Origin of the sequence: Shewanella glacialipiscicola, assembly GCF_023283485.1 — a bacterium.
Lineage (GTDB): Bacteria > Pseudomonadota > Gammaproteobacteria > Enterobacterales > Shewanellaceae > Shewanella > Shewanella glacialipiscicola.
The window spans coordinates 1-57,671 of sequence record NZ_JAKILU010000003.1 but is presented as its reverse complement, the minus strand read 5'-3'; the positions used below and the strand labels follow the sequence as shown (position 1 = coordinate 57,671).

The following is a 57,671-nucleotide window of genomic DNA, read 5'->3' as shown; positions in this document are numbered from 1 at the left end:
AGCAAGACGATTATCAACTTGAAAATCCATCAATGCGCTATGAAGTTGCCGAGTGAGTTTTCCTACTTCCTCAAACAATTCCCTTTGCAGTGGAACAGCAAGCTCCCGAAATAAATCATCAGCCTGACTTTGCTCACCTGCACTTAATAATTCAACAAAGTGCTGAGCTTGTTCGAGCGTAATGAGCCCTGATGTTTGTGACTTCATAGCTCATCCTTGCTCAAGCGAGTCGTTCGAATATTTTATCTAACTTCTCTTTCAGCGTTGCAGCAGTAAAAGGCTTAACGACATAACCATTCACGCCCGCTTGAGCGGCTGCAATGATTTGTTCACGTTTTGCTTCAGCAGTCACCATTAATACAGGTAAATGCTTAAGCGAATCATCTGCACGAATTGCTTTTAACAGATCAATCCCTTGCATGCCGGGCATATTCCAATCTGTAACAACAAAATCAAAACCTCCCTTTTGCAACATAGGCAAGGCGGTTGAGCCATCGTCTGCTTCTTGGGTGTTATTAAACCCCAAGTCTCGCAACAAGTTCTTGATGATACGCCTCATTGTTGAAAAATCGTCAACAATAAGAATCTTCATATTCTTGTCCAAGGTTTCCTCCGGTGAGCCGACATTATGTGCTCAATTAATAATTATATTTGTGTCCACTGCTTGAGCTTAGCTTTCAATCGCAGCATTGCCTGACTTAATATCTGGCTAACCCGTGATTCGCTAACCTCAAGAATGGCGCCAATTTCTTTTAAATTCAATGCTTCATCGTAGTACAGCGATAATACTAATGCATCTCTCTCTGGTAATAGTTTAATCGCCTCAACTAACGCTGTATGAAATTGAGTCTTAGCTAATGTTTCAAATGAATCATCATCAGACCAATCAGTGTCAGTCAGTATATCCTGAGATACACCTAAATCCTCTATCCCTATGATTTTACCAACAGAAACATCGTTAAGAATATGATGGTATTCATCGAGTGTCATATCAAGTTTTTCTGCAATTTCCGTGTCGCGTGCATCACGCCCCAGAGATTGTTCTAACTCACCCATTGCCTGTGCGACCATACGATTATTTCGATGAACGGAACGCGGAACCCAATCGCCACGACGAATTTCATCGAGCATAGCCCCACGGATCCTTATGCCGGCGAAGGTTTCAAACTTTGCACCCTTGTCACCATCAAACTTGGACGATGCTTCTAATAACCCCATCATCCCAGCTTGCAGTAAATCATCTAGCTGCACGGACGCAGGTAGCCTAGCGAGTAAATGATGCGCTATTCTTTTAACCAACGGAGCATACTGTTCAACGATAGATGATTTATTGTCTAAACAAGTATACGCTGCGGCTTTATTCACTCGTTTTTTCCTCTTGAAAATCTGGTCGTTGTACTAAACGTTCAACGAAAAACTCCAAATGCCCACCAGGTTGCTGCGGAACGGGCCAGCTCATAATTTTATTCGCTAATCCTTGATAGGCAATTGCCGATGGTGACTTAGGATAAGCTTCAACCACAAGTTTTTGTTTACGTACTGATTTACGAAGATTTTCATCAAATGGAATCGTTGCGACTAACTCAAGTGCGACATCTAAAAATCTATCCGTCACTTTGCTTAGTTTAGCAAATAATTCCATACCCTCACGTAAACTACGCACCATATTGGCAACTATTTTAAAACGGAATACGCCATGCTCACGACTTAATATTTTAATCAGAGCATAAGCATCGGTGATTGAAGTAGGCTCATCACATACCACAACTAATACATCCTGCGAAGCACGTGAGAAGCTGAGTACCATATCTGAAATCCCTGCGGCAGTATCCACAACCAAAATATCAAATTGAGTTCTCATCTCGCTAAAAGCACGAATCAATCCCGCATGCTGTGCGGGACTTAATTCTACCATTCCTTGCATTCCTGATGTTGCGGGTACGATCCCAATTCCCTTAGGACCACGTACAATAATATCGTCAAGCTCAGCATCACCAGAAAGGACGTGCGATAAATTACGCTCGGTGCGAATACCTAACATGACATCGACATTGGCGAGGCCAAGGTCAGCATCAAGCACCAATACACGCTTGCCTTTTTCGGCTAATGCCACTGCAGTATTAATGGAAACCGTGGTTTTACCAACACCACCTTTACCACCGGTTACTGCAATTACTTTCACTTTTTCGTTGTAGGGTTGATTCATCATACGTAAACCACTTGCTTGATCCAGGGTCATAAATCTACTCAAATGCACAGGCCATATTATCTGACCACGCTGTGTCTTGTAATGATTGTTGTTCTGTACTATCTAACGCTTCGAGCGCCTGCTGGGCTAAAGTCAGGGTATCCGCCACTTTCATATCTTCAGGAACTCTTTGTCCATCAGTAACATAACTTAATGGCAATCCATTTTGGATCAACACGCTTAATGCCCCTGCGAGTGACACAGATTCATCAAGCTTTGTAAGAACGACACCAGATAAAGGAATGCGTTTAAAATGATTAACAGCATCTTGCAGCACACGGCGCTGTCCTGTGGCTGACAGTACCAGATAACTGCGAATTGGTATCCTGCTATTTGCAGTTAAATTATCAAGTTGCTGATAAAGGCGCATATCTCGCTGCCCCATTCCAGCCGTATCGATCAAAACGAGCTTGCGATTACGAAATTGATAAAGAATTTGTTCTAACTCATTTAGATCATGAGCTTGCTTTACTGGACAGCCCATTATTTTGCCATAAGTTGCTAATTGCTCATAGGCACCAATACGATAATGATCTGTGGTGATCAAGGCGACATGCTCTGCGCCATGGTGAGCCGCAAAACGTGCAGCAAGTTTGGCTAAGGAAGTCGTTTTACCAACACCTGTTGGTCCAACTAATGCAACAACCCCGCCCTGCTTCACAATATCATCGCCTTGATTATCTAACATATTGGCTAGGCTTTGAGGTAAGGCTCTGACTAATTCTGCTGGCGTATAATGTTGGCTGAGCGCCGCTAATTTATTTGCTACGGCTGGAGAAAACTCGGCTTCAAGTAACTTGGCTTCAAGCATAGCACCAACGGGATCAATACGCTTTTTATGCTCCGTCATTAAAGAAGACACCTGATGCGTCAATAAATTACGCAATGATGCTAATTCGTCACGCATAGCTTCAATATCAGCGGCCTGCTTTTGAGAGGTTTGTGGTTTTTTATCAAATATAGCAGGCGCTTCACGCCGCTCAGGTTTAGCAGCTGTTGCTGGCGCTTGTAAGCCTTTTGCCCATGCGGGTAATTCAGCGTCAGCTTGTTGATGTGACATTTGTTGATTCAAACGGCTTTGTTGTTTTTCTAATAGGGCCTGTAACGAATCTGCAGGTGCAGCTGGCTTAGCACGGGTTTCAACCCGGACTGGCTGTTTCGTCCCTAATGAGACAAGATCATCAGTCACGTCCATAAACGTTGGCGCTGGTGCGGTTAGCGCAGCTTTGTCTTTAGGTTCGTCGTAGTCAACCGCTGCGACAATCTCGATACCGCCGTTGACTTTTTTATTTGACATAATGACGGCATCTGAGCCGAGTGTTTCTTTCACTTGGGCCAGTGCAGCGCGCATGTCTTTGGCAAAAAATCGTTTAATCTTCACTTATGCGTCCTCTACTGACCCACTGCAGATACAATACGTATTTGCTTCTCATCAGGTATTTCTTGGTAAGAAATGACTCTCAGATTAGGAATAGTATGTTTAACAAAGCGTGACAGCGTCGCGCGTAACATACCTGACGTCAACAATATGGCGGGTTGTCCGACCATTTCTTGCTTCTGAGCAGCATCAGCAAGTGACTGCTGCATACGCTCTGCAAGACCAGGTTCGATATTTGGACCATCTCCACCTGTTGCTTGCATTGACTGATGCAACATCTGTTCCAACTCTGGCGCCAACGTTATGACGGGGATTTCTAGCTCTGGCCCTGATATCTCCTGAACTATCATGCGTTTCAATGCTATACGCACTGCAGCAGTTAACACTTCCGTATCATTACTCTTGGTGCCGTATTCTAACAAAGTTTGTACTATTGTGCGCAAGTCTCTGACCGAAACACCTTCATTTAATAGGTTTTGCATCACTTTTACGACATGTCCTAACGGCATAATGTCGGGGATAAAGCCATCAACAAGTTTAGGTGAGTGTTTTGCAAGCATATCCATCAGTTGTTGTACTTCTTCATAGCCGAGTAACTTAGCAGCATTATTTGTTAGCAATTGACTAATATGGGTTGCTACAACCGTTGCGGCATCGACTACGGTATAACCTAATGTTTGTGCATGCTCACGCAATTCTGGCGCGATCCACACCGCCTCTAAACCAAATGCTGGATCGCGCGTTTCGATACCATCCAGTTTTCCATACACTTGACCAGGGTTGATGGCTAATTCGCAGTCATGGCGAATATCAGCTTCTCCTACGACAACTCCCATTAACGTAATGCGATAGGCATTAGGAGATAAATCTAAATTGTCACGAATATGCACTGCAGGGACCAAGAAACCCAATTCTTGAGAGAGTTTTTTACGCACACCTTTGATGCGGCTAAGTAACTCGCCACCCTGTGCTTTATCGACTAGCGGTATAAGACGATAGCCAACCTCAAGACCTATAGTATCAACATGATGTACATCATCCCAACCCAGTTCCTTCGGCTCTGAATTTTGTCTTTCAATGGGGCCTGATTTGACCTGTTCTAAAGCGACAACGCGTTTAGTCTCATTTCGCTTATAGACAAAATATGCAGCACACGCCGTTAACACCGAGAAGCTTAAAAATGCCATATGTGGCATACCTGGGACAATTCCCATGACAAACAGTACCCCTGCAGCGATACCCAATGACTTATGACTGTCAAACATCTGACTCATCATCATTTGACCCATATCGCCGGATTCATTTTGACGGGTAACCATTAGTGCCGCGGCAATAGAGAGTAAAAGGCCCGGTATTTGTGCGACGAGTCCATCACCAATCGTCAACAAAGTATAAATTTCGACGGCTTCAGTGAAGCTCAAATCATGCTGCACAATCCCGATAATAAAACCACCTAAAATATTGATCACAAGAATCATGATCCCAGCGATTGCATCACCTTTTACAAATTTTGAAGCACCGTCCATCGCACCGTAAAAGTCGGCTTCACGGGTCACTTCTGCCCGGCGAATTCTCGCTTGTTCTTGGTTTAAGGTACCAGCGTTTAAGTCGGCGTCAATTGCCATTTGTTTACCAGGCATAGCATCCAAGGTAAAGCGTGCACTCACTTCAGCAATACGACCTGCACCTTTAGTGACAACGGCAAAGTTAATAATAATGAGGATAATAAATACGACTAAACCAACTGCATAGTTACCACCAATCACGACAGACCCGAAGGCTTCGATAACCTTACCTGCCGCATCACCACCATTATGACCTTCGAGTAATACCACTCGGGTTGAGGCTACGTTTAACGCAAGGCGTAATAGAGTTGCAACTAATAGCACTGTCGGAAAAGCAGCAAAATCTAACGGTCTATCGGTATAAATAGCTACGAGTAAGACGATAAGTGCGAGTGCAATATTAAAAGAGAAGAGTATATCGAGTAAAAATGGCGGAATGGGCAGCACAATCATGGCTAATGAAGCAAGGACAATCAAAGGCGTACCAATGCCTTTGAATGAACTCAGTTTCATTTGTTTTACTTGACCAAGAGTCGCTTTAACATCCATTCGCTATAACCAAAATTTTGACATGTAACAATCGAAAAGCAAAAAATGAGCCAACAAAAACACCGACCGAGTTGAAATTGATATAAACATAACTGACAGACTAAATTATCGGCAAAAATAGATGGGTAGGCCCGCAGAAATAGCTTTAAAAACAGTGCGGAGAGTCATACGACACATAAGGGCTTAAGTATTGGTAACGCTATCGACATCTTGAGTGTTACAACTCACACACTGTGAGTTATTTGCGCTATTCACTTCAAAAAATTAATATTTTAATTCATCAGGAATAGGCTGATTAAGCGGAATAGGGATAGGTTTACGGCCACGGCCTTTCTGATACTGTCGTAACTGGAATACATAAGCCAAAATCTGTGCAACCGCGGTAAATAAGCCTTCAGGAATTTGCTGATCTATCTTAGTGGTATGGTAAATTGCTCTAGCAAGCGGCGGCGCAGAAACAATGGTTATATCATGTGAACGCGCAATTTCGCGGATTTTAAAGGCAACATCATCAACACCTTTAGCAATCACAAAAGGGGCTGCTGAACGCTTCACATCATATTTAATAGCAACAGCAAAATGCTCAGGGTTGACCACAATAACATCGGCATTCGGCACTTCAGCCATCATGCGTCGTTGCGCTAATTCACGCTGCATTTGTCGAACTCGTCCTTTAACCTCAGGCTTACCTTCGGTATCTTTATATTCATCCTTGACTTCTTGCTTGGTCATTTTAAGCTGTTTGTTGTGATTCCAAATTTGGAATGGCACATCAATAACAACAATAAATAAAATCGAAGAACATAACAGAATAAACATCCAAATCAGTAAATCTAAAGCATGGTAAACGTTGCCCGGAAGATGGTCACTAGACAACAACATAATATCGTTAAAATAGTAACTTAATAAAAAATATGCAGAAAAAGCCACGACGGAAAACTTAGCAATACCTTTAGTCAGTTCAACTAATGCTTGCACACCAAACATACGTTTAAAACCCGCTATAGGGCTCATTTTACTGGCTTTAGGCATCATTGCCTTAGTCGAAAAATTAATTCCTCCGAGTAAAATATTCCCGATAAATGCAACAACAACAATCAATAACATAATTTTAGCCATAGGCCAGGCTATTTCGCTTGCAACCACGCCCCATACATTGAACATTTCATTTGTATCAAAAATTTGCGCCCTATCCATGGTAAATACGGTTTCAAACACCCGAACTAAGCTGATGGCTAGACTTGGGCCCAACATATAAAAGCCACTGGCAGCCGAAATTAATACTGCCGCAGTTCCCAGTTCTTTTGAGCGAGCAATCTGGCCTTTTTCCCGCGCCTGTTCTAGACGCCTCCCTGTGGGTTCCTCACTACGTTCGCCACTTGATTCTTCAGCCATTTGCAGCTCCTAATATCATCAGATAAGGCCATCGGCGTTACATTGCAAACTGAGCATATTGCAGAGCAAAAGCTGAGCGGTAGACCAAACCTCGTCAAAATGGGCCATGACAGGCGTTAAGGTTAACCACAGAATAAATAGCCCGCCGATCATAGTGATCGGAAAACCAATAGAGAAAATATTTAATTGCGGCGCGGCGCGAGTCATCACACCAAAGGACAAGTTCACTAATAATAAGGCAATGATTGCCGATATCGACATAGTTAACGCTGCGCCAAACATATACGAACCCCAGTCAGCTAATGCCCGATAGCTGGTAAGAGTTAAACCTTGATTGGAAATAGGTAGCGTTTCAAAACTTGCGACCAACATACGGATCATTAACAGATGGCCATCGACGGCTAAGAAAATCAACGTCGCAAGCAATAGAAAAAAGTTACCAATGACAGGTGTTTGCTGCCCAGACCCAGGATCAACCATAGAGGCAAAGCCTAAACTAGTTTGCATACCGATAATCTGCCCTGTTAATACAAATACTTGCATCACCATCTGAGTAACAAACCCCATAGCGACACCAATAATAATTTGCTGAGCCGTAATAAATACAGCTGCTAAAGAGAATAATTCGACGTTCTCAACAGGAGGAAGAATAGGAGCAATAGAGAAGGTAATCGCCATGGCTAATAATAAACGCACACGGGCAGGTGTGGTTGCAGCGCCAAATACCACCATCACCATCAGCATACTCGCCACCCGAAATAAGGGCCAAATATACGCTGCAATGGTTTGGGTTATGGTATCGAGCAACACCTCCATTTTATTAGCCTATCACTTGCGGAATGCGATTAACCATCTCGATAAAAAAGTCCATTAGGGTTTGAACCAACCAATGCCCCATAAACATTAAACCGAACAGAGTAACTAATAATCGAGGTAAGAAACTTAAGGTTTGCTCGTTAATTGATGTCGCAGCTTGGAATACAGCAACGATAAGCCCAATGCCGAGTCCCGGTAGCACAATAGCCGACACCATCATTACAATAACGGCGAGTGCCTCGCGAAAAATATCAATTAGGGCTTCTGGACTCATGCGTATTTCCCTTTGGCTACCCGAAACTATTGGCTAATGTCCCAAGGACTAAGCTCCAACCATCAACGAGAACAAATAGCATTATCTTAAACGGCAGAGACACAATCATAGGAGAAAGCATCATCATACCCATGGCCATCAGAATACTCGCAACCACAAGATCTAATACCAAAAACGGTACAAAGAGCATAAAACCAATTTGAAAAGCAGTTTTTAGCTCACTGGTTATAAATGCAGGAATAAGCACACTCATAGGTGCTTCTTCAGGGGACTTAATCCCTTGATAACCAGAAATTTCAATGAACGTTTTTAAATCCGTCGTTCTGACTTGGCCTAACATGAACGCCCTAATGGGTTCTTTACCTTTATCGAATGCTTGCTGTAACGTTAACTGCTCTTCGATATAGGGCTTTACACCTTCGTCATAAATTCGGTCAAACACGGGCGCCATAATAAAAAAGGTCATAAACAAACTCATACCAATTAAGACCTGATTAGAAGGCGTTTGTTGTAAACCAATGGCTTGACGCAAAATAGAGAGGACAATGATAATCCGCGTGAAAGAGGTCAACATAATCAGCATCGCGGGTAAAAAGCTTAGCGATGTCATCAGCAGTAAAATCTGCATGGTAACCGAGTATTCGGTTGAACCGTCTGGCCCCGTTGTGACAGTCACTGCGGGTAAAACACCATCAGCAGCCCATGCCGATGGCATAAAGAGCAAAATGATGAACCCAACTAACGCCAGAATACGTGTTGTCATTGTTTTGATTTCGCCTGACGTAGCCGACTCGCAAAAGAGTCTGACTCGATGTGGATTGGCTCAGCCAGCTTATCTATCAAATTGACCTGCTGTGCACTAACACCAATTAAATATTGTTGTGCCCCCAGTTGCACCAACACTATCCGCTCTTTTTGTCCAAGAGACGTCACGGCAAGCGTTTTTAAAACACTATTATTGGCAGGAACAAGATTAAAACGTCTTAATAAATACGCTAGAGTAAAAATTAATAACAAAACAACAATTAAGCCACCTAACATACTCGCTAAGGTCGCTATCTGCGAAGGCTCATGTAATGATGCAGCAGAATTAGCGATATTAGTAGTATTTGGCGTGTTATCTGCCAGTAAGCTAGCTCCTTCAGCCTGCGAGGCTACGGCTAAACTCAGTATTACCGATGTATTCATCAAAAAATCCAACTTGATTTATCTTCACTATTATTTAAGCTTTTTAATGCGCTCAGTCTGGCTGATAACATCGGTTAAGCGAATACCAAATTTATCGTTTACCACGACCACTTCACCATGAGCAATCAATGTTCCGTTGACCATCACATCCAGTGGCTCACCGGCAACCCTATCTAGCTCGACTACAGAACCTTGATTCAACTGCAATAGATTACGAATGCTGATATAACTACGGCCCACTTCCATCGAAATAGTCACGGGAATATCTAAAATCGTATCAAGCTTTGCTGCCTCAGCTTGACTAATCGGCCTTGAATCATCTACCAGCTCATCAAGCTTAATTGCGTTAGCTTCTTCTAGTGCTTGTTCTGCCATTGCTGCAGCCCAATCATCGTTATCTTCTGTGCTCATCTTACTTCACCCTATAATTCTGATATATCGCGAGTTTTATTTTTTCGTGTCACTAATTGCAACTCGGATTTGACGGTTTCTGGACGCGGGATTTTTTCACAAATCTTAAGAGCTAGATTATCTCTAGAACGCCCCATTTTACAACGGTACGTTGGTAAGTCTTCGATTCTCATCATGATATATTCTGGTAACTCAATTGGAATAATATCACCCGCTTTAAAATTCATCACATCCTTAAGAGTCACTTCATGTTCAACAATGTTGGCATCAAATCCGACCTTCACATCCATTATTTCATCGTGTAGCGCTTGCGACCAACGCATGTCAGTATCTTGTTTATCACTCTGTACCCCCGCATCGAGTAACTCTCGAATGGGCTCAATCATAGAGTAGGGCATGGTTATATGAAAATCCCCCCCGCCGCCATCGACTTCAATATGGAATGAATTGATGACCACTACTTCTGTAGGACTGACGATGTTTGCCATGGCTGGATTAACTTCTGAGTCCAAATAATCGAACTCGACATCCATTACTGGCGCCCAAGCTTCTTTATAATCTTCAAAAATAATCTTCAGTAATAATTGTACAATTCGTCTCTCTGTCGGCGTGAATTCTCGACCTTCAATTTTTGCATGGAAACGTCCATCACCACCAAAAAAGTTGTCGACGAGAATAAACACTAATCGCGCTTCCATAGTAATAAGCGCAGTCCCTTTTAGTGGGCTAAAACGCACCATGTTTAAGCTTGTAGGAACGAATAGTGTATGAACGTACTCTCCAAATTTGAGCATTTGTACGCCGTTAATGGAGACTTCAGCAGCACGACGCATCATATTGAACATACTGATCCGTAAGTGACGGGCAAAACGCTCATTAACGATTTCCAACGTGGGCATACGCCCACGTACTATTCGATCTTGCGAAGAGAAATCATAGGACCGTGCATCCTCAGGGGAGAGGTCATCTTCATCGTCATCGACGTCATCGACTCCGTGTAAAAGCGCATCAATTTCGTCTTGGCTTAATAAATCACTCACTATATTGCCTTCGCCTCTTTAGATTTCTTACCGACTGACAGTACAGTTGTTACTGCATAACAAAGCCGGTGAATAATACTTTTTCGACCACTTTACGCCCCGTCACTGACTGCAGGGTATTTTGCACACTCAAAAGTGCTAGCTGGCGTAATTCATCTTTACCCGCTTGCGTACTGAGCCTCTGAACGTTGGAACTACTAAACGTAGTCAACAGTGCATCTTCAATTAACGGAATGTGTTTTTGTGTCAGCACTTCATCTTCAGTTCCGCGTACCATAAGTTGAACCTTAATCTCAACTAAGCGGGCTCTATCTGAACCGGGAAGATTGAATAAAAAGGGACGTGGCATAGGAACATAAGCGGCAACCCCTGCCCCACTTGGCACTTCTGTTTGTACAGCACCCTCTTCGGGAATGGTCACATCTTCTGAACTGCTTCCTAGAAAAAACCATAATACGGCAGCGATAATCAACAGAACAACAAGTCCCGCGCCTACGAAGATAAAGAGTTTTTTCTTGCTTTTCGATTTTTCAGTGCTTTCCAGCTCTAACGATTCTTCCTTAGGCATTCACTATTCTCTTCAATTTAGGCGAAAACGTATTACGTTTTACTATCTTTATCAAAACGTAACTACATTATTAGTGCGAGTCATCGCTATAGGTTACCTGCTTAAGCGTAATAATCTATACCTGAATTTATACTCGTGGTTTGATTTAACACTAAATTAAGTTCTTCTGCTGAGATTTCATCCACATCAGTATGATTTGAACCGTCTCCATCGCCAAAACCACCTTCTCGACGTTGGCCTTGGTCCCCTTGGGAAACATGACTGTCAGCTAATTGCATACCTTGTTCTTGTAATAATTCACGTAGTCTTGGCATGGCTTGTTCAACCAAATCGCGTGTTTGTGACTGAGTCACATGAAACTGCACTTGGGTTTGATCGCCATGTACTTGTATTTTCACCAGCATATGGCCTAATTCTGGCGGATCGAGTCGGATCTCGGCGTGTTGAATACCTTGGCTTACCATAGTAATCAACTGCTGCCTCATGACGGGTGAAAACCGTTGAATCATCTCTTGCATTTGATTCTGCTGTTCAACACCTTGGCGTAAGGACAATTGTACTGGCACAGTTTCTTGGCGGCTCAACTGCGAAAGTGATAATCCCTGGGTTGATGATGTAGGCTTAAGATCTGAGAAAGCACTGTCATCGTCCATGGAATTGCCGTCTCGTGGAGTCTCCATAGCAACGGTCAATTTAGCATCTTTAAGTAATAAATTTGCCGCTGCATCAGTATTCATATCCGCATCAAGAGATTTTTTTGCTCCCGTCTCCGTTTTGGATACCTCAGATGCAACGGGAGAACCTAAGGTATCAAACTCAAAAGTATTTGCCGATGTAGTGCTATTAGCGGATTTGAGACCAGTAAGTGCCGAGTCATTAGCCATTGGTTTAGCGATAGTGACTTGATTAATCAGATTGTCTTGAGACTTATCAATAGCACTACTGATATTTGTTGCCACTGACTGGTTTTTCGCATCTTCATTGCTTAATGTCATCGAGTCATCGATTACATCACTTATATTCTGGGTATCAGCAAGCGCATTGGTGCCTAATGGTGATATCAATGAAGGATCTGCTGATAACGCCAGTGACTCATTAATATTTTGATCATCAGAAATTACCGTTTCAACATCAATTATTGCAGCTTCACCTTCAGTGTTTAAAAACGCTAACGGCAACAAATCTCCCTCTGCTGCCGTTTTCTTCATGTCATTTGCCATACCGATTTGAGCAAAAATGAGGCTAACATCGTCACTATCCGTTAATTTATCTTCGTCTGCCGATTTATCTTTAGATGTAACCTGCGAAGACTCATCTAGATTGACCGATATTTTTTTAGATGACAAAACAGCATTCGAGTTAGCAGTAACGGAAGAGAGTGTAGATAAAAAGTCTTCATTATTAGACTCTCGTGAAGATATCTTCGCGGAGTTGGCCGCAGCATTTCCTGTTTTACTCAACAGGATATTGGTCATTTGTTGCATAAGCACTCCCAAACATTACCCATGCTTCACTGAAAACAGCTAGGTAGAAACGTCAATTTATCGCTGCGATTGCAGCGGTATGGTATAGACCCAAGCAAATAAGATGCCAAAGCGTTCACGTTTACGGTGCATATCGTATGATTGTAGGCAATTCACTCGAAGTGTAAGTTTATAGCCTGATATAAACAACAGCTTGACTCAAAACCAGAGTTAGCACTCACTGAGTGAGCAAGCATAAAATAAGCCTAGCGCTGATGACGACGGAAAAACTGTTGAGAAGCAAATTCATCAGTCATTTTTTGTTCGCGTTTTTGCTCAACAACTTGGCGTTTTTTCTCTTTACTGGCTAATAGCAATTCAACAGCTTTACGTTTTTTCTGTTTTTCTAACCAATGCTGTTGCCGATAGTCCTTTTGCATCTCACCATCGGCAACGACACGATGTTGCTGAATAATGGCATCGTCAATCTGTCGAATAAAACGATGAAATTGGTGATAATGATTAGCGCTAATCGCCTGCCCTTGCTGGGACTGCATTTGCTTCATGTAGTCTAAACGGTAGTTATTGAGTGCATTCAGTTGATTCAGGCGTTTTTGACATTCTAATTGCGCTGACTTTAGCAACAAAGCAGCTTGTTCTTCGGCATCATTGGCAAGCTTTAACACTAACAACAACGGATCGGCGTTAGCCATACTCCACCTCAATTAGTTCAATGAAGCCATTATTTACATTGCGCGGCAAGTTGACCGAGCATAAGTTGGCTATCGGCAAAGCTGAATGAATCGCGCATGGTTTGTCGCAAAAAAGCATTCATTGCCGGCTGTAATCGTATCGCATTATCGATGCGAGGATCGCTACCTTGAGCATAAGCCCCAATAGAAATCAAATCTCGATTTTGCTGGTACAAAGAATAGGTTTGTTTAACGCGGCGCATGGCTTCCAAATGTTCATTGGAAATGACCATAGGTGCGACTCGGCTAATAGACGCTTCAATATCTATCGCAGGATAGTGACCAGAGTCTGCAAGTGAACGTGATAATACGATATGCCCATCGAGAATCGCCCGAGAAGCATCGGCAATAGGATCTTGTTGATCGTCACCTTCGGTCAGCACAGTATAAAATGCTGTTATTGAACCTTGGCCAGGGCCGCCGTTTCCGGCGCGTTCGACTAAACGTGGTAGCTTAGCAAATACTGAAGGCGGATAGCCCTTAGTGGCTGGCGGCTCACCAACAGCCAAAGCAATCTCGCGCTGCGCTTGGGCATAACGAGTCAAACTATCCATGAGTAACAAAACGTTATAGCCTAAATCACGAAAATATTCGGCAATTCGGGTCGAAGTTTCACAGGCACGAAGGCGCATTAACGGCGAGGTATCTGCAGGTGCTGCGACAACAACGGATCGCGCGCGACCTTTCTCCCCAAGAATTTCTTCAATAAACTCTTTTACTTCGCGGCCACGCTCCCCCACCAGCCCAACCACAATAATGTCAGCAGTAGTACCGCGAGTCATCATGCCTAAAAGCACACTTTTACCCACGCCAGACCCCGCAAATAAGCCCATACGTTGGCCTTTTCCCACGGTCAACATAGCATTGATCGCACGCACACCCACATCGAGTGGTTCAGTAATGGCACGGCGAGATAACGGATTAATCACAGCGCTATGTCGCGGCGCTTGTTGATCGGTTTGCAGCGCCCCTAAACCATCTAACGGCACACCGTTACCATCAAGCACTCGCCCTAATAGTGATAAACCCACATTGAGCCCAGTTTGTTCACCTAAAGGCACTACGCGTGCGCCGGGTAATACCCCGCGCAATTCTTCTATAGGCATTAAATACAAGAGTTCACCATCGAACCCGACAACCTCGGCAATTAACTCACCTGCCATGGTTTCAATTGAACATAAACTGCCCACCGGCGCACGGCAACCACTTGCCTCTAAGGTTAGCCCCACCACCCGCACTAGCTGACCGCTGGCCACGGCGCGAAACGGAGGAACTTTATCGGTATGACGATTGAGTTTATTCAATAGTTGATGTTGGCGATTTAGCATATGCTCCGGCATCCTATTTGGTATCTAAATGCTCACCTGTGTTCGAGGCAGATAACATATCCTTAGCGTCTTGATTAACCGTATCGACAGTTTGGTTATCTGCATCATTTTCAGTTTGAGCATCTGTTGACTCCATCGCCTCAGAAGTAACCACTTGTTTAGCGGTATTTTCAGACTCAATCGTCTCCTGCAGTTGATGTTGTTTATCACTCAAATGCGCATGTTGGTTGCGTAGTGACTCGAATACGGTATCAATGCGTGATGAAAGCGTTAAATCAACTAAAGAGCGATTACTACTAAGAATACAATCACCAGCACTTAAAGTCGGGTCGACTTCAAGTTCCCATTTGCTACGGGTCAATTGAGCGGTGGAATAAAGTTGTTCAACAAGAGTCACATCATCAGAATGCAAGCGAATGGTCACTGCTTGCTCCTTAATCGGCAGCGATTCTATGCCTAAGCGCAATGCAGAAAGCACTTGTTCTGGATGGGTTTTTAATTCGTGACCTATGACAGATTTAGCCAATGTCATGCTCAAGTTCAGTAGGGAAAGTTCAATATCGCCATCGAGTAATTGCAATGGTTTTTCAAATTGAGTTAATAAGGCTTCAAACCGTGATAATAATGTTTTAGCTTGGGCTAAGCCGGTTTCTAATCCTTGCTCATGCCCTTGGGTGAGTCCTTCGGTGTGCCCCTGCTCTAAGCCTTCTAATCGGCCTTTTTCTAGCCCTTGCTCATACCCTTGCTGCTTGCCCTCGGTAAAGCCTTCTTCTTCCGCTTGAGCACGAATATCTTCAATCTCAGCCATGGTTGGCGGAGCCACACTCTCAACGGTTGTTGGCTTAGGCTGTTGATGATTTGAGCGACCAAATAGATTTGATATTGAATCATCTTCAGCTTTAGTGACATCAGGCAGCGCCCAATGACTAAATTCGATATCACTATCGCTCACAATTTTATTCGACAATTTATTGTCACTTGGATTAGAGGAACTCATCGCCACCAGTGCCACCCAACATAATTTCGCCGCTATCGCTTAAACGACGGGCTATCGACAGGATTTCTTTTTGAGCCACTTCCACCTCACTAATACGAATAGGCCCCATGGCCTCAAGATCGTCACGTAATAGTTCAGCGGCACGTTTAGACATGTTGTTCAAGAATTTCTCTTTCAGCTGCTCATCAGTGCCTTTGAGTGCTTTCATCAATACATCTTGTTGTACTTCCCTTAGCATGGCTTGAATACCGCGATCATCAACATCGAGTAAGTTTTCAAATACAAACATCAAATCTTGAATTTGCTGCGCCATTTCTTCGTCTGACTCGCGCATGGTTTCCATCAACTGGCTTTCAATGCCGGTATCTAAGTAGTTCATAATGTTGGCAGCCGCTTTTAGGCCACCCATTTTCGCTGCTTGTGCACCACCTTGACCAGCAAACTGTTTCTCCATGATATCGTTCAGCTCTTGTAATGCCGCCGGTTGTACTTCTTCAAGGTTTGCGATACGCATCATTAAATCTAGGCGAGTATTCTCAGGGAATTGACCGAATATCTCCGCCGCTTGATCGGGATCTAAATAAGATAAAACAATCGTTTGGATTTGAGGATGCTCATTTTGAATAATGGTCGCTACCTGACGCGCATCCATCCACTTCAACGAATCTAAGCCCTTGGCACCGCTACCCATGATGATTTGTTCAATCAAGTTGCCCGCTTTATCAGCTCCTAATGCAGCGGTTAAGGCTTTGCGAACAAACTCTTCGCTGTTAAAACCAATGGACGAATACTTTTGAATATCATCAAGAAACAGCTTGTGTACTCCGATCACTTTTTCTTGACCAAAATCCTCCATCGCGGCCATAGCCATGCCTACTTTTTGCACTTGCTTTGGCTCTAAGTGCTTTAAAATAGATGCAGCATCGGTCTCACTCAGGCTAAGAAGTAAGATGGCGGTTTTTTCAACGCCACTGATATCTTGAATATTGAAGCCAGATGCAGCAGTGACGTCTTTCGTCTTATTCTCAGCCATTGTCTTGTAACCAGTTTTTTATTACTTGGGTAGATAGCTCAGGCTCATTAGCCACAAGCGCACGAATAGCCTTAATCATATCATCATCTTTGTGAAGATTAGGGATATGAATTGAACCATCATCGGCATAACTGTATTCCGCCTCTTTGGTATTGAGCATCCCCAAAGTGTCAGCTGCATACTGATCCTCTATTTCAGCCAGTTCATTCCCGAGCCTCATATCCTCAGGCATGTCCACACTGTTTGGGTAGATTAAACGCTTCAGCATTGGGCGCACTACAGCTAAAATCAGCACTAGGATAACCAATGCGCCAATGCCTAACTTAACTGCACGCCAGAACCAAGGTTGCTCCCATAAATCGGGTGCGGGTAAATCATCAACTAATTGATCCATAAACGGAACTGTGACAACTTCCAGTACATCACCTCGTTGCGAGCTAAACCCCACAGCGCCTTCAAGCAAGCGACGAATGTTACTTAACTCTTGTTCTGTGCGAGCTACACGTGCCACTTGCCCCGTTTCTCCGGCGGCGCCAGGTTTGAAATCAACAGCCACAGATACACTGATACGGCGAACAGAACCGACTTGTTGACGAGTATGGCTAATAGTGGTATCCAGCTCAAAATTACGCGTCGCTTCACGGTGCGAATTACCCGCGATGACCGATTCTGTTGCTGTTGTTGCATCTTCAGGAATATTTGATTCCATTGGGGGTTGGTTGGTTAATGCGCCTGGAATACCACCTGACGAGCCGGTGCTATTATTTTCAACGGTCATCTCGCTACGCAATGCTGGTAAATCAGGATTATAACGCTTTGATGTTTGCTCGACCGCAGTAAAATCCATGCTGACATCAACTTGCGAGGTAAAATTTTCAGGGCCTAAAATAGGTACTAAAATGGATTCAATCTTAGTACGGTACTCGGCTTCCTTTTGCTGCACTAACTCAAGCTCGCGGCGCGCTATTGCTGATGCGCCATCCTGACTACCTGAGTTTAATAAACGGCCGTTAGAATCGGTAACGGTAACACGTGCGGGCTCGAGTCCTTGAACCGCTGAGGCGACAATATCGACAATAGCATCAACTTCACCTTGGCCTAGACCGCCACGGCGAGTGTTGATGACCACTGTCGCACTCGGTTTTGAGGCGTTACGAGCAAAGACGTTCTCTTTAGGTAAGGCTAAGATCACTTTGGCACGGCTAACACTTTGCAGCTGTTCAATTGCACGAGCTAAATTTTCTTCTTGGCTGTGCTTAAGGCGGGCTTGTTCCATTCTTTGGCTCACCCCAAAACCACTGTCTTGAGTCAAAAAATCTTTATTGGCGGCAGAGTTGTCAATGCCAGCACGGCTCAACATCATTTTGACTTCTTGGTATTTATCTTCAGGAACTTTAATGACGTCTACATCAATCTGATACTTCACTTTATTTTTATCAAGCACATCTAGCACCTGAACCATTTCCTCGGTTTCCATCTTACCTAATGGACGATACTCAGGCTCTTGGGCCCAAAGCATGACAAATACGGCTAAGGCCAAACAAATTGCCAAAGCTAAAATCATTGTAATCTGGCGCAGACTGTCAGCACTACCAAGATTTGCCATCATTCCTGGCTTATGTTCTTGCTGGACACCTTGGTCAGTTAAGTCGGAATTAGATCCAACAATCATTTCTGTACTCACGATTCGTACCTGCTAATTGGGTTGTTTATTGGCCTAGACAGGCATGCTCATGATTTCTTTATAGGCTTCTACAAGTTTATTGCGCACTTGCACCGTTGCCTCAAAGGCGACACTGGCTTTTTCACGGGCGATGACGGTATCAGATAAAGAAACCGTAGTATCCCCCATCTCTAAGCGCGTCGCTAGGTTTGATGATGCCGACTGTAAGCCGCTCACATTACCGACGGCTTGTGATAGCAACTGTCCGAAGTCTGCACCACTGGTGTTATTGACTTGCTGCATGATATTTGGCTGAACGCCGAAAGACGGCGTGATTTCGCCTTGGAGTTTCTGCATTTCCTGCAGGAATGAATTTGCGCCTATTTGCATGCTGAGCTCCCAGTCGTCGAGTTCTTGACGTTCAAAATATCTATATTGAGACAATGCAAAATAACGGCCAAGTTTTCACTTGGTCGTTATTAACAAGGAATTGACGGATAAAAGAAGAAATCAATATTTAGGCGTTTTGAATTCTATGGTTAACTTGGGTGATTAATCTTTAGCACATAGAGCCTCACACATAAGGTGGAGGCGATGATATTTTTAATTGAATTTATAGGCTAATTTGGCAGTTGTATGCCCATATCACGCATCTTAGCCATTTTATATCTTAGGGTACGAGCACTGATACCCAATTTTTCAGCAACCAGTTTACGACTGCCCTGACATAGGTTTAGCGTTTCAAGAATAATCACGTGTTCTTGTGCTTTAAGCTCTTCACCTAAACCATCGGGCTCAGCAGCAAACAGCTCTAGGTCTTCACTGCCTAAAATCACATCTTGGGTATCAATAATAATGTCATTCGCAGTAATCAATTGACCCGCTCTTAATATCAAAGCTCGCTGGATCACATTGTCGAGTTCACGTACGTTACCAGGCCAGCGATGACTCAATAACCGACGACGCGCATTCTCATCCAATTCAGGCACATCGGCAACATTCAATGCTTTAGCATGCTTAACCAATAAATGACGTGCAAGCGGCAGGATGTCCGCTGGTCGTTGATTTAGTGCTGGCCAAGCTAAGGGAAACACGTTAATCCGATAATATAGATCTTCTCTAAACCCACCTGCCGCTACGACAGATTTTAAATCACGGTTTGATGTGGCGAGCACGCGCACGTCTAATTTGATGGTTTTACGACCACCTAAACGCTCAACTTCGCGTTCTTGTAATACCCGTAATAATTTAGCTTGTAAGCTCAATTCCATCTCAGATATCTCATCTAGCAGTAAAGTGCCACCTTGAGCTTGCTCAAATTTACCCGGACAAGCTTGATAGGCACCCGTAAATGCGCCTTTTTCATAACCAAAAAGTGTTGCCTCGAGCATATTCTCAGGAATAGCCGCACAGTTAATGGCAACAAAAGCTTGATCAGCGCGGCTGCTGTGTTGATGAATATAACGTGCTAATACTTCTTTACCCGAACCACTTGGACCTAGAATCATCACTGAGGCATCAGACGCAGCAACACGCTGAGCCAGCGCTAACAAAGCTAAACTTTTATCGTCAGCAACCACAGGCTGATCTACATTTTGCTTTAACGGCAAATAACGCGAAACCTGATTGAGTAAAACTTCAGGGGCAAAAGGTTTCGCTAAGTAATCGACTGCACCTAATTTAATGGCATTAACGGCACTACCAATAGTGGCGTAGGCCGTCATCAACAATACCGGTAACTTAGGATGATGCTGCTGTAGGTAGTTCAACAAACCTAAACCACCGATACCCTGCATCTGTACGTCACTAATGACCAAATCAAACTGATGTTGTTTTAAGGCTAATATCGCATCTTCACCTGAGGCCACGTCAATACATTCATACTGGGCTAGCATTAGAGTATCAAGTAAGGCTTCACGCAATGAAGCATCATCTTCAACAAGTAACAACTTGGCTTCAGACATGGGATGTCTCCAAAGGCAATACGCGCGCAGATTTAGCACGAGGAAAAACTAAAGACACTGTGCAACCTTTATTAGGTACACAACTGAGTTGCAGTTGCCCGCCATGATTACTGACTACTGATTGCACAACGGCTAATCCGAGTCCAGTTCCCTGCGCTTTAGTGGTAAAAAAAGGTTCAAGTACCTTTTTCTGCATATTCGCGTCTAAACCTTTGCCATTATCGATGACATTCAATAATAACTGTTCGCCCTCTTCTTTCGCTTCAATCCGAATTTCAGTCGCGCCAGCTTCAAGACTATTCATCACTAAATTATTAATTGCTGAGCTTAATGCATTCGAATTGGCTAACATCAAACTGTTTGATGCATTATGGAATAACAAGCCACATCCTTGCTTTTCTGCTATCGGTTCACAATTAGCTAAAACATTGTCGATAACATCGGTCAGCGAAATTAAGTCTCCGAGTTGATCCTGACGGCCTTTAGCCATCAATAGCATGTCATTAACTTGACGTTCCAATTCATTAAGTCTATCAACGAGTTTCTGTTGAAACTTAGTTTTAGCGGCATCCGACAATTTAGGACTTGCTAAATTAGAAGCGTACAACAAGGCCGCAGATAATGGTGTACGTACCTGATGAGCCAAAGTCGCGACCATTTTACCTAGCGCTGATAAGCGCTGCAGATGGGAGATATTTTTCTGTAATAACCGCGTTTCAGTTAAGTCTGTTAATACAATTAACTGACCAGGCTCTGGTGTAAGGGGAGTAATAGCTAGTTTGACACGCCGACCATTGCGCAGCGATACCTCATGTCCATCATCATCCTGTGGAGCAAACGCACTATGGATCACATCAATCCATCGAGCCCCGCATAACGAACGTTCAAGTAATTCAACCGCAACTGGATTAGCATCTGTAACGATACCGTCGCCATTAATAATCACCACGCCAGATGGCATAGCCTGTAAAATATGTTCCATACGATTGGACATATTTGCGGCCTCACGCAGTTGGTTCCATTGTTTGCTAGTGTGCTTGAATGACTCAATTTGCGCTAGTGGATTGGCTGACATAGTCACTCCGTCAAAAAATTGCTTATGACGGAGTGAATGCAGAATCTATGCCAAATTAGATATTAAAATCTAGAGGGTGAAACTATTTAAATAACCATGAAATAGAAGGTTAATCTTTCGTCATACCATACTTACGCATTTTCTCAACTAAAGTTGTACGACGTATTCCGAGCATTTCTGCGGCACGAGCCACGACGTTATCTTGCAGCTCTAGCGCCTGACGTATCATGTCGATTTCAAGCTCGGCTAATAAATCTTTAAGGTTTACACCTTCAGGGGGTAATTCACTTGGGAAACGCGTTTCAGGGATGTCTACTGGCTCCTCATCACTAAAAATAGAAGCAAAAACATCACGTTCTTGTTGTTCTTCACTCATCTCCACACAAAATTCTGGCACATCAATATGGCGATACTTAACGGGTAAATCATTAACATCCACCAGTCCGCCCGGATACAAAATCGTCAGCCGTTCAACTAAATTTGATAACTCACGTACGTTACCAGACCAAGCGTGTTCTTTCAGTGATTCAATCGCGCGCTGCGTAAAACGTACTTTACCGCGACCTTCGTTATAGACTCGGCTAACCAACTCTTGTAATAACAAAGGCACGTCATCCTTACGCTCACATAAGGCTGGCATTTCAATCGGAAATACGTTCAGACGGTAGTAAAGATCCTCTCGAAACTCACTAACGCTGATCATGGTTTCTAAATCTCTATGGGTTGCCGCTACGACACGCACATCCGCATTAATGGTCTTTGAGCCACCAACACGTTCAAATACTCGCTCTTGTAGCACACGAAGCAATTTAACTTGCATCTGTAAAGGCATATCACCAATTTCATCAAGAAACAGTGTACCGCCTTCTGCTAGTTCAAAACGGCCTTTACGCGAAGATATAGCCCCAGTAAAAGAGCCCTTTTCATGGCCAAAAAGTTCACTTTCTAATAACTCTGGCGGTATAGCGCCGCAGTTAATAGGAATAAACGGTCCATCGCGGCGTTCGGACAAATAATGGATATTACGGGCTACGACTTCTTTACCCGTACCTGATTGCCCCAGTACAAGCACAGTTGCCTCGGAGGTCGCGACTTGATTAATCAAGTGCCTTACATTAGCAATGCCATCACTACGACCAACTAAGCTTCGAAATAACTTAGTTTGATTCGCACTAGTCGGTACTTGGGGGCGTTTAACTTGGCCAAAAACCTGGCAGAAATGCAACAATTCGGTCAGCTGAGGATAATTTAATGGCTCTTCAATACACCCAAGAATATTAGAGACCTGTAGTTCTCCCGCACTCCCAAGTAACAATATGGGCTGCCACGGATATTGGATAGCAGTCTCTTTCAACGCTTCTGGTTCTATCGCATCAGCTAAAATAACTAAAGCACGAAAACGAGTATCGTTGAGACTTGTACCTAAATTTTCTACGACAATTTGCTCAACCTGCTCACCTAAAAAATCTAAAATGCTACATAGGCGACTAAGTCGCTCTGATGGTGGTCCGACAAGTAAAATTCGTTGATCTGTTTGCATCATTCAGTAGACCGTAAAACGCTAATATTTATTAATTCGCATTAATTATTTATGGTTAGTTGCTGTAAAAGCTTAACAAATTCAATGTAAAAAATCTGTTCCACAATCACGACTACGATGAATATTGTATTATCAGCAGACGAGAAGCAAGCCTCTGATGAGGATTATGCCAAACTGAATTGATTTTAGTACATTTAAGACAAGGTCACAGTCACTTTGGTCAACAAATTGACGATGGACAATAAAAAGACGCACTAATTGCGTCTTTAATTTCACTTGTTGTATTAACAAGTTTCAATTTTACTCTGGATAAGAAGATAAATTATGTTTATCAATGGGAATAGCATCCCACCCTTCTTTAATCGTTTTAAGGATTACGACAACTTCATCAATCGCTTGCGTATCATTATTGATGTTAGCCTCTGACATTTTTCGTATCATGAAATCATATAATCTTGTTAAATTATTCGCAACATCACCTTCTGCATCCATGTTTAAACTACCGTTCAAACCAGAGACAATACCGATAGCTTTTCCCATAAATAGGCCTCGCTTAGCAATATCACCTTGTTCAATCGCGCATTTAGCTTGAGCTAAACGCTCCAATGCACCTGCAAATAACATTTGAATGATTCGATGCGGAGAAGCAACACTCAGATCACTTTCCACAAAAACTTTTCGATATGATTGCATTGATCCGCGCATAAATACCTACCTATTTGATTCAATTGCTTTATAAGCTTTAATATGACGCTTTGCGTTATTATCTACCTGAACAAGCGCTCGGCAATCCTCCATCACTTTCGTCGACCGAGTAATCAAAATTTGACTAAAATTAAGTTGATCCACTAAAAATTGGCGATCGATGAATTCACTATGAGACATTAAAGTTTTTAAACATACTTCGCGCTGCTCGGTAAAACCCTGCAATTCTAATACCAATATATGAAAGACATCATCTATAGGCTTAAGAGCATCAATTTTATTCAATTTTAACAATATTTCGCTGTTAACAGCCGTTAACTGCTGTAAAATAACGCTATCCAATCTACCTCCGCTTATCTATAAATAAATAGCGATTATGCCAAAAAATCGAATTTTTTACTTGTTTTTTCTAACTACACCAGGTAGTGAATCAAGACGCGATAACAACATGCTTGATTGGGAGTTTAAGTTTGCAACAACTAAATCCATGGCATTAAATTGTTTATATAAACGATCACTATAAGCTGCCATTTTTGTATTTAATTGCACACGGCTATCTGCAATACGGGACAACTGCTCATCAAGTGAACTATCACGACCCTCTATTGAGCCACCAGATTTAACATAGGAATCAACTAAATTAGACATTTTAAAAGCAAGGCCTGTATCTTCTTTAGCAAACAGCTCTGCAATCGTCCCCTTATTATCGTTGTTGATCAACTCAGTTAACTTACTCGAATCAATTTCCAACAAGCCGTCTCGGGTTGTCTTAACTCCAAAATTAGCTAGCATCTGCGTTCCATCTGAAGTCTCAAATCCACTCGATAACATACTCCGCAGTTGGCTTTGAATACTCCGCGGCAGTGCATCGCCCTGTAATATTCCTGCTTTTTTAGTATCGGGATTATATCCAGTGAGATCTTGTACTGTCTTCATCAATCCATTATAAGATTCGACAAAACCTTCGATAGCCGTTTTAGTTTTGGTCGTGTCTTTACTCACCGTAAGGGTTGTTGTTTTAGCAATGTCTGCCGCAGTTAGCGTTAAAGAAACACCTGTAATCGCTTCATTTAGGCTGTTAGATTGACCAATCACTTTTACGCCATCAATATACGCTATTGCATTTTTTGCAGGTGTCAGTTCAGTCATGGCAAAAGTATCCGATAAGCCTGTGCCTGCACCCGTATTAATCGCCGTCACTGATATAAGATTATCTTCACCCGTTTTTTTAGAACCTAACACCAGTTGAGGCCCTAACTCACCATTGACAATCGTTGCTGTCACATCACCGTTATCATCAGCACTATTAATTTTCTTCATTATGTCGGTCAATGAGTCTGTCGCAGACACATCGATATTAAAAGCAGTGCCGCTGCCCACACCGATAGATAATGAACCTTCGCCTATCGGTAAGGTTGCGTCTGTAGCAACAGCTGAACCCACTTTTTGACTTTGAGCGAGTTGCTCAACTTTAACTTGATAACTGCCCGATACTGCGGTTTTATCCACAACAGCGGAAAGGTAATCTTTGGTAGATGTTATGACTTTTTGGCTACCAAAAGTCTCAGGTTTTGTTAAGGCTTTTAGCTTGTCATTAAAGTCTGACATGGCACTTTTTAACGCACCAATACCGGAAATTTGAGCATTGATTTTACCTTCACTGACATCAAACTTGGCAACTTTACCGGCACTTTCAGCGTTAACTAACGCAGTCACGATGCCTCCAATGTCAATACCAGAACCAATTCCTACCGATGTCAATCCCATATAAACCTCTACTTAGCCACGTATCATAAGATTAAGCACAATAAACAAGAACTAAAAACCTTAAACCTCAGTTTTCATGAGTACACCAGTGATTTCGCTTAACTTTCGAGCTATATCTAATGCTTCCTGATTCGGGATCTGCCTAATCAAATCACCCGTTTTAATATCAACAACTTTAACAACTTGGACACCCGACTCTTCATCTATCTTAAATGCTAAGCCTTTTTGCATCATTTCCATATTAGAAGAAATATCATCAATCGCTTTCTGCAATTCATCTGAAGTAGCCTCATCAGTTTTAGTAACTTTATCCACTATATTAACATCGTTAATTATTAATGTCTTATCACTAGTAATGGTCAGCATAGAGGCATCTGGATGATTATGCTGCATTGTTGAAATATTAGTAGGTTTCAATGATAAGTTCAAAACAGCTGGTATAGATACGTTATTAACATCCATGACACACCTCATTAAAGCCAATAAGAAACACTAAGTTATCATCTGTATCTAAGGAAAAAGGGAGAATCGTTCCCGAATCTCCCTTTAGTCATCTCAAATTAAAATTTTAAAACTTATTACAGTAGTGATAGAGCTGCTTGAGGGATCTGGTTAGCCTGTGCAAGCATCGCTGATGAAGTTTGTGATAGGATCTGCTGTTTAGTTAACTTAGCTGTTTCACTCGCAAAGTCTACATCTTGAATTCGACCACGCGCATCTGATACGTTGGTTTGAATATTGTTTAAGTTATTGATAGTAAAACTCATACGGTTTTGAACCGCACCTAAGTCAGCACGCTGAGCATCAATACCACCAATCGCGGCATCAATAACTGCCAATGCATCTTGCGCACCTTTGGCAGTCTTAATGTCAATTGAGCTAACCTTGTTTAAGGTAGACGAACCACCAGTAGCAAGCACACCACTAGTTAACTCATTGGCAGTAGTTCCAGCAACAGTAAACTTCTCTGCTGATGATAACTTCAATTCAGCTGTTTTACTGACTGCAGCATTTGTTGCACCGGCAACTGAAAGGCCTAATTTAGCAGTACCCGCTGTTGCACCCGCAATTTGAATGCCATTGACATTTTTAGCCGTAATAGTAATTACGCTAGCGTCTTTATCATAACTGACATCATAACCTGCCTTACCTAAATCGGTTGACAGTAAAGCCGTATCACCTTTATAAGTCGCTAAATCATAAGAATCTAGCTTACCATCTTCAGCAACAATCGATAAAGTACCGTCATCCGTCGCACCTAAGCCGCCAATAGTAGTAGTAACCGATGCTTCAGCCTTAACACCCGAACCCGATGCATTAACGTTCTTAGCAACCGTTGCAGCACCCTCACCACCAGTTACACCAACCACTTTACCATTAACTGCAAAAGCAGCATCAGTTGTAGTGCCTTGGGTCAATACTGTTGCAGCTTCAACACCAAACTTAGTACCTGCACCTGACACTGTATTATTACCAATTTTATTCGCTGCTGTTGAGCTTAGTGATACTGAAATAGTTTCATTGGCACTCGAACCCACTTGGAACTTTTGTGAACCGTAGCTACCATCAAGTAGTTTTTGACCGCCAAAAGAAGTGGTTTCTGAAATACGGGTTAACTCAGTTTGCAGTGATGCAATTTCTTTTTGCATTGCCGCGCGGTCATCTGTTGAGTTAGAACCGTTAGCAGACTGCAAAGACAAGTCACGCATACGTTGTAAAATATTAGTCGACTCGCCCATAGAGCCTTCGGCAGTTTGTGCAATCGAAATACCATTGTTAGCATTTTGCATTGCAACGCCAAGACCATTAACCTGGCTGGTTAAACGGTTAGAAATCTGAAGACCTGCAGCATCATCTTTAGCGCTGTTAATGCGTAGACCTGAAGCTAAACGCTCCATCGACGTTTTAAGACCATTGTTGGCGCCATTTAAGTTATTTTGCGCCTTCATTGATGTCACGTTTGTGTTTACTGAAATAGCCATGTTTTATGCCCTCTACCTAACTTGAATAGTGCCTGTCAGTGCTGTCAGGCGAGATTTATTTTCTACATACACTGTAACGGCGCCGGACAAAAAAACTTTAGAAAATATTTTCAATAAAGAGTCATTAAATTAAAAAATAAGTTTTCAATATATTTTCGTTTTAAAAAACAATGAAATAAAAAGCAGACCTTGAGGTCTGCTTTTTATTTAAGCTATGCGGCAACAATCTTATCTCGATCCAAGCCTAGTTTACACTTAGATTATTAACCCAATAAAGACAAAGCAGTCTGTGGGATCTGGTTGGCTTGCGCAAGCATTGCAGATGAAGTCTGCGATAAAATCTGTTGTTTGGTTAACAAGGCAGTTTCACTGGCAAAATCCACATCTTGAATTCGCCCACGCGCATCTGATACGTTGGTTTGAATATTATTCAAATTACTGATGGTAAAGCTCATACGGTTTTGCACCGCACCTAAATCGGCACGCTGACCATCAATACCACCAATCGCAGCATCGATAACAGCAAGCGCATCTTGCGCACCTTGGGCGGTGTTAATATCAATGGAGCTGACTTTATCTAGGGTTGAGGCGCCAGCAGTTGCCGTAGTGCCACCACCAAGCAATTCGTTCGCACTTGCACCACCAACGGTAAACTTCTCAGACGAAGATAACTTTAGCTCCGCTGTTTTACTTGCATTAGCAGCACCAGCAGCCTGCCCACCCAATTTAGCGGTACCCGCTGTTGTTGCCGCAATTTGAATACCTGCAACATTTTTAGCCGTAATACTAATTATACCAGTATCCTTAGCGTAACTGACATCATAGCCTGCTTTACCTAAATCCGTGGCTAGCAGAGCACTGTCACCCTTATAGGTAGATAAGCTATATGAATCAAGAGTTCCGTCCTCTCCAACAATTGATAAAGTACCATCATCCAAAGCGCCTAAACCACGAATGGTTGTGGTCACAGAAGCCTCAGCTTTAACGCCTGCACCAGATGCATTGATGCCTTTTGCTACAGTTGCAGCATTCGCACCAGCGAGCACTGGTACCGTTTTACCATTTACAGCAAAGGTAGCATCCGCTGTAGTATCTTGAGTCAATACGGAAGCTGCTTCAACACCAAACTTAGTGCCAGCGCCTGATACAGCATTATTACCAATTTTATTGCCTGCTACTGAGCTTAAGGTAACAGAAATTGTTTCATTAGCATTTGCGCCAACTTGGAACTTTTGTGTGCCGTAGGTGCCGTCAATGAGTTTTTGTCCACCAAAGGAGGTTGTGTCTGATATACGGGTCAACTCAGTCTGTAATGCCGACATCTCTTTTTGCATGGCAGCACGGTCGTCATCAGAGTTTGAACCGTTAGCTGACTGTAAAGACAAGTCACGCATACGTTGAAGTATATTAGTCGACTCCCCCATTGCACCTTCAGCGGTTTGTGCAATCGAAATACCGTCATTGGCATTACGCACTGCAACACCAATACCATTAATCTGGCTACTCAAGCGATTAGCAATTTGCAAGCCTGCCGCATCGTCTTTTGCACTGTTAATGCGTAAACCCGATGCTAAACGCTCCATTGACATAGATAGCTTGTTGTTAGCGCCATTTAAGTTATTTTGCGCTTTCAACGATGTGATGTTGGTGTTTACTGAAATAGCCATGATACATTCCTCTTCTAAGTTGGGTGCCAAGACGTGGAAGCCTGGCTAAATCTTGTTGCGATTAATGATTGCAACTTTACTTAACTTGCTTAGCTAATTTTTTACCAAGCACTTATGACTAAACATCTTTACTGTTAAATACTGTCTGGAATGCGTATTTGGGTTCTAAAAATTTGATTTATATATAATCAAATAGTGATACTGAACCCACTTTACTAAAGACACTCGATACAGCTTTAAGGGCAAGTTGCTGCTTCTCAAACTCGGTTATCGCAGAGGCATAATCTAAATCCTCTAATTTTGATAATGCCGAAGTATTGATTAACTTCTCATCAGTATGCTTGCTGGTATATTTTTCTAGTGTCTTCAAACTCGTCCCAGCAAGGCCCTGTTGCTGACTCATTTGTTTGACACCACTGCCAATGTTATTCAATAACTGTGCCAACTCAGATTGCCCCGAAGGTGTTTGCACTTTGTCTGCATGCTCAAGAAGAACTATCGCCTTATTTAATGTATTGAAAATGCTGACTTCAGGCTCTTGATGTAATGCAAAGCTGTCACCTACCTTAGGCTCACCAGCAATTTTTAGTTCAACACCATCAAAAGTGATGGGCACCGCGGGATCAAATGCCGCGGCGGGGGAGATAATATTAGCGGGAATAGCGTTGTCGGTGACTTCGACATTAATGCCACCAGCACCATCATCTAGAAATGAAACCGTGTAATCAGAGAGAGAAGGTGTCGCGTTAGCTAGCTTAGCGCTTGATACACTAAAATCACCTTGTTGGGACGGCAAATAATTAACGCTATAATCGCCCATTGCATTGGGTGACTTCATAAAAGCAGTATCTCCAGCCACATTAGTATTGAGCTGTATACCTTTAGCAATCATGCTATTACGAACGCCTGAATCACCCGAGTAAACAATCTGACCATTGTTATCAAATTCGAACGGTTGCGTGTCCGTTTTGTTACCTGCAAAGAGATAATTTCCCGATTCATCTTTGGTATTAGCAATTGTCAGTAATTGATCGAGGCTTTGACGCAGATCAACGGCAATTGTTTGCCGCTCCGCCTCAGTCATGCTGCCGTTTGAACCCCGTAAAATCATGTCTTTCATACTCGAAACCAATGTCTCCGCTTGGCCGAGCTGACTTTCAGTCTGTTGCAGGTGATTAGTTGCATAATCAATGTTCTTAATAAACTGATCGACTAAGGCATTCTTCTGATTCAAATTGTCGATTCCCAGTGATGCCACAGGATCATCACCGGCCGTGTTCACTTTTTTACCACTGCTTAGTTGTTCAAGAATTTTGCTTGTGGCTGTTTGTTTTTGCAGCACGCTGGTAATACTTTGATTAAATAGCTGTGCGGATGATAATCGCATGGTTAATTCTCCTAACGCACTGAGGTTATTAGTGTGTCAAAAATTTGTTGCGCTGTGGTCATGATCCGCGCTGATGCCTGATAAGCCTGCTGAAAACGCATTAAATTTGCCGCTTCTTCATCTAAGTTAACGCCGGACTCACTCTCTACTCGCGCATACGCTTGTTGATATACCGCCTCTGCCGAGCCTACTCGCACTTCGGCTGCTTTCGTTTTACTGCCGATATCGAGCTTAGTTTTCTCAAACACGTCCGCTAAGGTCGATTTCCCTCCATTCATCAGCTTAGTTTCGCTCAACTTAGCCATAGCGACGGCATTAGAGTTATCACCCTCGGCGAAGGATAAATCGAAGGTAAATCTGTCATTGCCGGCCGCGGCTTTGCTGTCAACTTCAAAGGTAAAGCCAAAAGCGCTGATACTTGGCGGGGTATAAGGTGCAGCAGCACCTAGTGATGCACCTGCACTATCAAATGCTTCATAGGTGGGTGGTACCGCAGTGGTATCAAGCTTGATGGTTAATTCACTGCCCGTTACAGGGAAGTTTGCGGCACTGCGATTATTAATTTGAGTCAGCTTAACTTGGGTATTACCCGAGTTAGCAGCATCTGCGGTTATTTTTGGCGATGCAGCGGCAATGCCTTTAGGATCTTTCATTACCACTTCAATGCCGTTTGATGCCCCCGCGGTAGGACGGATGGCAAAACGATCCCCTGACGCCATAGCGCCCGCTTTAATATCAATTGAAAATCCAGAACCGCCAGATAAGGTTGAGCCAGACAAGGTCAGTAGTGTAGTGTTGCCCGTTTGTGTATCAATTAATTTGTAGCTTGCTGGTGCGGTAAATGACAATTCATAGGCGCCGCCGGTCAATAGACTCGTATCATCAATAGTGACACCTAAGGTTGCAGTGCCCGTATTACCCGATAAACCCGCTACACGCCCTAAAGACATCATTGGATCGTTGATATCTTTAAAGATATTAGATCCTACTTGCCCATTAAGGTCGATGCCTTGCGCTTGCATTTTATTAAAGTTATCTGCGATACCTAGGGCTAATTGGTCGAGTTCGTGACTGGCAGGAATTAACGTTTGATCACGATAATCAAATATGGCGCCAAGCTGCCCACCCAGTTTACTCGGATCAACAGTGACACTCAGTGAACCAATGCTTGACGTAAGTTGGCGCTCATTTGGAAATGGGTCACCGGCTTTAGTTCCCATCTTCATAGCAACTTCACCGGATACCAACATCACCGAGCCACCGAGCATGACACTCTTTGCGCCATTTTCTAATGGGATCACGTTGACTTGGGCATACTGGCTTAACTCTTGGACCAGTGCATCTTGTTTATCAAGCAGTTGTGCATCTTGATTGGGCGATTTCATTAACTCTAGGTTTAAGTTCGCCAGTTCAGTACCTATCTCGTTAATGCGCTGAGTCATACCAACAATTTGATCGTTAGTCTGATTAAGTTGGCTATTTAAATGTGATTGCATTTGATTAAGGCTACTGGCGACCTGTTTTGCATTAGTTAAGGTCGAATTACGAATGCCTATATCAGCAGGCAAATCAGCAATGCTATTTAGCCCGGCAAACAAATCATTTAAGCTTTGCGGCACAATTTTACCAATCTGTGAAAATAGCTGATCTAGCTCACTTAATTTGCCATAGCTGGCTTCTGCAGCGCTTAAGGTGGTTTGACCAATGCGTAACTCACGGGCGGCGTAGTCATTGTAAATACGTTTAACGTCATTAACGTAAGTACCTGTGCCATAAAAACTGCCACCCAAACGCTGCGACTCTAACGTCGACTGAGTTGCCACCTGTCTGTGATAACCGGCAGTATTGGCGTTGGCAATGTTATTACTGGTAACGCCAAGTTGTGACTGAGAGGCAAGCACACCAGTTCGCGCAATATTAAGTAAATCAATCGCCATTAGTTGACACTCCTATGAACAAACAGGGTTGTAAGCTTCATCATTTGTCTTCTCCTGGCAAAATTGATTTCAGCTCTTCGCTGATGGACTGCATCACTTTAATGACTTTTTCTGCATATTTAGGATCTGTTGCATAACCCGCATCTTGCAGAGCACGAATAAATTGGGTTGGGGATGCGGCAACTTTCTTCGCGCCTTGATAACGTTCGCCTTCAGCAATGAACGACACAAAATCGTTAAAGCTATGTTCAAAATCACTGTAAACCCGAAAATCCGCTTTTTGCTGAACAGCTACACCGTGTTCAAACTCTAAGGTCTTAACGTTAGCTTTATCGCCTAGCCAGCGGCGATCAGCTTTAATGTTAAAGAGGTTATGACTTGGCGCGCCGTTATTACCGCGAACAATTTTTTGCCCCCAACCGGTTTCGAGTGCCGATTGGGCTAACAATACTTCTGGCTGAGTGCCTAATGCTTTGGCGGCTTTTTCAGCGTGGGGATATAAAGTTGCTAAAAACTCTTCTCGACTGCTAAACCTGACAATTTTTTGAGTTTCTCTAAACGCTGTGGTCGGCAACACTTGGCCACTAATCACAGGTTCTACGACAGAAAGTGCCTGCTCGCTCCAATTTGGCTTTGGCGTATCGATGGCCAATAACCGATGAGGAGTATCAATATCCATTGATGAATTAGCATCGACGGTTCTATCAGGTTCAAATACAGGACGCGCGATAGCAGCAGGCACGCCATCATTAGCCACTGACGTGGGTTCAATATTGAGTGTGGGAGCTGTAGTGCTTTGCACTGGTAAATTAAGCGCTTTCGCATCATGGAGCATTTTCATGCCACCATCGTCGCGTAATACCGAGGCTGGCGTAAAATTACTGGTTTCAGGGGAGAGTTGCTGCACCATCATATCGGCAAGACCCAAAACACCTTTGTCAGATAAATCGACCGACAACTGCTGATCGCGCATCTGCTCGTAAAACTGTGTGTATTGGCTATTTAAAGGACTATCGGACTTAAAAACGGCGTTGGCATCGCGCATACTTTTCATCAGCATTTGCACGAAAATACCTTCAAATTGTTGGGCAACTTTTTTTAAGGTGCCCTTTTCATCTTTCTGCGCTTGGGCGCGTAGAGAGTCTAACCCGCCCAAGTCAAGAAAATGTGATGAACTTGAAAGCTTTTCCATGATTTTCCCGACAGAAATTAGATGATGATAAGCTCACCATGCAAAGCTCCTGCCACTTTTAACGCTTCTAATATTGCTAACACATCTGAGGGAGCTGCACCGACTAAGTTTACCGCTCTAACCAGCTCATCTAGCGTGGTTCCAGGGTTAAACATAAACATGCGGCGGTCACTTTCTGTTGCCGTAATCGTACTATTACTGGTGACGGTTGTTTGACCATTTGCTAAAGCATTTGGCTGTGAAACTTGCGTGGCTTCAGCAATAGTGACTGTCATACCGCCATGAGTTACTGCAGCAGGCAGTAAACGTACGTTTTGTCCCACAACAATGGTGCCGGTACGTGAGTTAACGATCACTTTGGCAGATTCCTCTGCGGGGATAACGTCAAGATTTTCTAGCGTCGCTAAAAATGAAACTCGCTGCGATACATCACGCGGCGCGTTGACCTGCACTGATGTCGCATCTAAAGGGCGAGCCATATCAGGGCCAAGTAAATCATTAATCGCATCAGCCATTCGTTGCGCAGTAGAAAAGTCAGAGCGACGGAGGTTAAACGTCAAATAATCGCCAGACGCAAATGGACTGGTCACACTGCGTTCTACAATGGCACCATTGGGTATACGACCCACTGTAGGCGTGTTTTGGATCACCTTTGAACCATCTAAACCATCGGCACTAAAGCCACTGACCACTAAGCTACCTTGGGCTATGGCATACACATTACCGTCAACCCCTTTTAAAAAGGTTTGCAATAAGGTGCCACCGCGTAAACTTTTAGCTTCGCCTAAACTCGATACCGTAACGTCAAGATCTTGACCCGGTTTGATAAAGGCAGGCATATCGGCATGTACAGCAACAACAGCAACGTTTTTGATTTTCGGTTTAACGTTGTCAGGCAGATTAATGCCAAAGTTTTTTAGCATGGTCATAAAGGTTTGTTCGGTATAACTGGTTTTCTCACCCGTTCCCGGTAAACCAACCACTAAACCATAACCAATCAATTGGTTACTACGTACGCCCTGTACATTGGCAATATCTTTAATTCGCTCAGCCTGACTAGGACTAGGTAAAGAAAGCACTAGCATGGCAACCGCTAAAACGCGTTTATATTTCATGATAAGAATCCTTAGAAGGGCCACCAGCCGCTCATAAAGAACTGGCTTAGCCAGCCCACTTGTTGAGCATCTGCGAAAGTGCCTGTGCCACTGTATTGAATACGGGCGTTGGCCATTCGCGTTGAATCGATTGTGTTATCGGTATTAATATCTTGCGAGCGAACGAGACCCGTGACACGAATAAACTCATCACCATTATTAATTGAGATCCATTTCTCACCTCGGATCACTAAACTGCCATTGTTTAACACTTGCATGACGTTGGCCGAGATACTGCCATCTAAACTGTTACTTTGATCTGCATCTGATTCACGTTTTGTGTTCATACTATCTTTGTAACGCAGGTCGATAGGTATTCCACCAACAGAAACATTACTGCCACCGGCAAAGAGCGGGTCTATGCTCAGGTCGGAGCCTTTTTTAATCTGATTACCGGCACTTTTTTTCGCTTGCGTCGATTCCTTCAACACAATAGTGATAATATCACCAACTTTGTGGGCTCGAATATCCGAATATAAGCTAGAAGATTGACTTTCTTGATAAATTGACCCCGTAGCCGCCACTTTAGTCGGCGGCGCCTCAGGATAAACAGGAGCATAAAATGGATCATCCGCAAGGGGTTTCTTTTGCGTCGAGCTACAGGCTGCAAGTAATAGCGCGACGGCCAACACAAGATATCTAGCCATGATATTTGCCTCTATAAATTCTGTGTCACATAAGACAGCATCTGATCTACTGCTGAAATCACTTTGGAGTTCATCTCATAAATACGCTGACTTTCGATAAGGTTAACTAGCTCTTCGGTCACGTTCACGTTAGAGGTTTCTAAAGCACCTTGACGGATTGCTCCCATGCCATCTAATGAAGCAGTCCCTTGGATGGGTGTACCGCTCGCGCCCGTTTCCGTATATAAGTTTTGTCCCATCGGATCCAAACCTGATGGATTAATAAAATCCGTCATGGTCAACTGGCCAACGACTTGGTTTTCAGCGGTTCCTGGTATTTTCACAGACACCTCACCTTCAGCAGAGACTGTTATGCTGGTCGCATTATCTGGCACTGTTATCGACGGCTGCAGCACATAGCCAGAACCTGGCGTCACAATTTGGCCTGTATCATCTAAGGTAAACTGACCATTTCTGGTATAGGCAGCAGTGCCATCGGGTAATTGAATTTCAAAAAAACCCGGACCTTCAATCATTAAATCTAAAGAGTTATCCGTTGTTAGCATGTTGCCTTGCGTAAACATTTTTTGCGTGGCGACAACTTTAGTACCGGCGCCTATGTTTAAACCATTGGGCAATTTAGTGTTAGAAGCGCTAACACCGCCAGCTTGGTTAACGGTTTGGTAGAGTAAATCTTCAAATACTGCGCGACTTTTCTTGTAACCCACAGTACTGGCGTTGGCCACGTTGTTTGAGATCACCGAAATATCAGTTTGCTGTGCGTCTAAGCCAGTTTTACTAATCCATAACGCCGGATGCATAGTCTATCTCCTAACTAATACGCATTAATGAAGATGAAGCGCGATCGTTTTCTTCCGCGGTTTTCATCATCTTGACTTGTAATTCAAACTGACGCTGTAGGCTAATTAACGACACCATTTCATCGACAGGATTAACGTTACTACCTTCCACTGCGCCACTTTCAAGGCCAACACTTGGGTCGGCTGGGGCATCATTACCTGATATAAGCCGAAATAACCCATCTTCACCGCGCATCATTTGGGCATTACCTGGATTAACCAATTTCAATCTACCCACTTCCTCAACTACTTCGGCAGTTGCACCTTGGGGACGCACTGAAATTATCCCGTCTTGAGAAATAGAAACCTTTTCGATAGGAAGTGGTAATACGATAGGACCCGCATCACCCATCACAGGATTACCTCTGTCATTATGTAGCAAACCGGTAGAATCAAAACTTAAGCTACCTGCACGGGTATAAGCTTCTGTGCCGTCTTTTGTCTGTACGGCAAACCAACCATCACCTTTGATCGCAACGTCAAGATCCCGTCCAGTAGTTTTTATTGGACCAGACTTAAAATTTGCTGACGGAGACTCTGTCATAGCAAATACCCTTGTAGGCAACCCTTCACCAAAGGCTTGCATCGATCTGGCTTGTGCCATATCGGATTTAAAACCCTCGGTATTCGCATTGGCTAAGTTGTTCGCACGCAACGCCAGCTCGTTCATATTTTGCTTAGCGCCGCTCATCGCGATATAAAGGAATTTGTCCACAAGACGACCCCGTCAAATTTTCTACATGACAATAGCAAAGCAAGCATCATGCCAACAAAATATAACGTTTAATCTGCTGATAAAAATAAGAAATATATAAAGAGAATGGTTGGAGCATTATAGAAAGGCTAAGTGTTGCCATAGGCGGCAACACTTAGTTGAGCAATATAATAATTAGCGGATTTGTAAAATGGTTTGTTGCAGAGTGTTGTTCACCTCAAGAGTACGAGAGTTCGCTTGGAAGTTACGCTGCGCCGAAATCAAATCAACTAGCTCAGTCGTTAAATCAATATTTGATTGTTCTAACGCTGAGGAGCTAATACCACCAAACGTACCACTATTTGCCTCACCCGCTAATGCAGGGCCGGAGGCTAAACTGGCTTTCCACGAAGTATTACCGACTTGCGTTAGCCCTTGCTCATTAGCAAAACGAACTAATGCCACCCGAGCCAGGTTGACCGTCGAGCCATTACTATAGCTAGCTGTGATAAGACCATCGGTGCCAATTTCAACGTTAGTTAAACGCCCAACTGTCGTTCCATCTTGCTTCAACTCTGTAGCAGAGAAAGGATCCGCATATTGTGTAGGGGCATTAAACTTGACTGTTAAAGATTGAGTACCGTCAGCTCCAGGGCCGATTACATTAGCCCCCATATTACCCAGCGGTTCAGTAGCAATCACGGTAGGATTACTTTCGATATATGCTCCCACTGAATTGAACTTCAAAACGGCGCCAGTCCAACCAGCTGCTGTTTGCGCTGAAACACCACCACCGCCAGAGACAAGTGGTACATCTGGAGAACCATCACCATCGGCATCTACATCGTATTTCCCTGCTGGGCCACTCAAATTAACAGGCTTATTATCAACAGCATAATAAGCGACCCAATTATTCTCGCCGTTATATGCACCGTCTTTAGGCTTCACAAAATAGGTCGTCATGATATGTGACTCGCCAAGGGAGTCATAAATAGTCATTGAAGTGACATTGTTATAGGTTTTTGGATCTGCTGGGTCAAATGCAGCGGGATCGAGCGCAGCAGCCTTAGCATCCAAGTTCATTTGCAGAGTGACATTTTCCGTTTTTACTGGGCTACCCGCAGTGTCAGGAATTTGTACTGGCTTAGCCGTCGTTAAACTCACTGATGTAGAGTTTCCATCTTTGTCTACTGGAAACGTTTGCAAATAGTTACCAGCTGAATCCACCATGTAATTATTGGAATCAACTTTGAATGCTCCCGCACGGGTGAATGCATGGTCAGAGGTGCCCAAATCAGAGGATGTGACAAAAAAACCACCACCTTTAATCGCCATATCGAGGGAGTTATTGGTTAGCTGTAAACTACCTTGATGAAATTGCTGAGCCACCTGACTCGTCGCAACCCCTCCCCCAACTGCCGTTTTTGCATTTGAGAAGATAGAATTAGCGTAAACGTCCGCAAATTCAGCACGAGATTCTTTAAAGCCTATAGTGTTCGCATTAGCAATGTTATTTGCGGTAGTGTTTAAATCTTTTTGTGCGGCGGCAATGCCACTCAATGCAATGTTAAACGACATAAATACCTCTACATTTGACTCAATTCAATTGCGGACGATTAACGTCCAATTCGGATCCTGCGATCACTCAAACTTACTTTTATGCGAACTTAAGTTTCAGATACCGCTAATACGTCGGTTAACTTAATACCCATTCCGCCTCTCAAATTGAGAATTGCCCCGGTGCTTGCCGTGCCTAAAGACACGCTGCTTACATGGGCGTAGGTCGACACAGGTAATTCTTGAGCCTTTCCATCAACTAAACCGCTGGCTTTAATAGAGTAGTTACCCGCAGCAACCGGCTGGCCGTTTTTATCTAAACCATCCCAAGTGACATCGACGTTACCACCTTCGCTACCATCGACTTTAAAAGTCGTAATTACTTGGCCTTTTTCATCTTCAACGCGCACCGTCAACTCAGGTATTTTACTCGGAGTACTGATCACGCCTTTTATCGTAGGACTTTCAGCAGAGATATTGCCCGTATCTGTTGGGATTAATACCTTGCGGCCAACAAGTCCTGATGCCTGCAGCGCTTGGCTCGATGTCATTACACTATTTAAATTGACGATTTCTTTATTAAGATTAGAGATCCCATCAACCGTAGAGAATGAAGCCATTTGCGCAATCATTTGATCATTATCAACAGGCTTAAAAGGATCTTGCATCGACAGCTGTTGACTTAATAAAGAGAAAAAATCCTCTTGCGTTAAGTTCTGACCTTTGGCCTCAGGCACTATCGAATCTTTTGGCAAGCGTATACCATCGAGAAACGGATTCCCTGTAGAACTGGTATTCTGAGATGACGGCACTGCCGCTTGATTTATTTGATTAATGAGGCTCACAACTGACCTCCTACATTACGCATGTTATTTACCCATCCCAAGTGTTTGTTGCAGCATAGACTTAGCTGCTTCAGAGACCTGAACGTTCATTTGGTATGAGCGCGAAGCAGAAATCATATCTGCCATTTCTTCCATGACATTAACATTGGGTTTATAAATAAAACCGTCCGCATCCGCCATCGGATGATCGGGCGAATATTCTTTAAGCAGTGGTTTATCACTCTCAACAATACCTTTCACAGCAACGCCTTGAGTGGTTTGTTGCTGGCTTTTAGCCTTAGCCATTTCAGCTTCAAAAATAGGATGACGAGCACGATAAGTCTTATCTATGCTACTAGAGACTGAATCAGCGTTAGCGATGTTACTCGCGGTAGTATTTAACCTCACCGATTGGGCCGACATTCCCGAGCCAGCAACATCAAAAATGCTAAATAAACTCATGATTAATCCCCTCGCAACGCTTTCTTCATGCCACTGAATTTACTATCTAAAAAACCTAGAGACATTTGATATTCAAGTGCATTTTGCATAAATGCTGATTGTTCTTGCTGGATATCAACAGTATTACCATCGCCAGTATCAGGTTGATTTGGTATGCGGAACTTAACATGTTGACCGGTCAATTCTGCCAGTCCAAAATGTTTGTCAGATTCTTGCATATCAAGACTACGACGCTGCTGCTGTTGACCACGTGCGGATTGCATCGCCGCTGAAAAATCGACGTCGCGGGCTTTATAATGTGGCGTATCAGCATTAGCGATATTACTCGACAACACTTCGGCTCGTTGAGCTCTAATACCAAGAGTATATTGATGCACACCGAGTGCATTATCAAAATTGATCGCCATAAAATTGCCTCCTTGTATCACTAATGGAAACAAAGCAATTGATGTGCCAACATAGATGAAAAGCAGAAAAACAATAGAATAAACGGATAAAAGATAAAGGATTGCCGACTCTACTGTCAGCAATCCTTATTTAAGCAGTTAATTTAAGTCTTTTTCTGGTAATAAATCCCTGGATTACAACGCACCATATCAAATTCGTCAGTTAATCCAGCAATTGATTCAGAAGCCCCAAGGAATAAAATCCCTTTAGGGTTAAGAGCGGCAGCGAATTGCCGCAAAATCTTTGCCTTTGCCTCCGGTGCAAAATAAATAAGCACATTACGACAAAAGATAATATCAAACTTACCAAGCAGGCTATAACTCTCAAGCAGATTATGTGCTCTGAAATTGACTAGACGCTTCACATTATCCTTTAACTTCATATTTCCAGAAGGCAATGCATCAAAAAACTGGCGTTTTCGCTCTTCAGACAAACCACGTGCTAATGCCAAACCGTCGTATTCTGCATTTTTACAACGCTCAAGCATCGAGGGCGATAAATCTGTCGCTTGAATAGAGGCACTCCCCGCAAGCGCACCAGGCTTCTTCTGTTGATATTCGAGTATCGTCATCGCTAAAGAATAAGGCTCTTGCCCAGACGAACACGCGGCCGACCAAATTTTAAGAGGACGCCCCAAACGGCTATACTCGGGTAATAATACGTTGTTTAATAATTCAAACGGATAACGATCACGGAACCAGAGAGTTTCATTCGTCGTCATAGCATCGATCACTTCGGCTCGCAGTGCTCGCTCTGTCGGCTTCATCGAGTGCTTAACCACGTCAGACAAGGATGGCAGGTTATATTTCCCCATCAAAGGAGCTAAACGGCTGCGCACAAGATATTGTTTATTCTCACCCAGTACGATGCCGCTATGTTGCTCTAAGAACAACCTAAATTGATTATATTCAGCTTCAGCGAGTGATTTATTTGGCACATTCACATCCTAAATCTTATAGCATGCACTAAAATCAGTGCGAAACTATTATGTTATGAATCGAGATTATAGCGTAAAGCTTACCGAGGTACTAACCCACAAATTTATAAGCTCAAATGCTTATTCACCGCAGCCGCGAGCTCGTCGGGGTTAAACTTAGCAATAAAGTCATTTGCGCCGACTTTTTGAACCATTGCCTGATTGAACACCCCACTTAATGAAGTATGTAGCACTACTTTAATATGCTTTAATTTTGGATCATCTCTAATTTCAGCGGTCAAGGTATAGCCATCCATCTCTGGCATCTCAATATCTGAGATAATAAGTGGAATTTCATCAGCAACATTATCCATCTCTTTGGCGATTTCTTTAAGCTTATTTAATGCTTCTCGACCATCTTTTGCTGTATCAATTTGTAAATTTAATGATTCAAGTGAACGAATAATTTGTTTACGTGCCACGGCAGAATCATCGATTACCATAATATGGTAATGTCGATTTCTATCTAGGGTTAGCTTCTCATTTACCTCTTCACTGATAGCCGTTTTTACGGGTGAGATCTCATATAGTATTTTTTCCACATCAAGAATTTCAACTAATTCACCTTCAATTTCAGTCACGGCTGTCAGGTAAGAATTACGGCCTGCGCCTTGTGGTGGCGGCATAATGGCTTCCCAATTCATGTTGATAATACGTTCAACTGAACTGACTAAAAAACCCTGAACGCTACGGTTATATTCCGAAATAATAATAAAACAGTTTTCAGTGCTGGTTAATGGCCGACCGCCAGTTGCTGCACTCAAATCGATAACAGAAATAGTCGTACCGCGAATATGAGCGACACCTTTTACATTCGGGTTAAGTTTAGGCAAAGTGGTCAGTGGTGGACACTGCAGTACCTCTTTAACCTTAAAAACGTTAATCCCAAAACGCTGACGACCATTTAACTTAAAAAGCAGTAGTTCTAAACGGTTTTGACCAACGAGCTGAGTTCGCTTGTTGACTGAATCAAGAATACTCGACATAACTCTGCCTTGTTGTTCTGTTTATGTACGGCCCTATGACTCAGGTGAGTATAGGCATATTAATTGCTTACGTCTTATCTATCGATAAACCTAGTCGAAGTTGAGTCAATCTTCTGGCAGTTGTCTAAATAACTCAAACAATGACCAGCTTCGAACTTTATAAAAGTATAGGTGTATTCTAGCGTTACACGCTAGTCTCTTCATTATGAAAGTAAATTTAGTCTATTTTTTGTGTATTTTTGCCATATTAACGCCCGCCTCTGCGAGCGCAGAATCTATTGTCCCCACCATATCGGCCATATCAGAATTAGCTAAAGCGCTTATTGTTGAAAAAGTATCAGCGCCAGACAATGCTAGGGTCAGTATTACACCGCAAATAGTTGACGCAAGAATGTTACCGTCACAATGTTCGTCGCCTATTAATATTGAAATGGCGAGCGATAGAGAAATTAGTCGCAATAACACTCTCAAAGTGAGCTGTGACACGCAAGACTTAGCCTACCCATGGCAAATATATATATCGGTACGTGTCGATATATTATTTCCCGTTGTTGTTTCAACAGAAACCTTAGCTCCCGGCGAACTCATCTCACCCAGCCAGGTCGAAGTACGTTACATCGAGCAAAATAGTTTAAGAGGGGCTGAATTTGATGACCCTAATAAATTAGCTGGAGTACGCGTAAAGCGACGAGTAGCAAAAAATTCTCCTATATTGAGCAACAACTTATGCTTCGTTTGTAAGAATGACTCAGTATCTATCCATGTGCATTCTAACTCTTTCGAACTTAAAACAGCGGGAGAAGCACTGCAAGATGGGAATAAGGGCGATCGGATAAGAATCAAAAATAGCAGTTCAAACAAAGAACTCGATGCTATAGTCACGGGCATTGGCGAAGTTGAAGTAAGAATGTAAAATAGTCTAAAGCTTTTTTATAAGCTGCCGATACCCAGTTAAGAAATCCCGAATACACACGCTGGAGCTGAAAATGGCCATAGACATTAGCAAACTCAATACTGCAACCACTGCACAAGTTCGAGCTGGGGCAACTAAAGCCAGCAATGAACAACCTGCTCAAGTTGCGACAAAATCGACAACACCACAAAAAAGTGATTCTGTGGTTATTACGGCCCAAGCACAACAACTACAAAAAGCTCAGTCTAAAATGGCGAGCCTTCCTGAAGTTGACCAAAAGAAAGTCGCTGAAATTAAACAGGCTATTACCGAAGGTCGTTACAAGATTGATCCTGAAAAGTTGGCTGCTAATATTGCAAGTTTTGAAGCCGAACTTAATGACTTAAATAAAGAGTAACTATGACAGCAATAGCTAAACTGGTAGATCAACAACACGCCCATTTGGCTGTACTTAAGCAAATCATACTCAAGGAAAAGGGCGCTTTGGCTGACCAAAACGCCGATTTACTGCTGTCACTAGCTAGTGAAAAATCACAATGCTTGAAAGATCTAAAAGCTAATGATGACATTTTAGCCGCACACAGTGATAAAACACAGCTCACCCAGCAGGCAGAACTTATCCATAAAATGGATATTATTAAAGCAGCATTGACTGAATGCAAAGAGCTTAACGAACAAAATGCCAGTTTAATTGAGATGAATTTAGCCAGTCTAAATCGTTTTGCACAAGCTTTACAAGCAAGTAGAAATGCGACTAGTCTCACTTATAACGACAAAGGTAAAACCTCAACTATTTCGAGCTTAGGCAATGATTTAAAAGCCTAGCAAGCGTATTCCCTTTAATATTCATTATCTTACGCTCAGATTATAACCCTCGCGATTTGTGTATAAAGAAAAGCCGCGTAAATACGCGGCTCAATCGTTCATGTTAGGAATACTCTAAACAGCTAAAAATAAGTCACTTCTTTCACCTTTTGTGGACGACTCTGTTGCTGGTAAAGTGCCCAAACCTGAGAAAAATCAAGCTCTAACTCTGTGACATAATGTTCACCCGCCGGATAGCTCTTAACCACTCGCGCACCGCGTATCACCCCAGAAACAGAGGCTTTAACATTATCGTCGGTCAACATCCAATCACTTACACTACTATTGGCGGTGATTTTTTGGCCATAAACCTGTTCAGCTAACTCTCGATACGCCACAATTTTTGAGGCTTGCATCGCCATTAATACCCGCTGCGATTGCTCTTTAGCTGGCTGAGTCGCTAACGGTGCATAACCAATAGCGGTTAACTTTGGAAAATTAGGCGGTGGCACGTCCTCCCACTGAACATATTTATCCTTTGCGGCGCAGCCACTCAATAAAAGCGCAGTAATGAGTACCAAATAACGTTTCATTTTCCATCTCCTAAGACTCGCACTTCATTCATACCTGGGCTGGCCTGTCGGTAAAGGATGCCGTTTTGTGACACGATTTGCTCCGAAGGCTGCATATAGTTAGCCAATTCTTTTTGAGTCACAAACGTTTGCGAAGCCGACACCACACGATTGTTACTCAAACTCACAATACGCGTATTAATTGCCATGCCATTGGTAACAGCGCTCATTGTCGATACCAAAAGATGCTCTACGGGTAAGTCTTTCGAGAGTTTTTGCCAATCCCGCGTCAAAATAAAATCACCATCAGTAGTGACTTGTAAGCCATCCGCTAGATTTAAATCCACAACATTAAATTGAAAACTATGCAGCGAGGTCATTAACCCCTGTTGTAACTGCTGCGCCAGCGCATTAGAGCTATGCATATCGCCAACCAGTACGGGTGTCGTGACGACAATAGGCTGATCAGAGCGTAGAGCATCATTTTGCTTAACTAATTCAGTGACTATTCGCTGCGCCAGATGGTTAATCATGGCTGTTGGCGGCAAACCATTGCCATCCACTAAACTGGGCTTTAGCGGTGTAACTGGTTTAACAACGCATCCACCTAATATTAACAATGTTAAGGGAATTATTACGCGCTTTAGCATTGAATGTACCTCATTGATGGTATGGGTTTGTTGACAATAAAGTGGCTCACCCTATTGTGATAAACTAATCAAGCAAACTTTAGACCAAGGTTACGTCCGAACCAAAAATATTATTTTTCATATCGACTTTATCGGCCGTTACAGATAAACCTTTATCAAAACACTTAGCTAATTAGGCATGGAAATTGCTTTCCACAATATTAGATAGGGTGCCAGAAAACTGGCTTAATAAACTGTATCGCCATTAGCTTAGCGATAAGGATTGAATTGATGCGTATATCACGTTCAGCTTCGCTCATTATGCTGAGCTTTGCACTATTGTCGTTACCGACTCAAGCCGAATGGATAGAGGCCAGTGGGGAAGCCGCTATAGTAAATGGCAATATAGCTCAAGCAAGAGAAGAAGCGATTAATCAAGCTGTGAGTTATGCGACTTTAAACGCTGGTATTAGAATATCCAGTGAGCAACAAACAACCAATGGTAATCTCACGCAGAATAAATTTGCATTAAACCGTTATGCTCAGGCAAGTAGCATTCAACTCATTAATGAGAGAATTCAAGGAAATAAAATAAATGTTTCCCTAAGAATCGATCTAAATGATGATCAGGCACCACAATGTCCTAACGCCCATTTAAAAGCCGCTATATTAATTCCACAATCGCAAATGAAAGATCGTACTCAACTAAGATATGGACAGCTTTCAGGTTTTGAAGAAGCTATCGCCGAAAAACTAGGTAATACAATAGAAGATTACTCAGCCACAAGTTTTAGCCATCTCCATGCTAAAGAGCGGCTCGATATTACACCAGATCTTGTCGATATTCGTGGTTATCGACTTCCAAGTTGGCTCAGTGAAATTACCGACAGCCAGTATATATTGCAGCCCCAAATTATCGATATTTCAGTAGACCCTGTGCAAGCGACCTTTCTTGGATTATGGGATGAGGCTCCGACAAGACAATTTCATTTTAAACTAAGTCTCTACCATGGGATAAGTGGAGAAGAAGTTTGGAGCAAAAGCTACAGTACATCAGCACCTTGGGAATTTGAAGAACAAGCCATAGTGACACCTAATAGCGATAGATTCTGGCGTTCGTTCTACGGTAAAAGTATCACCCAATTAATACAACAAGCTACTCAAGACTTAGACAGCACGCTCAATTGCAGACCATTACTGGGCCAAGTAGTGAGCCGCCAAGCAGACAGAATTATTTTAAATCTAGGTCGTAAACATGGCATTCGTGTTGGTGATAAATTCCAAGTCGTACTACAACAAAATTTACCCGATCGACTTAACGAAATGCGCGCTATCGCCACTAAGAGTCGAGCTACTGTAAAAATTGAACAAGTGAGCGAAGAAAGCTCAACTGCAGTACTTGAAGATCAAAATGCCACCTATAATGTGCAGATAAACGACATAGCGATTAAGATTTAAGCAACTAAATTTTAAGCCTTTTAATCAAGGATAAAACCAGTATAATTATGCTCGTCTCTCTATAGCTCAACAGGATAGAGCAGCCGCCTCCTAAGCGGCCGATCGGGGTTCGAGTCCCTGTGGAGAGACCAGTTAAAAAGTTACTTTATATACATTTATTATATTTCTATCGCTACTTTAACATCATAATACTCATATCAAAATTTAGAATATTCCCAGCCACTCAATGTAAAACAAAAACTTCTATCCAAAAAAATTAAAAAAAACTTAATTTCCGCTTATTTCCCAAGTCTCGGTTAAATCCGTATAATCCGCATATTGATGCTTTATGGGTCCATCTTTTATAGAGGGCTTCAACTAGGAGATTTTGTTTGGCTCATACCTATATACCTTTAGATATTTACCGCCGTAAGTGGATTTTCAACCACAAAGACTTACCTGTTACCGATGAGGATAAGGCGCATATCCTACCGTTAACGGACAAAAGTGCTATGGAGGTTTGGAACCAATGGCTCAGCAATAAAAGTAGTCGAGCGGAGCAATTTACTAAGGGAGATTGGGCAGCGAAGGCTGATGCTTGGACTGAAACTGATGACTGGCAAAGTATTTGGGACAGTGAAGATAGCAGTTTACCTGCTACGTTAGCCGATTTCATTCAATGGCCAGATGATACGCCGGTGTATTTTTGCTATGAAAAGTATCAAGTAATTGAAACTCGTTGGGATGTATTTGTCCGCAATTGGAAATGTTTTTTGTTCTTCGATGACGGTCCAATTCTGATCTCTTCAAAACAAAAACAAGCAGTCATGTTCGAACAAAATGGACAGTACAAGCTAGGTACTCGCGGTTAATTTAATCTTGTTTACACTCAAATGGCGTACTAATGCTTAACGCGAGTATGCCGAATTCCCCCATCACCACATCATGCTTAAACATCATTAATCTATCACTCTCCCCTCTCTTTAGATTAACATCCGTTTGCAGTGTTGAGTGTTTGCCAAATCGATACCAAGGTTTTAAAAAAATACTCATCAAAATCAGCTTTAAACCCAATAATTAGAATCTAAAAATGAGGTGTATTATGAAGTTACTCTCCACGCTTACTCTCGCAACCGCGCTGTTATTACCTAACGCAGTCATTGCAAAAGAAGTTTCAGGTGTGAAAGTTGCCGATAGTGTGACGTTAGATAGCCAGGTTTTACCACTGAATGGCACAGGCGTTCGTAGTAAATTCTTTATGGATTTATATGTGGGAAGCCTTTATGTACCGACAACCTTAAATAATACAGCAGCAGTCATCAATGCCCCGATTGCAGTCATTCGGCTCAATATTACTTCAAGCATGATCACCTCCGAAAAAATGCGCGATGCGATCATCGAAGGTTTTGAGCACGCCACAGCGGATAACACCGTCGATATCCAACCGCAGATAGATGCTTTTATGGCGCTATTTAATGAACAAATTAAAGCTGGCGACCAATTTACCTTAGTCGCCAATAAAACCCGCGGCGTAACGGCTTACAAAAATGGTCAAGAACAAGCGACTATCGAAGGTGAGATGTTCCGTCAAGCACTGTTAAAAATTTGGCTAGGTGATAAACCTGCCCAGAGCAGCCTAAAAGAGGCCATGCTGGGCAAATAACTTAACTTGACCTTAGAATTTGAAGCCGATATCCAAGGCAACAGCACCTTGGTTATCGATTTTAAGAGCCGTTTGGTTAGTCACTTCTACTTCACTATCAAAGTAGTAACCCGCGTACAGGTTAACAGAAAGTGCGGAAGTCGCTTGCCAACCACCGCGCAGATAACTGACCCATTCGTTAGTTTCTACTACGGTATCATCATCTTCGATGAGGAAACGCTCGGTACGGCGCGAACTACCAAAACCCATATTCCAAGTAGGATTAAATTTATAGCTTAATTCTAATCCAGCTGGGCCACTAAAACCGGCTTGGAAAGGGTTAGCCAGCGCCCAATGTTCATCTATCTGCCAACGCATGGCGAGATAAGGCACTGTCCGTACCTCATCAATATCGTTGAGGTATGCAACCCCAAAACCAATCATATTGCCCGATTTTAATGCATACATTACCGATGCCACAACACCATAACTCTGTGCTTGGTCAGCCGATGCAGTATCAGCGTAAGCATATTGGATCTGCGGTGCTAACGAAAAAGACCAGCGTTCATCCATGCGGTAGTTTAAAGAAACTCCAGCACGATAACGATTAATGTGATCCCAACTTTGTCCGTCAGAGCCAAATAATGATGAAACATTATTGGGTCCAGTAAGACTAATATTGCGCCAGTCATAATTAAGTCGATCGTAACCGACATTAAAACCCACTGACCATTGCTGATCTAGCGGCATATTCATGCCAGCACTGAGCAATAAACTGTCTCTTTGCAGCTCGGTATTGCCATTGGCAACCTCTGCACTTTGAGTGCTCACCTGGGAGATATTTAATCTGAAAGGCTTACTTTCCTGCGAAGGTTTATCTGCCGCGATCACCGCGCCACTCATTAATGGCAGCAACAATAAACCATATTTTAGTGTGAGGTATTTTGTACTCAGTTGTGGTTGTGGGTGTAGTTGATTAGCCACGCTTAATCCTTACATGTAAATGTCGAAATATATTTTGCGCATATGATACGCGCTATCAAACAGAAAAGTTCATACATCCAATGTTTAGATACAAAATGATACTTCTTGACTGAACTTTATGACTATAGTCGATGCGCCTTTAAAAACATGTCAGCACACCCTAAAATATATTTTTCTCTGTCACCAAGGAGTTCATCGACGGCCAATCCCAGCTCCAACTTTAATTTAAGTTCACCAAATAACATTAAACAAAAACGCACTGCACTATGCTGGGGATTACCAAAACAATATTTGCCAAGTAAATCTATAGCAGCCAGATAATCAGCCAATATACCCACGATATGCTGGGGCCCAGCCTCAAAAAATAACCGTGACACTTCGGGATGGCTCTCGGATTGGGCAACACAAGTTTTAAACACAGTGATGGTCTCTGGGCTGACTATCATCTCACCAAACTGCAGCGCAAATTGGGTCAAGGCTAATTCTGGCTCTGTTGGGTCACTTAACAAACCATCATTAAGGTTATGGCTAACGCATTTAGACTCGATTGCCGCAACAAATAGCTCATCTTTACTGCCGAAATAGGAATACACGGTTTGTTTTGACACTCCCGCGAGTTTTGCAACTTCATCCATGCTGGTATGGGGAAAACCTTGACGACAAAATAAATCAATCGCAGCCACAAGCACTTGCTGACGTTTTTGACCGCTACGGCTCAGCGGTAACTGTGATTCAGAGGAATGCGTCATATCAACTACCCACTCGTTAAACAGAAATAAGTTTGCATGAGTTAAGCACGAAATAGACTAGACAGTCCAGTTCCGCACAATTAGACTAGTAAGTCCATTTACATTGCATTAACGTTTAACCTACAGTGGAAATACTGATTATGGATCTCACAGCAAGGCGCTTTTGGCGCACGACTCACATTTGCGTGTTTGCGTTTGCATCATTAACGGCCTGTCAAAAGGAAGTGACCGAACACGCCACTACAGTCACGCTGCCCACAGTAACAAGTCAAACGTTAATCCTAACGCCTAGTTATCAGCGTATTCAAACCTATACAGGCACAATCCGCGCTGGTAATACGACGGGGGTCGGTTTTGAATTAGCCGGCAAGTTAAACGAACTACAGGCCGATTCAGGCATTAAAGTGAAACAAGGGCAAATACTTGCAGTGCTCGATACCCGCCTACTCGAAGCGGAGCGTCAGGAGATCCAAGCCAGTCTGGCACAAACCCAAGCCGATATTAACCTCGCCACCAGCACCTTAAAACGTAATCAACAATTGAAAAAGTCGGGTTATGTCTCTGAGCAATTATTAGATGAAAACCACGGGCAATTAAGTAGCTTAGCCGCAGTGAAAAACCGTCTACTCGCCTCACAGTATGCCAACCAACTTAAGCTCGATAAATCCATCTTAATAGCGCCCTTTGACGGCACCATAAGTCAGAGACTACATAATCTAGGTGAAGTGGTTGCCGCAGGTAGCCCTATCTTTACCTTGGTGGGAGATATCAATCCTGAAGCCTATATTGGCATTCCTGTCGCATTAGCGGATCAATTCTACGCCGGTCAGCAAGTACAAGTGAGTGTGCAAGATCAGATATTTACCGCCAACATTGCCGGTATCAGCGCTGAAGTAAATCCCGTCAGTCGCACCCTACAACTCAGAATAAGTCTGCCTAAAGATGCCCGTGTGATTAACGGTGAAATTGCGTATCTGCATCAACAACAGCAAGTCACGCAAGCAGGCTATTGGGTGCCGATTTCGGCGCTGACAGATGGTATTCGCGGATTATGGAATCTATATGTCATCAAAAACCAGGAGCAGCAATCTGTCATTGAGCGGCGGGATGTGGAAATTCTCTATACCACCCAAGACATGGCTTACATTCAAGGCGCAATTGAGCCCAAAGAAACCTATGTCACCCAAGGGCTGCATAAACTGGTTGTGGGTCAAGTCATATCTCCAAACTCTAATGCGCCGAGCCCGTTATGATTAAAGCCTTTGTTGAAAATGGTCGCCTAGTTAGCCTCATTATCGCGCTATTAATTGTGGCTGGCTTTGGCGCCATATCGAGTCTACCGCGTACTGAAGACCCAAATATTACTAATCGTTTTGCCTCAGTGATCACGCCTTATCCTGGCGCATCGGCCGAACGGGTCGAAGCTTTAGTGACTGAAGTGCTTGAAAATCAACTCAGACGCCTTGAAGAAATCAAGTTGATACAGTCGATTTCACGGCCAGGGATTTCAGTCATACAATTAGAATTGAAAGACACGGTCACAGAGACAGATCCCGTATGGTCTCGGGCGCGGGATTTATTGGCGGACGCAAAAGTAAGCCTACCGGAGGCTATACCATCTCCAACTTTGGATGATCAAATTGGTTATGCCTATACGGCCATTTTAAGCTTAGTGTGGGATGCAAAAACACCGCTTCGAGTTGATATACTCAACCGCTACTCCAAAGAATTACAGAGTCGACTTCGGCTATTATCGGGCACTGATTTTGTGAGGCTCTACGGCGCACCGGCCGAAGAAATGCTTGTACAGCTTGACGGTAATAAGATGAGCCAATTACAACTCACCCCTGCCACTATTGCCCATATCCTCAGCAGCGCCGACAGCAAAATTGCCGCGGGTGAAATTAATAATGATCACTTTCGCGCCTTGGTCGAAGTATCAGGCGAACTCGACTCACAAACACGTATTCGCCAAGTGCCACTAAAAATCGATACCCAAGGCCAGATTATTCGACTCGGTGACATTGCCACTGTGACGCGCCAAGTCAAAACCCCGGCAGACAGCATAGCGTTAATCGATGGTGAACAGGGCGTTTTTGTCGCCGCGCGTATGCTCAATAATAGCCGCGTCGATCTCTGGCAAGCACAGGTTGAACAAGTGGTTAATGAGCTTAATCACGACCTGCCGGCCAATGTTCGTATCCAATGGTTATTCGAGCAAAACAGTTATACCAGCGAACGCCTCGGTGGATTAGTTATCAATCTCCTGCAAGGGTTTGTCATTATTTTATTGGTACTGTTACTCACGCTTGGGCTAAGAAATGCCGTTATCGTGGCTATATCCTTACCACTTACGGCTCTATTTACCTTAGCTTGTATGAAATATATTGGTTTACCGATACACCAAATGTCGGTAACGGGGCTTGTTGTCGCCCTTGGGATCATGGTGGATAATGCCATCGTGATTGTCGATGCTATATCACAAAGACGCCAACAAGGGATGAGTCGTCTAAGCGCAGTGAGTGAAACCTTACATCACCTTTGGTTGCCGCTTGCGGGCTCAACACTCACCACCATTCTTGCTTTTGCGCCCATAGTACTTATGCCCGGCGCAGCGGGAGAGTTTGTTAGTGGAATCGCCATATCAGTGATGTTTGCGCTGCTGGGCTCTTACTTAATCTCCCATACTTTGATTGCAGGGCTTGCTGGACGCTTTAGCCATGAGGGCAAAAACGATGTTTGGTATCAACATGGGGTCAACCTGCCGCGGCTAAGCCAGTATTTTCAAACAAGCCTTAGAATCGCTCTCAAGCGCCCTATTCTCAGCGCATTAATTATTGGTATTACTCCCGCCTTAGGTTTTTACGCATCCGGTAAAATGACGGAGCAGTTTTTTCCGCCATCGGACAGGGATATGTTTCAGATTGAAATCTATCTTGCGCCCCATGTGAGCTTAGAAAATACTCTGCACCAAGTGCAACTGATGGATAAACAACTTCATACCATTACAGGTATTAGCCAGGTCGATTGGGTGGTTGGCGGTAATACGCCTTCATTTTATTATAATTTAACCCAGCGCCAACAAGGCGCCAGCAATTACGCCCAAGCTATGATTAAAGTGACTGACTTTCAGCGCGCCAATCAACTCATTCCTGAATTACAACAGCAATTTGATCGCAGTTTCCCCGAAGCGCAAGTGCTGGTACGCAAATTAGAACAAGGCCCACCTTTTAACGCCCCAGTAGAGTTAATGATCTTTGGTCCAAATCTGGACACCTTGCGATCGATTGGCGACGAAGTGCGAAATATTCTCGCTAAAACACCGGACGTACTGCATACACGCGCAACACTCAGCGCAGGTGCGCCTAAGCTGTGGCTACAAGTGAATGAAGATGCCAGCTTAATGAGTGGTTTGAGCCTTACGGATATTGCTAAGCAAATCCAAATGTCGACCACTGGCGTTATCGGTGGCAGCGTACTAGAGCAAACAGAGTCCTTACCTATTCGGGTTCGGTTAGGTGATAGCAGCCGCGAAGAAACCAGCCGTCTGGCAGAAATTCAACTCGTGGCGCCTTCGGGTGAGGCAATTGCATTATCTGCTTTATCTCACAGTGATGTGCTTGTAAGCCGCGGCGCGATCCCAAGGCGAAATGGCCAACGAGTTAATACCATTGAAGCCTATATCGTCAGCGGAGTGCTCCCTGCCCAAGTGCTAAATGATGTTAATGATAAAATAGCTCAACTACAGCTACCATCTGGCTATCGAATTGAAATCGGGGGCGAAAGCGCTAAACGCAACGAAGCGGTAGGGAATTTATTATCAAATGTCATGTTAGTAGTAACCCTGCTATTAGCCACTGTAGTGCTGTCTTTTAACTCCTTTAGACTGACTGTGATTATCCTTCTAAGTGCCATACAATCGGCTGGGCTTGGGCTGCTCGCGGTATTTGTATTTGGCTATCCCTTTGGATTTCCGGTAATCATAGGATTACTAGGACTAATGGGACTGGCCATTAACGCAGCTATTGTGATCTTAGCAGAATTAGAAAGTACGCCGAGCGCTCGACTTGGCGATAGAGAAACCATCATTACCACAGTCAGTCGTTGTGGCCGCCATATCAGTTCGACAACCATTACGACTGTTGGCGGTTTTATCCCGCTCATCATCGCTGGCGGTGGCTTTTGGCCGCCCTTTGCCATTGCGATAGCGGGCGGAACATTACTTACCACGTTACTCTCACTCGTATGGGTACCGACTATGTACTTACTATTGATGAAACGGCGCAACCTGAAAACGCTAAGTTTCAATAATGGCGCAAACAAAGTAAGGATAAAGTAAAAAAATCTAAAAAGAACACAACAAAAAGTAATAACTAAAAACAGCTTAATACATCATCATTTCAAAAAAGTGGTGATGTATTAATCTAAAGGGTAAACAATCACTTGATAATCATTTTTAATCCCCCTGCATTCAATTACACACCATAACAGCCTAAATAAACCACTTTTTTGGCCATAACTTAACCCAAAATCGATAACAAATAATAAATCTTAGACTCACATCAAGACCTCTAGCTAAATTTTCAGGTACATTGCGGCACCTTTACCTATAGGAACACATAATGAATTATAAACATTGGCCTATTGCAAAACAGATTGGGGCCCTCGCCTTTTTTCTTACCCTTATTATTTTTAGTATACTCAGTACCCTTTCCTATAAAGCGGCATCAAATGTACTTGAAGATAAAGGCATTAGTGCGATGAATGCTGAAATTAGTGCCTTATCAAGCATGCTAGAACTGCAATATGACAGTCTGTTACAACTTGCTAGGCGCAATGCTGATGTTTTTAAAGAAATGTATCCAGGGCAATTTAGCAAACCGAATAAAACCATTAACGTTATTGGCGTAAGCACTCCTGCGCTATTACACGAACAAGAACAAATTAATACCTCAAAAAGTAAGGTCGACCGCTTTGCGAACTTAACGGGCGGTAATGCCACCATATTTGTGCGCGACGGTGACGATTTTGTGCGTATTGCTACATCACTCAAAAAAGCCGATGGCAATAGAGCACTTGGTACCTATCTAGGCAAGAGTCATCCTGGCTATCAAACTCTGATCAGCGGCAAAGACTATGAAGGTTATGCCAAGCTGTTTGGCAAAGATTACATGACGGTTTATCGTCCGGTGAAAGACACTCAGGGACAAGTCATTGGTATTTTGTACATTGGCTTTGAAATAAGCGCCGTATTACAACAACTCCAACAAGCGGTGAATGGTTTAGTCTTAGAAGAAACAGGCCATTTCCTATTAATGCACAAAGTTGACAATTTACTGGTCGCACACCCTCAATTTACTGCTGGCGAAAGAGTCACAGATTCCATGTTAGATGGCTTGAGCCTAAGCAAAGCAACACAAGATAATACCGACTGGCATTATGCTAATAGCAAAGATGAAGCTATGTTTGCCCACAGTCAAACAGTGAATGGCTGGAACTGGGTGCTCATCGGCCAAGTAAAAATCAGTGAGCTCAATGAAGAGAGCATGTATTTACTTAAAATCAACGCGATTGTGGCAATGACTGGAATCGCATTAATCACCGCATTACTGTCAATGGTGTTAATCAGAACGCTTAAACCATTACATGTATTACAAAATCATATGGAAACCTTAGGCCACGGTGATTTTAGTCGCCAATTAACGGCATCTGAACCGCAAAGCCAAAACGAAGTTGATAAAATCACCTCGAGTGTATCAATAATGTCCGCAGAGCTCAGGCAACTCATCATCGCACTGCAAACCTCGGTCACTAGCTTAGAGCAACAAGCAATACAAGCGCAAAATGTGGCACAGCAAAATGGCGAAGAAGCGCAAGCTTTAATGCTACAAACCGATCAAATAGCCACGGCAATAGAAGAGATGTCAACGTCAATCCGTGATGTTGCCAACCATGCTCAAGCCGGCGCAGACCAGAGCCAACAGGTAGATCTTGCGGCTAAAGAAGGTCAAAAACAGCAAGTTCAAGTTGTACAAGACTTGCTCAAGCTAAGCCAGCAGCTCAATAGCAGCCACCAGTCAGTCGAAAAAGTTAGCCAAGAAAGTGAAGCGATTAGCAAAGTGACCGAAGTCATTAATAGCATTGCTGAGCAGACTAACTTACTCGCACTCAATGCGGCCATTGAGGCTGCGCGAGCGGGCGATCAAGGTAGAGGTTTTGCTGTGGTTGCCGATGAGGTCCGAGTTTTAGCCCATCGAACACAGTCATCCATTTTAGAAATTGGCCAGACTATTGGAAAGCTACAAACTCAAGTCAAAAATACGATGGAGCAAATGAGTCAAAGCCGTCAGTTAGGTATAACATCGGCCGCCCAAGGTGAAGCTACCGGTGAACAACTTAAGGAAATCACTCTGCGAATTGGTGAACTGGCAATTAGCTCATGTAACATTGCCTCGGCGACAGAACAACAGAGCAGTGTGGCCCAAGAAATTACTCATAACCTGCATCAGATCAGCGAGCTTGCTAGTGAAGGTGAGTTGCGTGCCTCGCAGACAGTCCATTCAGCGAACGAACTGTCCTCTTTGGCTGCAACTTTAAAGCGCCAAATAAGCCAGTTTAAAGCCTAGAAATAATCTTGTAGGGTGTTAATGACGTATCAATGCCGCCTAAATAGGCGGCATTTTTAAAGGTTCAACTTATAACAATAGATACTGAAAACAAGGGGGAAAATAAAGATTAGGTAGGAATGTAGAGAGAAAAATAATCTAAAGTGAACGCTAACTAACCATCACACGTAATACATGTTGCACTGATTTCCGCCCTTACCAATACGTTCTTGCGAATAGCTTCAAGCTTAACTGCCACAATGGTGTACAACATTATGTTCTCTTCCTCAGCGTCACTTCCCTATTATCCCGCTATACACACTAGGGCGTGTTGACGTTTCGAGATGAAATTTTGTTCGCTCTGGCAAGCTCGTGATCACGAAACGAGGAGTGACATGTAGTTATACCAATTACTTTAATTATATGATCTAATAAGTCGTCACTTTCTAACTTTACAAAGTATGAACAAGCCCAATATCCTAGCCCTAGTTAAATCAGAGAAAAGCGCACGTAAACGTATGCGCTATCTTGCCTTACTTCATTTCACCGAAGGACATTCTCGTACCGCTATTGCCACTATGCTGAAGGTCAGTAGAACCAGTGTTAATAAGTGGGTTACCACTTACCTTTCTCAAGGACTATCTGGCCTAGATGACAAGCCTAATCCAGGTCGCCCACCTCAATTGTCCTTGGCACAGCAAGCCAGTCTTAAAGCATTCGTACAGCAACGAAGCCTCTCTGAGCAAGGCGGGAGACTGATGGCTAAGGATCTCAGCCATTTTATTCAGTCTGAATTTGGCGTGACATTCAAACAAGCTAATATCTACCGTTTACTTCATCAATTGGGTTTTTCATGGATAACCACT

General features: G+C 43.2%; 58 protein-coding genes and 1 tRNA gene (1 of these 59 running past the window's edge). 11 read left to right on the top strand and 48 right to left on the bottom strand.

Features of this window, described 5'->3' with window-relative positions; all coding sequences use genetic code 11:
- The 43 genes from L2717_RS03320 to L2717_RS03110 all read right to left on the bottom strand — a co-directional run.
- Positions 1–207, bottom strand: partial view of a protein phosphatase CheZ gene (locus tag L2717_RS03320; RefSeq protein ID WP_220773025.1) — the start only. It extends 531 nt beyond the left edge of the window; the window shows 207 of its 738 coding nt (coding positions 1–207); it begins with the start codon at positions 205–207; its stop codon lies beyond the left edge, outside the window.
- A 13-nt stretch (positions 208–220) separates the two neighbouring features.
- On the bottom strand, positions 221–604 hold the full coding sequence (gene cheY, locus L2717_RS03315) for a chemotaxis response regulator CheY (protein ID WP_076496686.1): 384 nt from the start codon (positions 602–604) through the stop codon (positions 221–223).
- Positions 605–645: 41 nt separating this feature from the next.
- On the bottom strand, positions 646–1,365 hold the full coding sequence (locus L2717_RS03310; protein ID WP_220773026.1) for an RNA polymerase sigma factor FliA: 720 nt from the start codon (positions 1,363–1,365) through the stop codon (positions 646–648).
- Positions 1,358–2,239, bottom strand: coding sequence for a MinD/ParA family protein (locus L2717_RS03305; RefSeq protein WP_220773027.1), 882 nt, complete (start codon positions 2,237–2,239; stop codon positions 1,358–1,360). The genes L2717_RS03310 and L2717_RS03305 overlap by 8 nt, the downstream gene beginning before the upstream one ends.
- Positions 2,240–2,243: 4 nt before the next feature.
- Positions 2,244–3,629 (bottom strand): flagellar biosynthesis GTPase FlhF, encoded by a 1,386-nt coding sequence (gene flhF, locus L2717_RS03300; protein WP_220773028.1) that lies wholly within the window; start codon positions 3,627–3,629, stop codon positions 2,244–2,246.
- Positions 3,630–3,640: 11 nt separating this feature from the next.
- Positions 3,641–5,740 (bottom strand): flagellar biosynthesis protein FlhA, encoded by a 2,100-nt coding sequence (gene flhA, locus L2717_RS03295; RefSeq protein WP_220773029.1) that lies wholly within the window; start codon positions 5,738–5,740, stop codon positions 3,641–3,643.
- Between the two features lie 264 nt (positions 5,741–6,004).
- The gene (gene flhB, locus L2717_RS03290; protein WP_220773030.1) at positions 6,005–7,135 is read right to left on the bottom strand and encodes a flagellar biosynthesis protein FlhB; all 1,131 of its coding nucleotides are present in this window, start codon (positions 7,133–7,135) and stop codon (positions 6,005–6,007) included.
- Between the two features lie 18 nt (positions 7,136–7,153).
- Positions 7,154–7,951: a flagellar biosynthetic protein FliR gene (gene fliR, locus L2717_RS03285; protein WP_220773031.1), complete on the bottom strand. Its 798-nt coding sequence runs from the start codon at positions 7,949–7,951 to the stop codon at positions 7,154–7,156.
- Positions 7,952–7,955: 4 nt separating this feature from the next.
- Positions 7,956–8,225 carry a flagellar biosynthesis protein FliQ gene (gene fliQ, locus L2717_RS03280; RefSeq protein WP_076496679.1) on the bottom strand — a complete coding sequence of 90 codons (270 nt, stop codon included), beginning with the start codon at positions 8,223–8,225 and terminating at the stop codon, positions 7,956–7,958.
- A gap of 16 nt (positions 8,226–8,241) precedes the next feature.
- Positions 8,242–8,988: a flagellar type III secretion system pore protein FliP gene (gene fliP / locus L2717_RS03275; protein ID WP_220773032.1), complete on the bottom strand. Its 747-nt coding sequence runs from the start codon at positions 8,986–8,988 to the stop codon at positions 8,242–8,244.
- Positions 8,985–9,413: a flagellar biosynthetic protein FliO gene (gene fliO, locus L2717_RS03270; RefSeq protein ID WP_220773033.1), complete on the bottom strand. Its 429-nt coding sequence runs from the start codon at positions 9,411–9,413 to the stop codon at positions 8,985–8,987. Before fliO ends, fliP begins: the two co-directional genes overlap by 4 nt.
- Positions 9,414–9,443: 30 nt before the next feature.
- A complete protein-coding gene (gene fliN, locus L2717_RS03265) occupies positions 9,444–9,824 on the bottom strand; it encodes a flagellar motor switch protein FliN (protein ID WP_220773034.1) in 381 nt (126 codons plus the stop codon).
- 11 nt (positions 9,825–9,835) lie between these two features.
- Positions 9,836–10,864, bottom strand: coding sequence for a flagellar motor switch protein FliM (gene fliM / locus L2717_RS03260; RefSeq protein ID WP_220773035.1), 1,029 nt, complete (start codon positions 10,862–10,864; stop codon positions 9,836–9,838).
- Between the two features lie 49 nt (positions 10,865–10,913).
- Positions 10,914–11,432 carry a flagellar basal body-associated protein FliL gene (fliL, locus tag L2717_RS03255; RefSeq protein WP_220773036.1) on the bottom strand — a complete coding sequence of 173 codons (519 nt, stop codon included), beginning with the start codon at positions 11,430–11,432 and terminating at the stop codon, positions 10,914–10,916.
- Between the two features lie 101 nt (positions 11,433–11,533).
- Positions 11,534–12,916, bottom strand: coding sequence for a flagellar hook-length control protein FliK (locus L2717_RS03250; RefSeq protein WP_220773037.1), 1,383 nt, complete (start codon positions 12,914–12,916; stop codon positions 11,534–11,536).
- Between the two features lie 245 nt (positions 12,917–13,161).
- Positions 13,162–13,608 carry a flagellar export protein FliJ gene (gene fliJ / locus L2717_RS03245; RefSeq protein ID WP_220773038.1) on the bottom strand — a complete coding sequence of 149 codons (447 nt, stop codon included), beginning with the start codon at positions 13,606–13,608 and terminating at the stop codon, positions 13,162–13,164.
- A 29-nt stretch (positions 13,609–13,637) separates the two neighbouring features.
- Positions 13,638–14,975, bottom strand: coding sequence for a flagellar protein export ATPase FliI (gene fliI / locus L2717_RS03240; protein WP_220773039.1), 1,338 nt, complete (start codon positions 14,973–14,975; stop codon positions 13,638–13,640).
- A gap of 13 nt (positions 14,976–14,988) precedes the next feature.
- The gene (fliH, locus tag L2717_RS03235; RefSeq protein WP_220773040.1) at positions 14,989–15,972 is read right to left on the bottom strand and encodes a flagellar assembly protein FliH; all 984 of its coding nucleotides are present in this window, start codon (positions 15,970–15,972) and stop codon (positions 14,989–14,991) included.
- Positions 15,959–17,005: a flagellar motor switch protein FliG gene (fliG, locus tag L2717_RS03230; RefSeq protein ID WP_220773041.1), complete on the bottom strand. Its 1,047-nt coding sequence runs from the start codon at positions 17,003–17,005 to the stop codon at positions 15,959–15,961. Before fliG ends, fliH begins: the two co-directional genes overlap by 14 nt.
- On the bottom strand, positions 16,998–18,677 hold the full coding sequence (gene fliF / locus L2717_RS03225; protein WP_220773048.1) for a flagellar basal-body MS-ring/collar protein FliF: 1,680 nt from the start codon (positions 18,675–18,677) through the stop codon (positions 16,998–17,000). The genes fliG and fliF overlap by 8 nt, the downstream gene beginning before the upstream one ends.
- Before the next feature lie 45 nt (positions 18,678–18,722).
- Positions 18,723–19,058, bottom strand: a complete 336-nt coding sequence (gene fliE, locus L2717_RS03220) for a flagellar hook-basal body complex protein FliE (protein ID WP_028761191.1) — start codon at positions 19,056–19,058, stop codon at positions 18,723–18,725.
- 230 nt (positions 19,059–19,288) lie between these two features.
- Complete coding sequence (locus tag L2717_RS03215; RefSeq protein WP_220773042.1) at positions 19,289–20,632, bottom strand: sigma-54-dependent transcriptional regulator; 1,344 nt, start codon at positions 20,630–20,632, stop codon at positions 19,289–19,291.
- Positions 20,625–21,707 (bottom strand): sensor histidine kinase, encoded by a 1,083-nt coding sequence (locus tag L2717_RS03210; RefSeq protein ID WP_220773043.1) that lies wholly within the window; start codon positions 21,705–21,707, stop codon positions 20,625–20,627. The genes L2717_RS03215 and L2717_RS03210 overlap by 8 nt, the downstream gene beginning before the upstream one ends.
- 109 nt (positions 21,708–21,816) lie before the next feature.
- A complete protein-coding gene (locus L2717_RS03205; RefSeq protein WP_281421696.1) occupies positions 21,817–23,250 on the bottom strand; it encodes a sigma-54 dependent transcriptional regulator in 1,434 nt (477 codons plus the stop codon).
- 297 nt (positions 23,251–23,547) lie between these two features.
- Positions 23,548–23,952 (bottom strand): flagellar export chaperone FliS, encoded by a 405-nt coding sequence (gene fliS / locus L2717_RS03200; RefSeq protein ID WP_220773044.1) that lies wholly within the window; start codon positions 23,950–23,952, stop codon positions 23,548–23,550.
- A 6-nt stretch (positions 23,953–23,958) separates the two neighbouring features.
- Complete coding sequence (locus L2717_RS03195) at positions 23,959–24,294, bottom strand: hypothetical protein (protein ID WP_220773045.1); 336 nt, start codon at positions 24,292–24,294, stop codon at positions 23,959–23,961.
- Between the two features lie 54 nt (positions 24,295–24,348).
- A complete protein-coding gene (gene fliD, locus L2717_RS03190; protein WP_220773046.1) occupies positions 24,349–25,719 on the bottom strand; it encodes a flagellar filament capping protein FliD in 1,371 nt (456 codons plus the stop codon).
- 60 nt (positions 25,720–25,779) lie between these two features.
- Positions 25,780–26,181, bottom strand: coding sequence for a flagellar protein FlaG (locus L2717_RS03185; protein ID WP_246611732.1), 402 nt, complete (start codon positions 26,179–26,181; stop codon positions 25,780–25,782).
- A 116-nt stretch (positions 26,182–26,297) separates the two neighbouring features.
- Positions 26,298–27,701 carry a flagellin N-terminal helical domain-containing protein gene (locus L2717_RS03180; RefSeq protein WP_220773047.1) on the bottom strand — a complete coding sequence of 468 codons (1,404 nt, stop codon included), beginning with the start codon at positions 27,699–27,701 and terminating at the stop codon, positions 26,298–26,300.
- A gap of 263 nt (positions 27,702–27,964) precedes the next feature.
- Complete coding sequence (locus L2717_RS03175; protein WP_220774625.1) at positions 27,965–29,368, bottom strand: flagellin; 1,404 nt, start codon at positions 29,366–29,368, stop codon at positions 27,965–27,967.
- A gap of 178 nt (positions 29,369–29,546) precedes the next feature.
- Entirely contained in the window at positions 29,547–30,755 is a 1,209-nt protein-coding gene (flgL, locus tag L2717_RS03170) for a flagellar hook-associated protein FlgL (RefSeq protein WP_220774624.1), read from the bottom strand.
- An 11-nt stretch (positions 30,756–30,766) separates the two neighbouring features.
- Positions 30,767–32,692, bottom strand: coding sequence for a flagellar hook-associated protein FlgK (gene flgK, locus L2717_RS03165; RefSeq protein ID WP_220774623.1), 1,926 nt, complete (start codon positions 32,690–32,692; stop codon positions 30,767–30,769).
- A 40-nt stretch (positions 32,693–32,732) separates the two neighbouring features.
- Positions 32,733–33,884, bottom strand: coding sequence for a flagellar assembly peptidoglycan hydrolase FlgJ (flgJ, locus tag L2717_RS03160; protein ID WP_220774622.1), 1,152 nt, complete (start codon positions 33,882–33,884; stop codon positions 32,733–32,735).
- 17 nt (positions 33,885–33,901) lie between these two features.
- Positions 33,902–34,999: a flagellar basal body P-ring protein FlgI gene (locus tag L2717_RS03155; RefSeq protein WP_220774621.1), complete on the bottom strand. Its 1,098-nt coding sequence runs from the start codon at positions 34,997–34,999 to the stop codon at positions 33,902–33,904.
- An 11-nt stretch (positions 35,000–35,010) separates the two neighbouring features.
- Positions 35,011–35,685, bottom strand: a complete 675-nt coding sequence (gene flgH, locus L2717_RS03150; protein ID WP_220774620.1) for a flagellar basal body L-ring protein FlgH — start codon at positions 35,683–35,685, stop codon at positions 35,011–35,013.
- 11 nt (positions 35,686–35,696) lie between these two features.
- Positions 35,697–36,485, bottom strand: coding sequence for a flagellar basal-body rod protein FlgG (gene flgG / locus L2717_RS03145; RefSeq protein ID WP_076496652.1), 789 nt, complete (start codon positions 36,483–36,485; stop codon positions 35,697–35,699).
- A 10-nt stretch (positions 36,486–36,495) separates the two neighbouring features.
- Positions 36,496–37,239, bottom strand: a complete 744-nt coding sequence (gene flgF / locus L2717_RS03140; protein ID WP_220774619.1) for a flagellar basal-body rod protein FlgF — start codon at positions 37,237–37,239, stop codon at positions 36,496–36,498.
- Positions 37,240–37,413: 174 nt separating this feature from the next.
- Positions 37,414–38,796 (bottom strand): flagellar hook protein FlgE, encoded by a 1,383-nt coding sequence (flgE, locus tag L2717_RS03135; protein WP_220774916.1) that lies wholly within the window; start codon positions 38,794–38,796, stop codon positions 37,414–37,416.
- A gap of 89 nt (positions 38,797–38,885) precedes the next feature.
- Positions 38,886–39,620: a flagellar hook assembly protein FlgD gene (gene flgD / locus L2717_RS03130; RefSeq protein ID WP_220774915.1), complete on the bottom strand. Its 735-nt coding sequence runs from the start codon at positions 39,618–39,620 to the stop codon at positions 38,886–38,888.
- 24 nt (positions 39,621–39,644) lie between these two features.
- Entirely contained in the window at positions 39,645–40,061 is a 417-nt protein-coding gene (gene flgC / locus L2717_RS03125; protein WP_076496648.1) for a flagellar basal body rod protein FlgC, read from the bottom strand.
- A gap of 2 nt (positions 40,062–40,063) precedes the next feature.
- Positions 40,064–40,468 (bottom strand): flagellar basal body rod protein FlgB, encoded by a 405-nt coding sequence (gene flgB / locus L2717_RS03120; protein WP_220774914.1) that lies wholly within the window; start codon positions 40,466–40,468, stop codon positions 40,064–40,066.
- Between the two features lie 143 nt (positions 40,469–40,611).
- Positions 40,612–41,451, bottom strand: coding sequence for a CheR family methyltransferase (locus L2717_RS03115; RefSeq protein ID WP_181317870.1), 840 nt, complete (start codon positions 41,449–41,451; stop codon positions 40,612–40,614).
- Positions 41,452–41,549: 98 nt separating this feature from the next.
- The gene (locus L2717_RS03110) at positions 41,550–42,470 is read right to left on the bottom strand and encodes a chemotaxis protein CheV (RefSeq protein WP_076496646.1); all 921 of its coding nucleotides are present in this window, start codon (positions 42,468–42,470) and stop codon (positions 41,550–41,552) included.
- Positions 42,471–42,675: 205 nt separating this feature from the next.
- Here L2717_RS03110 and flgA point away from each other — a divergent pair, with 205 nt between their 5' ends.
- The 3 genes from flgA (at position 42,676) to L2717_RS03095 (ending at position 44,208) form a co-directional block, all read left to right on the top strand.
- Positions 42,676–43,383, top strand: a complete 708-nt coding sequence (gene flgA / locus L2717_RS03105; RefSeq protein ID WP_248937975.1) for a flagellar basal body P-ring formation chaperone FlgA — start codon at positions 42,676–42,678, stop codon at positions 43,381–43,383.
- Positions 43,384–43,456: 73 nt separating this feature from the next.
- On the top strand, positions 43,457–43,780 hold the full coding sequence (gene flgM / locus L2717_RS03100) for a flagellar biosynthesis anti-sigma factor FlgM (protein ID WP_220773859.1): 324 nt from the start codon (positions 43,457–43,459) through the stop codon (positions 43,778–43,780).
- A gap of 2 nt (positions 43,781–43,782) precedes the next feature.
- On the top strand, positions 43,783–44,208 hold the full coding sequence (locus L2717_RS03095) for a flagella synthesis protein FlgN (RefSeq protein ID WP_220773858.1): 426 nt from the start codon (positions 43,783–43,785) through the stop codon (positions 44,206–44,208).
- A gap of 122 nt (positions 44,209–44,330) precedes the next feature.
- On the opposite strand, the gene L2717_RS03090 is transcribed toward L2717_RS03095, so the two are convergent.
- Together L2717_RS03090 and L2717_RS03085 are read right to left on the bottom strand one after the other, a co-directional pair.
- The gene (locus L2717_RS03090) at positions 44,331–44,780 is read right to left on the bottom strand and encodes an LPP20 family lipoprotein (RefSeq protein ID WP_076496642.1); all 450 of its coding nucleotides are present in this window, start codon (positions 44,778–44,780) and stop codon (positions 44,331–44,333) included.
- Complete coding sequence (locus tag L2717_RS03085) at positions 44,777–45,409, bottom strand: FlgO family outer membrane protein (protein ID WP_220773857.1); 633 nt, start codon at positions 45,407–45,409, stop codon at positions 44,777–44,779. Before L2717_RS03085 ends, L2717_RS03090 begins: the two co-directional genes overlap by 4 nt.
- A gap of 270 nt (positions 45,410–45,679) precedes the next feature.
- Here L2717_RS03085 and L2717_RS03080 point away from each other — a divergent pair, with 270 nt between their 5' ends.
- The 3 genes from L2717_RS03080 (at position 45,680) to L2717_RS03070 (ending at position 47,697) form a co-directional block, all read left to right on the top strand.
- Positions 45,680–46,846: a flagellar assembly protein FlgT gene (locus L2717_RS03080; protein WP_220773856.1), complete on the top strand. Its 1,167-nt coding sequence runs from the start codon at positions 45,680–45,682 to the stop codon at positions 46,844–46,846.
- Between the two features lie 55 nt (positions 46,847–46,901).
- Positions 46,902–46,977: transfer RNA gene (locus L2717_RS03075), tRNA-Arg, on the top strand.
- 240 nt (positions 46,978–47,217) lie between these two features.
- Positions 47,218–47,697 carry a DUF2947 domain-containing protein gene (locus tag L2717_RS03070; protein WP_076496625.1) on the top strand — a complete coding sequence of 160 codons (480 nt, stop codon included), beginning with the start codon at positions 47,218–47,220 and terminating at the stop codon, positions 47,695–47,697.
- Between the two features lies 1 nt (position 47,698).
- Here the strand turns inward: L2717_RS03070 and L2717_RS03065 are convergent, their stop codons facing one another.
- On the bottom strand, positions 47,699–47,878 hold the full coding sequence (locus L2717_RS03065) for a hypothetical protein (protein ID WP_076496624.1): 180 nt from the start codon (positions 47,876–47,878) through the stop codon (positions 47,699–47,701).
- 49 nt (positions 47,879–47,927) lie between these two features.
- Here L2717_RS03065 and L2717_RS03060 point away from each other — a divergent pair, with 49 nt between their 5' ends.
- Complete coding sequence (locus L2717_RS03060; RefSeq protein ID WP_220773855.1) at positions 47,928–48,488, top strand: chalcone isomerase family protein; 561 nt, start codon at positions 47,928–47,930, stop codon at positions 48,486–48,488.
- 12 nt (positions 48,489–48,500) lie between these two features.
- Here L2717_RS03060 and L2717_RS03055 read toward each other — a convergent pair whose 3' ends face one another.
- Complete coding sequence (locus L2717_RS03055) at positions 48,501–49,370, bottom strand: DUF6268 family outer membrane beta-barrel protein (protein WP_220773861.1); 870 nt, start codon at positions 49,368–49,370, stop codon at positions 48,501–48,503.
- Positions 49,371–49,573: 203 nt separating this feature from the next.
- A complete protein-coding gene (locus L2717_RS03050) occupies positions 49,574–50,200 on the bottom strand; it encodes a TetR/AcrR family transcriptional regulator (protein ID WP_220773854.1) in 627 nt (208 codons plus the stop codon).
- Positions 50,201–50,340: 140 nt separating this feature from the next.
- Between L2717_RS03050 and L2717_RS03045 the strand changes: the two genes are divergently transcribed.
- The 4 genes from L2717_RS03045 to L2717_RS03030 form a co-directional block, all read left to right on the top strand.
- Entirely contained in the window at positions 50,341–51,453 is a 1,113-nt protein-coding gene (locus L2717_RS03045; protein WP_076496621.1) for an efflux RND transporter periplasmic adaptor subunit, read from the top strand.
- The gene (locus L2717_RS03040; RefSeq protein WP_220773853.1) at positions 51,450–54,539 is read left to right on the top strand and encodes an efflux RND transporter permease subunit; all 3,090 of its coding nucleotides are present in this window, start codon (positions 51,450–51,452) and stop codon (positions 54,537–54,539) included. Before L2717_RS03045 ends, L2717_RS03040 begins: the two co-directional genes overlap by 4 nt.
- A gap of 283 nt (positions 54,540–54,822) precedes the next feature.
- Entirely contained in the window at positions 54,823–56,826 is a 2,004-nt protein-coding gene (locus L2717_RS03035) for a methyl-accepting chemotaxis protein (protein WP_220773852.1), read from the top strand.
- Between the two features lie 440 nt (positions 56,827–57,266).
- Positions 57,267–57,671: IS630 family transposase (locus L2717_RS03030; RefSeq protein ID WP_248937974.1), on the top strand; the 405-nt coding region annotated here is incomplete at its 3' end.

Excerpts from the sequence above, each read along its gene's own strand:
- L2717_RS03305 (WP_220773027.1), bottom strand. The coding sequence starts at position 2,239 with ATGACCCTGGATCAAGCAAGTGGTTTACGTATGATGAATCAACCCTAC.
- flhA (WP_220773029.1), bottom strand. The coding sequence starts at position 5,740 with ATGGATGTTAAAGCGACTCTTGGTCAAGTAAAACAAATGAAACTGAGT.
- flhB (WP_220773030.1), bottom strand. The coding sequence starts at position 7,135 with ATGGCTGAAGAATCAAGTGGCGAACGTAGTGAGGAACCCACAGGGAGG.
- fliR (WP_220773031.1), bottom strand. The coding sequence starts at position 7,951 with ATGGAGGTGTTGCTCGATACCATAACCCAAACCATTGCAGCGTATATT.
- fliQ (WP_076496679.1), bottom strand. The coding sequence starts at position 8,225 with ATGAGTCCAGAAGCCCTAATTGATATTTTTCGCGAGGCACTCGCCGTT.
- fliP (WP_220773032.1), bottom strand. The coding sequence starts at position 8,988 with ATGACAACACGTATTCTGGCGTTAGTTGGGTTCATCATTTTGCTCTTT.
- fliO (WP_220773033.1), bottom strand. The coding sequence starts at position 9,413 with ATGAATACATCGGTAATACTGAGTTTAGCCGTAGCCTCGCAGGCTGAA.
- fliN (WP_220773034.1), bottom strand. The coding sequence starts at position 9,824 with ATGAGCACAGAAGATAACGATGATTGGGCTGCAGCAATGGCAGAACAA.
- fliL (WP_220773036.1), bottom strand. The coding sequence starts at position 11,432 with ATGCCTAAGGAAGAATCGTTAGAGCTGGAAAGCACTGAAAAATCGAAA.
- L2717_RS03250 (WP_220773037.1), bottom strand. The coding sequence starts at position 12,916 with ATGCAACAAATGACCAATATCCTGTTGAGTAAAACAGGAAATGCTGCG.
- fliJ (WP_220773038.1), bottom strand. The coding sequence starts at position 13,608 with ATGGCTAACGCCGATCCGTTGTTGTTAGTGTTAAAGCTTGCCAATGAT.
- fliI (WP_220773039.1), bottom strand. The coding sequence starts at position 14,975 with ATGCTAAATCGCCAACATCAACTATTGAATAAACTCAATCGTCATACC.
- fliH (WP_220773040.1), bottom strand. The coding sequence starts at position 15,972 with ATGAGTTCCTCTAATCCAAGTGACAATAAATTGTCGAATAAAATTGTG.
- fliG (WP_220773041.1), bottom strand. The coding sequence starts at position 17,005 with ATGGCTGAGAATAAGACGAAAGACGTCACTGCTGCATCTGGCTTCAAT.
- fliF (WP_220773048.1), bottom strand. The coding sequence starts at position 18,677 with ATGATTGTTGGATCTAATTCCGACTTAACTGACCAAGGTGTCCAGCAA.
- fliE (WP_028761191.1), bottom strand. The coding sequence starts at position 19,058 with ATGCAAATAGGCGCAAATTCATTCCTGCAGGAAATGCAGAAACTCCAA.
- L2717_RS03215 (WP_220773042.1), bottom strand. The coding sequence starts at position 20,632 with ATGTCTGAAGCCAAGTTGTTACTTGTTGAAGATGATGCTTCATTGCGT.
- L2717_RS03210 (WP_220773043.1), bottom strand. The coding sequence starts at position 21,707 with ATGTCAGCCAATCCACTAGCGCAAATTGAGTCATTCAAGCACACTAGC.
- L2717_RS03205 (WP_281421696.1), bottom strand. The coding sequence starts at position 23,250 with ATGATGCAAACAGATCAACGAATTTTACTTGTCGGACCACCATCAGAG.
- fliS (WP_220773044.1), bottom strand. The coding sequence starts at position 23,952 with ATGCGCGGATCAATGCAATCATATCGAAAAGTTTTTGTGGAAAGTGAT.
- fliD (WP_220773046.1), bottom strand. The coding sequence starts at position 25,719 with ATGGGATTGACATCGGTAGGAATTGGTTCTGGTATTGACATTGGAGGC.
- L2717_RS03185 (WP_246611732.1), bottom strand. The coding sequence starts at position 26,181 with ATGGATGTTAATAACGTATCTATACCAGCTGTTTTGAACTTATCATTG.
- L2717_RS03180 (WP_220773047.1), bottom strand. The coding sequence starts at position 27,701 with ATGGCTATTTCAGTAAACACAAACGTGACATCAATGAAGGCGCAAAAT.
- L2717_RS03175 (WP_220774625.1), bottom strand. The coding sequence starts at position 29,368 with ATGGCTATTTCAGTAAACACCAACATCACATCGTTGAAAGCGCAAAAT.
- flgL (WP_220774624.1), bottom strand. The coding sequence starts at position 30,755 with ATGCGATTATCATCCGCACAGCTATTTAATCAAAGTATTACCAGCGTG.
- flgK (WP_220774623.1), bottom strand. The coding sequence starts at position 32,692 with ATGGCGATTGATTTACTTAATATTGCGCGAACTGGTGTGCTTGCCTCT.
- flgJ (WP_220774622.1), bottom strand. The coding sequence starts at position 33,884 with ATGGAAAAGCTTTCAAGTTCATCACATTTTCTTGACTTGGGCGGGTTA.
- L2717_RS03155 (WP_220774621.1), bottom strand. The coding sequence starts at position 34,999 with ATGAAATATAAACGCGTTTTAGCGGTTGCCATGCTAGTGCTTTCTTTA.
- flgH (WP_220774620.1), bottom strand. The coding sequence starts at position 35,685 with ATGGCTAGATATCTTGTGTTGGCCGTCGCGCTATTACTTGCAGCCTGT.
- flgG (WP_076496652.1), bottom strand. The coding sequence starts at position 36,485 with ATGCATCCGGCGTTATGGATTAGTAAAACTGGCTTAGACGCACAGCAA.
- flgE (WP_220774916.1), bottom strand. The coding sequence starts at position 38,796 with ATGTCGTTTAACATTGCATTGAGTGGCATTGCCGCCGCACAAAAAGAT.
- flgC (WP_076496648.1), bottom strand. The coding sequence starts at position 40,061 with ATGAGTTTATTTAGCATTTTTGATGTTGCTGGCTCGGGAATGTCGGCC.
- flgB (WP_220774914.1), bottom strand. The coding sequence starts at position 40,468 with ATGGCGATCAATTTTGATAATGCACTCGGTGTGCATCAATATACTCTT.
- L2717_RS03110 (WP_076496646.1), bottom strand. The coding sequence starts at position 42,470 with ATGTCGAGTATTCTTGATTCAGTCAACAAGCGAACTCAGCTCGTTGGT.
- flgA (WP_248937975.1), top strand. The coding sequence starts at position 42,676 with ATGAAAGTAAATTTAGTCTATTTTTTGTGTATTTTTGCCATATTAACG.
- flgM (WP_220773859.1), top strand. The coding sequence starts at position 43,457 with ATGGCCATAGACATTAGCAAACTCAATACTGCAACCACTGCACAAGTT.
- L2717_RS03095 (WP_220773858.1), top strand. The coding sequence starts at position 43,783 with ATGACAGCAATAGCTAAACTGGTAGATCAACAACACGCCCATTTGGCT.
- L2717_RS03090 (WP_076496642.1), bottom strand. The coding sequence starts at position 44,780 with ATGAAACGTTATTTGGTACTCATTACTGCGCTTTTATTGAGTGGCTGC.
- L2717_RS03085 (WP_220773857.1), bottom strand. The coding sequence starts at position 45,409 with ATGCTAAAGCGCGTAATAATTCCCTTAACATTGTTAATATTAGGTGGA.
- L2717_RS03080 (WP_220773856.1), top strand. The coding sequence starts at position 45,680 with ATGCGTATATCACGTTCAGCTTCGCTCATTATGCTGAGCTTTGCACTA.
- L2717_RS03065 (WP_076496624.1), bottom strand. The coding sequence starts at position 47,878 with ATGAGTATTTTTTTAAAACCTTGGTATCGATTTGGCAAACACTCAACA.
- L2717_RS03060 (WP_220773855.1), top strand. The coding sequence starts at position 47,928 with ATGAAGTTACTCTCCACGCTTACTCTCGCAACCGCGCTGTTATTACCT.
- L2717_RS03055 (WP_220773861.1), bottom strand. The coding sequence starts at position 49,370 with ATGAGTGGCGCGGTGATCGCGGCAGATAAACCTTCGCAGGAAAGTAAG.
- L2717_RS03050 (WP_220773854.1), bottom strand. The coding sequence starts at position 50,200 with ATGACGCATTCCTCTGAATCACAGTTACCGCTGAGCCGTAGCGGTCAA.
- L2717_RS03045 (WP_076496621.1), top strand. The coding sequence starts at position 50,341 with ATGGATCTCACAGCAAGGCGCTTTTGGCGCACGACTCACATTTGCGTG.
- L2717_RS03040 (WP_220773853.1), top strand. The coding sequence starts at position 51,450 with ATGATTAAAGCCTTTGTTGAAAATGGTCGCCTAGTTAGCCTCATTATC.
- L2717_RS03035 (WP_220773852.1), top strand. The coding sequence starts at position 54,823 with ATGAATTATAAACATTGGCCTATTGCAAAACAGATTGGGGCCCTCGCC.